This window comes from Corallococcus sp. CA054B (assembly GCF_003611625.1).
Lineage (GTDB): Bacteria > Myxococcota > Myxococcia > Myxococcales > Myxococcaceae > Corallococcus > Corallococcus coralloides.
This window is the reverse complement of record NZ_RAVY01000022.1, coordinates 1-56,895: the sequence shown is the minus strand read 5'-3', so window position 1 is coordinate 56,895 and position 56,895 is coordinate 1. Positions and strand designations below refer to the sequence as shown.

Here is a 56,895-nt window from a genome sequence, read left to right as displayed (position 1 = left end):
AGCGCGGGCGCGTCCGGCGACGCGTGCAGCACGTACACCGTGGGGTTCTGCCGGAGGATGGCCAGCGTGCCGTCGCGGCCCGCGGTGAGCAGCGAGAAGCCGTCGCCCGCGCGCGCCGGGGCGGACATGAGGCCGGTGGCGACGACGAGCGTGTCGGTGCCGGAGCCGGGCGCGGGCACGGTGAAGGACGTCAGCGGCTGTCCGCCCGTGCGGAGGCCCACCTGGAACGCGGCGCCGGAGGGAAGCACCAGCGCCGCTTCTCCAGAGTCCTTGAAGCGCGCGAGCGCCCCCACCTCCACCGAGCCGTCATTGCCCAGGTCCACGTCCACCGTCGGCGCGTCCGTGCCGGCGTTGACGATGCGCACGCGCGTCTGGCCTCCGTCGGCGGGCACGGTGTTGTCGCGCAGGAGCATCGTGCGCATCGCCGCGTCGGAGTCCGAGGACCCGAAGGCCCCCGCGGCCACCACCGTCCAGCGCGTCCCGGCCTCCATGCCCACCGGCTGGGACACGACAGGGCGCGAGTCCACCGCCGCGCCCGTGGGCCGCAGCTCCACGGTGACCGCGCCCGCGTCGCGCGTGAGGTAGGGCGTGGTGGCGCCATAGGCCACGGCCCGGGCCACGGGCGTGGGATTGCCCGCGAGGTACACGTCCATCGCGGGAGCGCCCGGCGCGGCCTGCACGATGCGCAGCTGGGCTTGGGTTGGGGGGACGAGCACCGGCCCGTCCTGGGTGGGAGGCGTGTCGGAGTCCTCCGCCGAGCCGCCGCCGCACGCGGGCGCGAACACCCCCAGCGACGTGAGCGCGACGACGAGCAGTGTCTTCCCCCGCATCCAGGCCATGTCGAAGTCCCCTCCTCGGCGGGCCGCGGACGCGGCTCGGCACCGATGTCGACAGGGGTAAGGGTGGGCATCACCCTCACGCGGGCGAACCCCCACGCAAGGGCCACTGTCCGCCCGCGACGTTGTGCACCGGCGCACGTCGCAAGTCCCGGGCATCACGGGCGTGGAGGGCTTCAAGGGGCGGCAGGAGGCGATCACCCGGCCCCGCGGTCACGGTCGCCCGGCCGCCGCGGCGCGGCATCCCGCCCGGGTCATCCCGTGTTCAAAACACATCATCGCGCGAGGAGAGAGGAATGGGGCGCGCGGATGCCGAGGAGTGCGACGGCGCTGGTAGGGTCGGAGGCACCATGAACCTCGCGTCCCTTCCGCTCATCGTGTCCCTGCTCACGGCGCAGACGCCCGCGCCGGCGCCGTCGAAGACGCCCCCCGCGCCGGCCGCCGCCGCGAAGGCCCCGTCCGCCGTCCCCGGCATCGCCCCGCTGCCCGGCCTGCCCAACCTGTGGGTGAGCGGCGTGCCGGCGGTGCCGCCCGCGCTCTCCCAGCGCGTGCAGCAGTACCTGGAGTCCCGCTCCGCGCAGCTGTTGGACGTGAGCGGGGATGGCCAGCAGGTGCTCATCTCCACGCGCTTCGCGGACGTCAATCAGCTGCACCTGGTGGAGATGCCGCTGGGCTCGCGCACGCAGCTCACCTTCACGAAGGAGCCCATCAACCGGGCGCGCTTCCTGCCGGGCAATCCGCAGGTCATCTTCTACCTGCAGGACACGGGCGGCGGAGAGTTCTACCAGGTGCTCAAGCTGGACCGGCGCACGGGCCGCTCGGAGCTGCTGACGGACGGCAAGAGCCGGCATGAGGAGCTGGTGGTGTCGAAGGACGGGCGCTGGCTCGCGTACGCGGGCACGGGGCGCAACGGCAAGGACACCGACGTGTACGTCGCGCCCACGGCGGACCCCAAGCAGGCGAAGCGGGTGACGGAGGTGGAGGGCAGCTGGGCGCCGCTGGAGTTCTCCCAGGACGGCTCCAAGCTGCTCGTGCGCCAGTACCGCGCGGCGGATGACGCGGACTTGAGCGTGGTGGACGTGAAGACGAACACGCGCACACAGCTGACGCCCAAGGAGGGCAAGGGCAGCGTGGACGCCGCCGTCTTCACGCACGACGGGCAGGGCGTGTACGTGGCCACGGACCGCTACAGCGACTTCGCGGAGGTGTACCGGCTGCCGCTCACGGGCGCGCCTCCGGCCGCGCCGCCGTCGCTGACGAAGTCGGTGCGCTGGAACGTGCAGGACCTGGAGCTGTCTCCGGACGGGCGCAAGCTGGCGGTGGCCATCAACGAGGAGGGCTTCGGCCGGCTGTACCTGCTGGACACGCGCACGCAGGCGCTGTCGCCGGTGGAGACGCCGCGCGGGGTGCTTTCGCAGGTCCGCTTCCCGGCAAAGCGGTCGGACCGCGTGGCGTTCTCGCTGACGTCGGCGCGCGTGCCGCTGGACATCTTCACGGTGGACCTGGGGACGAAGAAGACCACGCGCTGGACGCGCTCGGAGGTGGGCGGGTTGGATCCGGAGACGTTCGTGGAGCCGGAGCTGGTGCGCTACCCGTCCACGGACGGCGTGAAGGTGCCGGCGTTCCTGTACCTGCCGAAGAACGCGAAGGGGAAGGTGCCGGTGGTGGTGATGTTCCACGGCGGCCCGGAGGGCCAGAGCCAGCCCATCTTCAGCGCGCAGACCCAGCTGATGGTGACGGAGCTGGGCATGGCGGTGCTGCTGCCCAACGTGCGCGGCTCGGAAGGGTACGGCAAGGCGTACCGCGCCATGGATGACGGCGTGAAGCGCGAGGCGAGCCTGGCGGACATCGGGGCCACGCTGGACTTCGTCGCCTCCCGGCCGGAGCTGGACGCGTCGCGGGTGGGCATCTACGGCGGCTCGTACGGTGGCTACATGACGCTGGCGGCGGCGGCGTTCTTCCCGGAGCGCATCAAGGCGGCGGTGGACGTGGTGGGCATCTCGTCGCTGCCGTCGTTCCTGCAGAACACGCAGGCGTACCGGCGGGACCTGCGGCGCGCGGAGTACGGTGACGAGCGCAACCCGGAGGTGCGCAAGGTGCAGGAGCGCATCTCGCCGCTGGGGTCGGTGGACAAGATCCGCGCGGCGCTCTTCGTGCAGCAGGGGGCCAATGACCCGCGCGTGCCGCAGTCGGAGGCGGAGCAGATCGTCCAGGCGGTGCGCAAGAAGGGCTCGGACGTCTGGTACCTGCTGGCCACGGACGAGGGGCACGGGTTCCAGAAGAAGACCAACCGGGACATGGCCCAGACGACGGCGCTGATGTTCTTCGAAAAGCACCTGCTGGGACCGGCGGCAGGGCAGGGGAGCGGGGCAGCGGGCGGAAGGTAGCCCTCACTTCGGAGGGACCCGGCCGCCGCCGATATGTCGGCGGCCGGGGGACGTTACACATTGTCCATGTCAGCGAGGAGAGTCCTATCCATGAAGCGCAACAGCCAGTCATTGCGTCGGGGTGTGGGAGTGTTGGCGGTACTCGCGGGTGTGGGCGGAGCGTGGGCGTCCTCGGCGCAGGACCAGATCGGCTTCAGCGTCGCGCGGACGCAGTTCAACCTGCGGATCACGCCGGACAACGTCACGGGGCCCGAGTTCCAGGTGTCCCGTCTTCCAGGCGAGCTGCGAGGCCGCGTGGCGGACGCCCCGGTGACGCTGAGGCTGGAGGACGAGAAGGTGAAGGGCAACATCGGGACCGCGGTGGTGAACCTGGACGTGAAGAAGGAAGGCGACGCGCTGAAGGCGAAGGGCGGCTTCTACGGGCGCCCCGTCAACCTGACGCTGTCGCCGCAGGAGCTGACGGTGTACGTGCGCGACTGCACGTACCGGCTGAAGGCGAAGGAAGAAGGCCGCACCTACGAGGGAAAGCGCAGCTGCGACCGCTCGTTCATGCCGCCCACGGTCATCACGCTGCCGGACGCCTTCCTCGCGGCCTCGCCCGCGGAGCAGGCGTCGCTGCTGCTCCTGGCGCTGTAGTTTCCCCATAGGCTCGGGACGCGATGACGCGTTCCGATTCCCGTGGAGAGGAGGCCTGGCACCGGATGCTGCCGGTGCTGGGACTCCTGTGGGTGTTCTCGCTGGCCGCGTGCGCGATCGATGGCTCCTTCGAGCGGGAGCCGTTCGAAGAGGCGACGGGTGAAGACACCCCGGCCGAACGCGCGGGCCTCGGATTCACGCGAGAGGGGGCATTGGAGCGCGCTTCGCCCGTGGGCAGTGAGCGCGCCCGGCAGGCGGAAGCGGCCCGGGTGGTGCGTGAACTCTGGGAGGTCGCGGGTGCGCGCGGAGTTCCCGGCGAGTCGTGGACCTTTGACTACCAGGTGCACGGCGGTGCGCTGACGTTGTTGTCCTTCCGGCGCACGGCGGCGGGCCAGGGCGCCAATGCGACCGCGGAGTGGAGCGGGTTCTCCCGCGAGCTGACGCGGAGCCTGTCCACGCTGGTGGGGGTGAAGCCGCGACGCCTGCGCTTCACGCTGGAGCGAGGGTTGGAGCGCTGGCGCTTCGAGCTGGAGGCGGTCCGCGGTCCGGTCGCGGTCCATGCGCGAACGGTGCCCGAGTCCCTACCGGGCGCATCCGGACTTCTGGTGTCGGATGCGCTGACGGTGGCCCGGCAGCTGCTGCCCGCGTCTCGCGTGCCTTGGGAGGGGCGGGTGCAGGAGCGGGCAAGGCTCCAGTTCGAAGGACTGCGATTGCATCCGGAGGTAGAGCCGGGCGTCTTCGAGGTTCAGGAGGGTTCGGGCCGGAGGACTGCGCCCGGGAGCGCGGACCTGCGCATGCCCGTGGTGCAGGCGCTGTTGCCCTTCGCGAACGCGGTGGGAAGCCGCACCGTCGAATTGGAGCTGGAGGGAATGCACGTGCGCGGTGAAGCCGAGCCGCGCTGGCGGGTGGTGGCGGCGACGACGCTCGAACCCTCCGCGCCTCCGGATGGGATGCAGGACATCGCCAGGGAGTACCGGGCGATGCAGGAGGACATCCTCCGGCACTGGCGTGAGGAGGTACAGGACAGTGCGCGCCTCGCGGGAGTGTGGTCCTTCGAGCAGCTCGCATACTGGTACGTGGGAGGCTTCATCGCGAAGGGAGCGCTCGGCGCGATGGAGGCCGTCGCGCCCACGGTGGTCTCGGTGCTGGGCAGGGGCGGGGCGAAGGCCGCACAGTGGTTCCGAACGGTGTTGATCCGCACTCCGCCCGCAGAGCGCGAAGCCCTCCAGCGCATCTGGATGAAGGTAGAGGCAGAGGGCCTGATGGCGCTCGAGGCCGGGGAGCAGGCCCGACTCCGGTCCTTGCTGAAAGGCATGGAGCACCGGCTTCGGACACCCATCACGGACAAATACTCGAAGGACAAGCTTCGGGAATGGGCTCGGCAGGAATACTTCGAAGTTCATCAGCCCCGGCTGGCCCAGGCCCTGGGGAAGGAGCGCCTGGGGACGTACCAGGTGCACCATCTGGTGCCCATCGAGCATGCCCATCTGTTTCCCACCCGCGGTGTCAACGCGGCGGAGAACCTGGTGGGCATGGCGCGGGAGGTTCATTCGAGCGTCAACTCGGTTTGGACGTTCGTGCGGACGAACACGAAGCGCGTCTCCGCCAGGGAGGTGGAGGAAATTGCTCACATCACGCACAACCACTTCGGACGGTGGTTTCACGTCCTGTACGATCCGTCGAAGTCAGGAGCTGCACTTGCCTCCGCGGAGAAGGCCGCGCTGAAGGAAGTCGCGGCCGTGCTGGGTTTGTAGGTCCTGGCGTTTCAGGAGGCGTGTTCGCTTGGCTGGACCGGATACGGAGGGGAGCGGATGGATGAGGCTGGTGGAGACCTGCCATCGCTTGGGCTTTCAGGTCAGCGTGGAGCCCCCCTCGGCCGATGCCCCTCGGCCTGGTTCAACGCTGTTGGATGCGCCAATCGATCCGATACTCGCCGGACTCTATTCGCGGGCGGGCCGAGCCACTCTGGGAGACATCGAGCTGTATCGCCCTGGCTCCGGTCCGGATGGCGTCCTCGACGTGAATGCATGGCTGCGGAGCAGGGGACAGGTTCCACTCCCTTCATGCGTTCTCTTCGGACAGGTCGCGAACCTCGCCTACTACTACGGCGTCGTTCCAGAGCTGGCGGATGCTCGCGGAGTCCAGCCCGTGCTCTACCTCGACATGCAGGAGGACCTGCTGGTGGTGCCGGTGGCTTCCAGCGTGGACCAGTTGCTCAACCAGCTTGCCCGGTTCATGGAGCTGCTTCCGGGGGAACCTGACTTCGTCCCGGGCAGATGCTCGACCACGACGTTCCCCTTCGCGGCGGCAGGGCTCGTCGCGCAGGACACGGCACTCGTGGAGATGATGCGCGCGGGCCGCTTCGACGGACTCGTGACCCGGGACGCGGAGAGTCAGCGCTGGATGCAGCAGGTGCTCGACCTGTGACTCCGCGCAGGCTCTGCCTCCTCATCGCCTTCACCGCGCTCGTGACCGCCGTGGGCACGGGCGTGTGGCTCGCGTGGCCCGGACCGGACCTCACCGCTCAGGCGGACCTGTCGGATGAGCCGGTCCACCTGAGCCTCGAATCCAGCGACGACCTGGACAGCGAAGGGAGCGAACCTCCTGACGTCGTCGTGCTGAGCAACGGCATCCGGCTCACCCACGTCCCCTCCAACTGCCACGCGGACACCCGGGGCTCGCTCGCCTGCGAGGACCGCTGCGACTCGGACGACGCGTGCCCCGCCGACACCGTGTGCGCGCATCACCCGGACTTCGGCTTCCGCGACTGCCAGCCCCTGCACCGCTTCTGCGACGACGCGTCGGACTGCACCCCGTCCGATACCTGCCACCCCGTGGACACGTCCGCGTCTGGCCAGGCCCTGCGCCGCTGCGTGCCACAGGGAACGCTGCGCGCCGGGGACCGGTGCACCGGGTACGCACGTGAACTGGAAGGCCGCTGCGCGCCGGGGCTCCTGTGCATCCATGAGTTCTGCGGCCCGCCGTGCGACGTGCACGACCCGGACGCCTGCGCCACCGGCACCGAGTGCGCCCCCAATCCCTACCGCGTCCGCGGCGCCTGCGTCCCCAGCTGCCGCGACCGCGCCTGTCCCCAGGGCGAACGCTGCGAAACGGACGGCCCGGGCGAAGTGCCCATCTGCCGCCCCTTCGTGGGCCCCGCCTGCCTGGACGACGCGCCCTGCGCCGCGAACCAGGACTGTCTGCGCGGCTTCGCCGAGCCCACGCTCGAAACCATGGCCTTCGAGTGCCGCGCCCGCTGTGACGACCAGACCCCTTGCGCGAAGGGCCTCACCTGCGATGAGAGCAGCGGCTACTGCTTCCAGCCCTGCACCCGCGACACCGACTGTCCCACCCCCGAGCGCTGCCACGTCCTCCACCGCCGCGAATCCCAGCGCGGCTGCGGCTTCATCGCGGAAGGGCTCCCCGCCTTCCACCGCTAGCCCCGCGGCAGCTCCACGATGAACGTGGAGCCCTCGCCCAGGACGCTCTCCACTTCAATGTGGCCGCCCATCGCCTCGACAATCTGGCGGGCGATCCACAGTCCCAGCCCGAAGCCGCCGTAGTTGCGCTCGGACACTGCGCGCTCGAAGCGGTGGAACAGGCGCGGCAGGTGCTCCTTCGCGATGCCGATGCCGCCGTCCTTCACCCGCAGCCGGGCCCGGTCTTCTTCCACCTCCAGCGACACGTGCACCGGGTTGCCCCGCCCGTACTTCAGCGCGTTGGAGAACAGGTTGGTGAAGACCTGATCCAACCGCAGCCGGTCCCACTGCCCCACCACCTCCGGCGCCAGCGACAGCTCCAGCGGCGTACCCGAGCGCGCGTACTCCTGCTCGAAGCGCTCGGCCACCTCCCGCACCAGCGCCCCCAGCTCCAGGGGCTCCAGCACCAGCTCCAGCTTCCCCGCGCTCAAGCGCGACACGTCCAGCAGGTCGTTCACCAGCAAGGTCTGCCGCTTCACCTGCCGGTCCACCCGCTCCAGGCCGCGCTTGAGCCGCTCCGGGTCGAAGGCCGCTCCCGACTTCGTCAGCCCCGCCAGCAGGCTCTGCACCTGGAGCTGCAGCGCGCTGATGGGCGTCTTCAACTCATGGCTCGCGATGGACAGGAACTCCTCGCGCAGGCGGATGGCCTGACGCGCGTCCCGGTAGAGGCTTGCGTTGTCCAGGGCCAGCGCCGCGCGCCGGGCCAGCTCCTGCGCCAGCGCCAGGTCGTGCGCGTCGTACGCCCCCTTCGACGTGACGAACGTCAGCGCCCCCAGCGTGTGCCCGCGCACCCGCAGCGGCACGCACAGGTACGCGCACGTCCCGCCCGCCCGCGCGTACGACGGGTCCCCCTCCGACAGCCCCGAGCGCGACTCCGGCCTCCCGGACTGGATGACCCGCGACACCACCGCGAGCCCCGGGGGCGGCACCTCTCCGTCCCCGACGCCCGCCGTGGCCACGCAGCGCACGCCGCCGGACTCGTCCTCCAGGAACACGCCGCAGGCCTCCGCGTACTGCGGCACCGCCAGGTGCGCCACGCGCTCCAGCGTCTCCTCCTCCTCCAGGCTCCCCGCCAGCACCCCGCCGGCCTCCGCGAGGAAGCGCTGCGCCGCCTCGCCGCGCTGGCGCTCGGTGATGTCCACCATCACGCTCAGGCACTGCGGCGGTCCGCTCGCCGGGTGCACGCGCCCCGTCCACATGGCCACCTGCACCGAGCCACCGTCGCGCCGCCGCGCCGCCAGCGGCGCGCCGTCCAGCACCGTGCCCCGCGTGGCGCGCTCCAGGCCCTGGCGGAAGGCCTCCCAGTGCTCCGGCGGCACGGCCGGCAGCACCTTCCCCAGCACCTCCTCCGCCGTCCACCCCAGCATCCGCTCCGCGGCCGGATTCCACAGCCGCACCGTGCCGTCCGGATCCAACAGCATGATGGCCGTGGGGCTCGCCTGGATGATGGCCTCCAGCGTCCCATGCGCCTCGCGCAGCGCCGCCCGCGCCCGCTGCTCGCGCTCCAGCAGCCGCGCCCGCGCCAGCGCCTGCGCCGCGTGGTGCGCCACCAGTTGGAGGAAGGCCCGCTCGTCATCGTCGAACCCGTGCGGCAGGCCGAAGGTGAACACCAGCGCCCCCAGCACCCGCCCGTCCGCCACCAGCGGCAGACACGCGGACGAGTTCGCCGGCCGCTCCGACCCCGACAGCGCGTCCTCCGCCGTCAGCCACACCGGCCGCGACTCGCGCAGCACCCGCGCCACCGGCGAGTCCTCCTCCAGAGGCATCCGCTTCAGCCGCTCCGCCGCGTCCGGCGTGCAGCCCGCGCAGCGCAGGAGCAAGGCGCTCGTCGCGTCCGGCGCCACGCCCCACAGCGCCCCGGCCTTCGCGTCCGCCACCGCCAGCCCCTGCTCCAGCACCACCTCCGCCACGCGCGCCGCGGTGAGCGCCTCCGACAGCTCCGCGGTGACGTGCTGCAGCCGCGCGAGCCTTCCCGCCGCCACCTCCGCCGCCTGTCGCGCCTGCCGCTCGGACGCGTACGCCCGCGCCACGTCCAGCGCCAACGCCGCCCGGTCCGCCAGCTCCTGGAGCAGCAGCTGCTCCGCCGACTCGAACGACGCCGGCTCCGGCGCCTCCCGCCACACCGTCAGCGTCCCCAGCGCGCGTCCGCGGGCCCTCAGCGGCAGCACCAGCACCGCCTCCACTCCCTGCGCCACGCCCGTGTCCAGCACCTCCGCCGCCACGCCCTCGTCCGCGCGCACCCGCTGGGAGAACAGCGCCTGCAGCCGCACGCGCGCCTCCGGCACCGCCGCCGCCGACGCCACCGTGCGCAGCCACAGCCCGTCCTCCGACAACAGCCGCAGCGCGCACGCGGAGCCGAGCAGCGGCACCACCAACCCGCACAGCCGCTCCATCACCGCCGGGGGCTCCAGCGACGCGTCCGCCAGCACCCGCGAGGCCTCCGCCAGCAGCGCCAGCCGCTCTTCAATCTCCGGAAGCCGCGCCCCGTACTGCCGCGCCTCCCCCAGCCTGGTTGCGACCATCGTCATGCCACGTCCCCCCGTTGCACCCGCCATGGGAGCACGCCCCCGCTCGCGGCGCTCTGCGTCCCAGGTCCCGCCATCCCTGACTTCTGCGGATGCTCGACACCCACCCACCGGAAGCGTTGGTGACGGGCACCTGTCTCGTTCCGCGGCCCGGCACCCCCGAGGGCAGGGCGTCCAAGCGCGCACATGGGAACACCCGGAGCGGTTGGAAACCAAAGGAGCGGCAAGGCGCCGGTTGCTCCGGGCCCGGGTTCGGCTAAAGCGGGGGCCGTGAACACACCCCCGGAATCACCGGCCGCCCCTTCGGAGGGGCCGGAATCTCCCAAACGCATCGCGATGCTCGCCCTGAGCGCGCTGGGCATCGTCTACGGAGACATTGGAACCAGTCCGCTCTACGCGCTGCGCGAATGCTTCTCCGGAGTGCACGGCGTGACGCCAACCCCGGCCAACGTGCTGGGCGTGCTGTCGCTCATCGTGTGGTCGCTCATCATCGTCGTGTCGGTGAAGTACATCATCTTCGTGATGCGCGCGGACAACCGGGGCGAGGGCGGCATCCTCGCGCTGATGGCGCTGGCGATGCACCGGCCCCGGGGCCAGTCCCACCGCGCGCGGCCCGTGCTCATCACGCTGGGCCTCTTCGGCGCGGCGCTCATCTATGGCGACGGTGTCATCACCCCGGCCATCTCCGTGCTGAGCGCGGTGGAGGGCCTGAGCGTGGCCACCCCCGTCTTCCAGCCGTACGTGATTCCCATCTCGCTCGTCATCCTGCTGCTCCTGTTCATGGTGCAGCGCAAGGGCACGGCGGGCATCGGCTCGGTGTTCGGCCCCCTGATGACCGTGTGGTTCCTGGTGCTGGCGGTGCTGGGCGTGAAGGAGCTGCTGCACAACCCCGCGGTGCTCTGGTCGCTGTCGCCCGTGCACGGCGTGCAGTTCTTCATGGACAACGGGTGGCACGGCTTCCTGGTGCTGGGCGCCGTCATCCTGGTGGTGACGGGCGGCGAGGCGCTCTACGCGGACATGGGCCACTTCGGCGCGAAGCCCATCCGGCGGGCCTGGTTCCTGCTGGTGCTGCCGTCCCTGGTGCTCAACTACCTGGGCCAGGGCGCGCTGCTCCTGCGCCACGCGGAGGCCGCCCGCAACCCCTTCTTCCTCCTGGCCCCGGACTGGGCCCTGTATCCGCTGGTCGCCCTGTCCACCGCCGCGGCCGTCATCGCGTCGCAGGCCCTCATCTCCGGCTCCTTCTCCACCACCCGGCAGGCCATGCAGCTGGGCTACTGCCCGCGCATGGAGGTGGTGCACACGTCCGCGGAGGAGATGGGGCAGATATACCTGCCCGGCATCAACGCGGCGTTGCTGGTGGGCGTCATCGCGCTGGTGCTGGGCTTCGGTTCCTCCAGCCGGTTGGCGGCCGCGTACGGCATCGCGGTGACGACGACCATGGGCATCACCACCATGTTGGCCTACGTGGTGGCCCGCGAGCGCTGGGGCGTCCGCCGCGCCGTGGCCCTGCCCGTCGCCAGCCTCTTCATGCTGGTGGACCTGTCCTTCTTCGGCGCCAACGTGGCGAAGATTCCCGACGGCGGCTGGTTCCCGCTGCTGCTCGCCGTCTGCATCTTCACGCTGATGACCACCTGGAAGCGCGGCCGGGACATCCTCGCCGGCAAGCTGCGCGCGGCCAGCCTGGGCCTCAAGGACCTCTTGGGCAGCTTCGGGGACCACCCACCCCTGCGCGTGCCCGGCACCGCCATCTTCATGACGGGCAACCCGGAAGGCACCCCGCCCGCGCTCCTGCACAACCTGAAGCACAACAAGATCCTCCATGAGCAGGTGGTGCTCCTCACCATCATCCCGGAGGAGATTCCCCACGTGGTGGCCCAGGAGCGCGTGGAGGTGGAGCCCATGGAGCAGGGCTTCGTGCGCGTCGTGGCCCGCTACGGCTTCATGGAGAACCCCAGCATCCCGGACATCCTCAAGCGCTGCCGGGAGAAGGGCCTCCAGTTCCAGCTGATGGGCACCAGCTTCTTCCTGGGCCGCGAAACGCTCATCCCCACCAAGAAGCCCGGGATGGCCGTCTGGCGCGAGGCGCTCTTCACCTGGATGAGCCGCAACGCCCGCAGCGCCACCGCCTACTTCCGGATTCCGCCCAACCGCGTGGTGGAGCTGGGAAGTCAGGTGGAGCTGTAATCCGGCCCCGTGCCGCACCGGGACTTCACCCCAGGAGTAGAAAAGCTACTCGGCCGGTGCTGCACGTGTTTTGCGGGGCTTGAGGTTTATTCCGCCTCGTAACCCCCTGAAAAGACATGGACAGGGTTCTCAGGGGAGGGGTCGTTTCGACCCGGAGGCGTTGAGAACTGGCTGCCAGACAGCCCTTTACGCAGGGGCTTGCCTGCTTCAAATTGCAGTGCCCCCGTCCGTTTTTTCCGGTTCACGTAGAAAAATACGGCGGGGCAGCAACACTTTCGTCGATGAATCGAGAATCTTTTCGCGGGCCAGAGAAAACTACTGTCCCAGCGCAATAGAACTTGGTTACCCTGCGGCCAGGTGTCCCCCGGCACCCGGCGTCTGAAACGAGGTCAGCCCTTCCATGCTCCAGGCCATCGCCCCCGCTCCCGTGTCGTCCCCGGCTGTCTCCGCGGTGAAGTCCGTCATGCCGTGGATGGCCGAGCCCCGGATGCCCCTGTCGGAGGCGGCGCCGTACACGGTGCTGAGCGCGCAGGAGCTGTACCCGCGCATCTGCGTGCGTGATCCGTACTTCGCGCTGAAGGACGTGACGGTGCTGCCGGGCGAGGTGGTGGCGCGCGTGCCGGTGCAGATGGCGCCGGACGCGGAGGCGATGCCGCTGGGCCTGGGCGAGGCGGGCCGGCACCTGGCCATCCTGGGCTCGTGCGGCGCGGCGCTGGTGGCGCCCAAGGACGGGCAGCACTTCTACCTGGCCAGCGCGGCGCGCGGTCAGTGGCTTTCGCCCACCGCGCAGGAGCGCGCCACGGACATGCTCTGGGCGCTGGCGCAGGCGGAGTACACGGGCAAGCGCACCTGCACGGCGCGCACGCTCCTGTCCTCGTCGGACGGCACGCCGCTGTTCAAGCTGGAGGTGGACTACAACGTGCTGTCCGCCGCCGCCTTCACCCGCCTGTTCGGCGAGGCGCGCCAGGAGATGCGCCGCGAGCCGCGCCCCGCGGACACCGTGCAGCGCACCCCGGAGGAGTGGGCGAAGCTGCGGCAGAACCCGTACAGCAAGCCGCTGGACCTCCAGGACTTCCGCATGGAGGGCGACATCATGCGCTCCTCGCTCGTCGTCACCCCGGAGCTGTGCAAGGGCCACTTCGCCATGCACCCGGTGATGCCGGTGGCGGTCGTCGCGGGCGGCATGACGCGCATGGCGACCACGCTGGGCCGCTCGCTGGAGCGCGCGCCCGGCGCCCGCTTCGTGGCCAAGGACGTGAAGCTGTCCGCGGACAGCCTGGCCTACGCGGGCCAGACGGTGGTGTTCGGCGCGCGCCGCACCCGCGTGCGCGGCGCGGACCACACCTTCGCCTGCTGGGCGTCCGTGGGCGAGCGCGTGGTGGCGCAGCTGGACGTGACCTACACCCGCGTCGACTGAAGCTCCCTGAAGTTCCGCTGGAGCGCACCCGAAGCGCTGTCGACGCGCGGCTCCGCGTCCCCTTTCAGGCCCACTCGATGTCGTAGTCCACGCGGTCGATGCCCTGCGGCTTCGCGGTGGCCTTGCCCGTCAGTCCCAACACCTTCAGCGAACCGGTGAGGATGCCCACGTGGTACGCGGGCGGCATCATGTCCCGGCGCATGCGCAGGGTGCCGGACTTGGGGCCCGTCGTGAGGTACTCGCGGTTGCCGTAGGACACCGCCGCGCTGTACGCCATCTGCGCGCCCGCGAAGAGCTTCTGCGGATCACCCCGGGAGATGATGCCGAACACCAGCATCCCCGGCCCGGTGGAGTAGCGGGTGATGCTCACCTCGCCGCACGCGTGGAACACCGCGTCCTGGGCGCCGAGCGCGCCCTCCAGCAGGTCCGCCGTGTTGTACAGCAGCGTGAGGAACTCCCGCGCCGGGTACGAGCGCAGCTCCGCGTAGTCGTGGTTCAGCTCCCCCACGCGCAGCTTCTCCATGCCGATGGCGCCCGCGTGCTGCTGCACCAGGCCGAAGACGGACTTGAAGATGAGCCCACGGATGGAGTCCCCCGACTGGAGGATGGCGATCCGGGCGGCGAGTTCGGCCTTGTCCGACGGCATGACTTCCACTCCTTGGTTCACGGGCGAACCCGGGGCCAGCTTAACGGCCCAGGTTCACCTGTCGACAAAGCGCTTCACCGGGCGTCGCACCCGTCCCGACCTCCCATGTCCGGTGCCCGGGACAACGCGGCAGGTTCCGAGTGTCTTTCGCGCTCCCGGCCGGGGGCCCGTCAGCGCTCGTCCAGCAGCACCGGCGCGAAGCCGGCCGCGTCGCACGACGCGAGCACGTAGCGCACGCCCGCCCGTTCACCGGTGAAGCCCGCGGGGATGCCGCTCGAGTGCAGGTGGCCGTACACGCACACCTTGGGGGCGAACGCTTCGATGGGGGCGCTGAAGGCGGTGGCCCGCTCGTTCGCGTACACGGGCGGGAAGTGCACCGCGACGATGCGGGTGAGCGGCGTGGGGGAGGCCGCCTCCTTCTTGAGCGCGTCCTCCAGCGACGTGTTGAGCCGGCGCGTCTCACGCTCCACGTAGCCGGAGTCCCCCTGCTCGTCGCCCATCTCCCCGCCGGGCATGGGCGGCGCTTCCGGCGCGGTCCACAGCCGCGTGCCGGCGATGACCCACGGCCCCAGCACCACCGCGTTGTTGTGGAGGAAGCCCTCCAGCGTGCGGAACGGCTCCAGCAGCTTGCGCAGCTTGGACGCGGAGTCGCCCCACCAGTAGTCGTGGTTGCCGCGCACCAGCACCTTGCGCCCCGGCCGCGCGTCCAGCCACGCCAGGTCCTCCATCACCTCGTGGGGACGGGTGGCCCAGGAGATGTCGCCCGCGACGATGACCGCGTCCTCCGGCCGCACCCGTTCGTCCCACGCGCGCTGCAGGGGCAGCGGGTGGTCCGTCCAGCCGAAGCGGTGCATGTCCTTCTGCCGGGTGGAGGGCAGGTGCGTGTCGCCAATTCCGAAGAGCCGCATGATGCTGGCGTCATAGCGGATGCCCTGGCCCCATGTCGGCCCTTCCAGCGCGGCGCCCGTCCGGACGGCCTCCCGCCACCGTCCGCCAATGGTTCAAATAGTGATTAATACAAGAAATCGTGTAACAAAACGTTACGTCATGGATGTCCTGAAACACGGCAGTGCGGCATCCATGCACCAGGTCGGACTCCGCGTGAAGACGGTGGGTCCTGGGATGTAGGTAATTCCGTGATTTCAGGTGTTTGAAGTCACGAGGAGCGCCGCGCGCCGGGTGCGGGTGGAGCATGCATGCACCGGTCGCGGAAGAAAACTGGACGAAGGTGACGGGATGGAAGCGGCTGGCACGCACGGTGCTGAGGAGGCGTGGAGTTCCTCCCCCGAATTTGGAGTCCCCTTATGTCAACCTTCCGCAATCCCTTCGCGGCGGCGGCCGTCGCCCTGGTGCTCTCCGCGTGCGGTCCCCAGACGCAGCCCACCGAGGCCCCTCCGGCCGAGACGCCGTCGCAGCCTTCCCCGGACACGGCGGGCAGCACGCTGCCGCGTGAGCTGGATCCGCTGTTCGCGCAGGCCGCCCAGGAGTTCAACGTCCCGGTGGAGCTGCTCAAGGCGGTCTCCTACGCGGAGACGCGCTGGCAGATGGTGCGGGGCGAGGCGGAGTTCCCGGGCCAGCAGCCGGCGTTCGGCCTGATGGCGCTGCGCGGTGAGGACCTGGAGCAGGGCGCGGCGCTGGCGGGCGTGACGGCGGAGGCGGCGCGCACGGACGCGCTGTCCAACCTGCGCGCGGGCGCGGCGCGGCTGTCCCAGCTGGCCACGGACGCGAAGGTGGAGCGCGGGGACCTGGCCGCGTGGGCGCCGGCGGTGGCCGCGCTGAGCGGCATCTCCAATCCGGAGGCGCAGGCGGAGCACGTGCACCGCTCCGTGTACGCGGTGATGAACGAGGGCGCGGTGGAGCTCAACCAGGACGGCTCGGTGGCCGTGTCGCTGGAGCCCGTGAAGGTGGAGGCGAAGTTCGCGCGTCCCCAGGTGCGCGCCATGGCGGCGGGCCCGGACTACGGGGCGGCCGTGTGGCGCCCGTCGCCCAACTACAACGCGCGCCCTTCCGGCAGCACGGGCGACCCGTCGATGATCATCATCCACACCTGTGAGGGCAGCTACTCGTCCTGCTGGAGCTGGCTCACCAACAGCGCCTCGGGCGTGAGCGCGCACTACGTGGTGAACGAGAGCGGCAGCGAGGTCTCCCAGCTGGTGCGCGAGGCCAGCCGCGGGTGGCACATTGGCGCGACGTACGACTCGTCGCTCAACGGCGGCAAGGAGAGCTGGCTCAACGGCGTGTCGGCCAACCACTTCACCATCGGCATCGAGCACGGCGGCTACGCCAGCCAGACGTCCTTCCCGGCCGGGCAGATTGACGCGTCCGCGAAGCTGTCGTGCGACATCGCGCGCGACAACGCCATCATCAAGGACAGCTACCACATCGTGGCGCACGGCCGGTTGCAGCCGTCGAGCCGCACGGATCCGGGCCCCAACTGGCCGTGGTCGTCGTACATCAGCAAGATCAACAGCTACTGCGGCACGGCGACGCCGACCGGTGAGATCATCATCGACAGCAACAGCGCGAACAACGACGCCTCCAAGGCGAGGTTCTCGTTGACGGGCGCGTGGACGGCGGGCTCGAGCGCCGGCTACTACGGCAGCGGCTACTACTACGCGTCCACGGAGGCCATCTCCGCGCCGGCCACGTTCGAGTTCTACCTGCCCACCGCGCAGACGCGCACGATTGACGCCTGGTGGGTGGCGGGCACGAACCGCTCCACCACGGCGCCGTTCATCGCCTACAACGCCGCGGGCAGCGAGGTGGGCCGCGTGTCCGTCAACCAGCAGGCCAACGGGGGCAAGTGGGTGCAGCTGGGCACGTACAGCTTCTCCGCCGGCTGGAACAAGGTGCAGCTGAGCCGCTGGACGACCCCGGGCTCCGTGGTCATGGCCGACGCCGTCCGGGTGCGCTGACGTGATGCACGAGGGCCTTGAACGGCGGAAGCGTTCCGGGCCCTCGCGGGCACGGCGGTGGTGGGCCGTGCTCGCACTGCTGGGCGCCATGGGCTGTCAGGGCCGCTGCGGCGGCGCTGCCGCGGTCCCGGTGCCCGGCGCCCTGTCGGAGGCGGAGCGGCGGGCCCTGCCGGGCACCATCGTCTTCCTCTCCGAGAGGGCGGGACAGAAGGACGTCTGGCGGGTGACGCCCGCCGGAGAAGAGACGCAGGTCACCTTCGCGCCGGAGGACGAATATCCCGGCCCGCTGTCGCCGGACGGCCGCACGCTGCTGGTGATTGCGTCGGGCGAGGCGAACGGGCGCGTCTTCCAGCAGCTGCGCCTGCAGCCGCTCGAGGGAGGCCGCCAGGTGGCGCTGCATCCGCCCCGGCCCCGGGCGCGCAACGCGAGCTGGGCGCCGGACGGCACGTGGCTCGTGGCGGAGTCCGACGCGCAGGGCTTCAGCGACGTGGTGCGCGTGCTGCCCCAGGCGAACGCGGTGGACACGCGGCTGACGCACGTGAAGGCGGGCTGCTTCGAGCCCGCGGTGTCCCCGGACGGCACGGAGGTGGCGTGCGTGTGCAGCGGAGACGGGGACCCGGAGGTCTACGTCTTCCGCGCGGACGGCACGGGCGAGCCCCGCCGCGTCACAACGTTCTACATGGAGGACCGGACGCCGCAGTGGAGCCCGGACGGCAGGTGGCTGCTGTTCGTGAGCAACCGCGAGCGCAAGGAGCGCCTGTACCTGGTGCGCGCGGATGGCTCGGACCTGCGCGCCCTGTCCGGAGAAGGCTTCGCGGGCGACGAGCGCGAGGCGGTCTTCAGCCCGGACGGCAAGCGCGTGGCGTACGTGGCCCGGCTTGCGGACGGCAAGAGCCGCATCTGGGTGGCGGACGTGGCGGGAGGCGCGCCGGTGGCGCTGACGGACGGACAGCACCGCGACGACATGCCGGCCTGGAGCCCGGACGGCAAGGCGCTGGTGTTCGTCTCCGAGCGCGACGGCGACACCGACCTGTACCTCATGCGCCCGGACGGCACCGGCCAGACGCGGCTCACCACGGCGCAGGGCGCGGACTGGCTGCCGCGCTGGTTCGCGCCTCGCTAGCCCGCGCGCTGGCGCAGCGGTTCGGGCGCCGTGGGGGCGGCGGGGGCTTCCAGGGGCACGCTGAAGAAGAAGGTGACGCCCCGGTCCGGCTCGCTCTCCACCCAGATGTGGCCACCGTGGGCCTCCACGATGAGCCGGCTGATGTAGAGCCCCAGCCCCAGCCCCTTGCCGTCCGCCGAGCGGCCGTCCTCCGTGCGGTAGTACTTGTCGAACAGGCGCGCCGCGTCCCTGGGAGAAAGGCCCGCGCCCTGGTTGGTCACCGACACCACGGCGTGGTCGTGCACGGCGGAGAGCCGCACGTCCACCGGCGTCCCCATGGGGCTGTACTTGAGCGCGTTGGTCAGCAGGTTGGTCACCACGCGCTCCAGCCGCGCGGCGTCCATGGGCACCGGCGGCAGCGGAGCCTCCAGGTGCAGCCGGAAGCGCTCGCGCGAGTCGGGCGGCACGTCGCGCTCCAGCACCTCCTCCAGGAAGCGGCCCAGGTCGCGCGCCTCGCGGCGCAGGTTCACCCGGCCGGACTCCAGCCGCGACCCCTCCAGCAGCTCCTCGATCATCGTGCTCATCCACTCCACGTTGTGGATGATGGCCTGGGCCATGATGCCCTCGCGCTCCAGCTTCCGCTCGTGCAGCGCGCGCTGGAGCAGGTGGGCGCGCAGGTTGATGGTGTTCAGCGGGTTGCGCAGGTCGTGGGAGATGAGCCCCACGTACTCCTCGCGCAGCTTCTCCAGGTCCCGGCGCTCGGTGACGTCACGCAGGATGGCGATGCGCGTGGCGTCGTCCTCGCCCTCCAGCGGGCTCAGCCGCACCTCCAGCGGCACGCTGGTGCCGTCCTGCCTCTGCCCGGACACCAGCCGCCCGCCCCTGGCGCGCTCCGGGCCCTCTCCGGCGGAGGCCGGGCCGTGGAGCCCCTCCGGCACGAGCAGCTCCACCTCGCGGGCCAGCAGGGCCTCCCGGCGGTAGCCGAAGACGCGCTCCGCCTCCGCGTTGGCGAAGCGCACGCGGCCGCTGGCGTCCACCACCACCATGGGGTCCGGCGCGGTGTCCAGGAAGGTACGGAAGCGCTCCTCGGAGGCCTCCAGCGCGGCGGTGGCCCGCATGCGTTCGGTGTCCAGGACGTCCAGCGCCCGCGCCGCCAGCAGCACCAACGTGACGCCGCCAGCGGCCACCACCGTGGCGAAGAGGGGCAGCTTCGCGTCGTGGCTGAGCCCGCCCGTCAGGTGGATCAACACCAGCGTCAGCCCCAGCACCGGCGGCCCCAGCAGCGTCACCGGCACCAGCCGCCGCGCCACGAAGCCGCCCAGCGTGTCCCGGGTGAGCCGCGCCATCAGTCCCAGCTCCGGCCGGGCGCACAGCGTGCCCATGGCCAGCAGCATCAGCACGCAGGTGGTGTGCAGCCCCATGCTGCGCTCCTGGAAGAACGGAGCGGCGACGGGCGTCACCAGCGGGCCCAGCAGGAAGCCGTTGAGCCCCGTCAGCGCCGCCATCAGCGCCAGCACCACCAGCGCGTCCGACCACGACAGCCGCTGCGGGTGGCCCCGGTCCACCAGCGCCAGCGCCGGGCCCAGGAGCATCAGGCACAGCGCCGTCAGGGGCGACGGCGGGACGCCGGGTGACGCGCCACCGTCCTCGCCAAAGACGCGCAGGAACAGCGCGTCCAGGCCTCCGTTGCCCCCGGTGATGACGCCGTCCACGAGGCTCGCCGCGCCCAGCAGGGCCGTGGCCAGTGCGAACACGGTGCCCAGCCGGTGCTGGAAGCGGCGGGGATGGGCCGGCAGCCGCAGCCCCAGCGCGGCCCCGCCCAGCATCAACCCCAATGCGGCGCTGGGACGCATGGCGGGGATCGCGGCGCCCATGGACTTGAGGACCATGACATCCAACGCCCAGCCCACCAGCACCAACAGGCCCACCAGGCCGGCGGCCACCGCGGAGCTGCGCGCAAGGGCACGGACCAACGCCGTGCTTCGTGGCATGGATCGGCCGCTCATCATCCGCGTCCCCCCGGAACGCCAGCCCTGCATCCTGCCACAACATCTCGTGCCAGGGGCCCCCCCGGCTATGGGACGCCGGGGTTGGGGGGATGTCCGTCCTAGGCGGGGATGTCCGGCCTGTCCAGGGTTGGGTCAGGGTGCGTAGCGGCCTGGATACACGGTGAGGACGACGCCCAGCCCCGGGCCCACATCGACGTTGCGCGGCACGTACGTGTCGGTGCCTTCCACGGACAGCTGGAAGGAGGATGCCCCGGCGCCGGAGTGCACGAAGAGGAACAGCCCGTGGGCCGCGGTACCCGCGGAGTCCACGGACGTCAGGTCACCGGACGGGTAGTAGACGCGGTCCGCCAGCTCGGCGCGGTTCAACGCCACGCGCGCGCCGCTCACGGGCTGGCCGTTCAGGTCCACCACCCGGCCCAGCACGAAGCCCGCGGAGGCCAGGGTGGCCGCCGGGTCCCCGGTGTGGCCCTGGAGGCGCGGCGCACCCACGGCGGCGCCCAGCTGATCCACGAACGCGATGGGGAGGGCCCACGCGTTCGCGTCGATGATGTCCGTGCGCGGACGGGTGCCGGTGAAGGCGGTGTCGTAGACGAGCGTGGTGCTGCGCACGAGGCCGTCGTGCACCAGGCCCACCGCGAGCCCCTGGTGCATGTCGCGCACGGGCACGTCGGTGATGCGGAAGGCGCCGTTCTCGGCCACCTCGCCGGTGGCGAAGGTGGCGGCCGCGTCGTTGACGGCCACGCGCAGTGGCTCCTCCACGGTGAGCGCCACCCCTGTGAGAGATGCCGGCGCCGCGGCCATGCCCTCGGCCTCCGGGAACACGCGTGCCTCGCCGGTCACGAGGATGCGAAGGTTTTCCAGGTCCACCGCCTCGGCGTCCTCGGTCCGCACGCCGGGGTCCGGTGTGAAGCCGCCGTCGCCACAGGCCATCGCCAACAGCCCGAGCACGGCACCACCCGCCGCCCGAATGAAGTGTTTCATCGGGCGGCAACATCTTCACGGCGGGAGGGGCACGCAATCCGTCCCCCGGTGTCGTTCGTCCCCTTCAAGACGCACCGCCGCGCTCGCGGGCCGGACGCCCCGGACACCGGGCCCTCCGGGTGTTGAAAACACGTCGGCACCGGGAGCCTGCCTTCCGCTGGAAACGGAAGGCGGTCGCCCGGTGCCGCGGGTCACGCCAGGGAGGAGGAGGCGGAGCGGCTACCAGCCCGACCCGCTCCTGCCGGAGGAGCCGGAGCTCTTGCCGGTGTTCCAGCCGCCGCCGCTGCTGCTGCCGCTGTTGCCGCTGTTGCTCCGGCCGCTGCTGCCGCTGTTGCCGCTGTTGCTCCGGCCACTGCTGCCGCCGCCGCTGTTGCCACTGGGAGGGGTGCTCCAGCCGCCGCTGCTCCGGCCACTGTTGCCGCTGTTGCTGTTGCCGCTGTTGCCGCGGTTGTTGTCCTTGTCGTCGTCGCGGCTCTTGCTGGCCGGGGTGTCCCAGCCGCCGCTGTTGCGGCTGTTGTCCCGGTCATTGTCCCGGTCGTTGTCCCGCGAGTTGGTGGAGGGAGCGACGTTGTTGCCGCGGCCCCAGCCGGAGCTGCTGGGAGGCCGGGCGCCGGTGCCCGTGCCGCCGGGGGGCGGGTTGCGGCCCTGGTTGACGGGGGCCGGAGCGGGTGCGGGCCGCGAGGGGGCGATGTTGTTGCGGCCGCCAGGGACCGCGGAGGCCGAGTGGCTGTTGCTCCAGCGGTAGCCCCGGCTGCCGCGGTCGTAGGAGTAGCCCGCGCCCCACGAGCCGTGCGGGTAGAAGTCGTGCTGGTGGCGGCCGTGGAAGTTGCAGTACGCGCCGCTGGGGGTGGGGTGGTAGTCCCAGTACCAGACCACCGTCGGGCCCCGGTAGTAGTAGACATTGTCCGTGTAGACGTAGGACGCCTGGGGCGGCTGGTAGTCGTGGACGTGGGCGTAGTCCTCGGGGCACCAGCCGCCGCCGTAGTCGTCGGGGACGGGGTGCGCGCCGGCGAACCGGTACTCCACCACGGGCGCGGGGGCGACGTAGGCCACGCGGCGGACGGGGCGATGCGAGTGGGCCTCGACGACACAGCCCGTCCCCATCAGCAGGGCCACGGGGACGACCAGGGCGAGCAAGCGGTTCATGAAGAAGTCTCCTGTCGCGGAAGTGGACCCTCAAAGCGTCCCGCTTCGCAACCTCTGCCCCCCATGACGGCCGGCCGTCCCGGAAATTCACCCGGAACGCCCGCCCGCCGGGAAGGCGAGGGGCCCGCCTGATATGACACCCGGGTCGCGGCCCCTGGGGGCGCCGCGCCTTGGGAGGCATGCGGATGTCGGATGTGGATTTCGGACGCGCGATGGGGGCGTCCTGCGCGCTGCACCCGGGGCGGGAGGCCACGGGCACCTGCGCCCGCTGCGGCAACTTCACGTGCGACACGTGCAGCCAGGACGGCGCGTCGCCGCGCTGCCCCACGTGCCGGGAGCGCTCCGGCGCCACGTTCCCGCTGAACCGGGAGACCTGGAACTTCAGCAACCTGTGGGACGTGTGCTGGGCGGCGTTCCAGCGCGAGTGGGGGATGCTGTCGCTCGCGGTGTTGGTCTACCTGGGCGTGTCCCTGGGAGCGCAGCTGCTCATCAACGTGGCCACGGCCATTGGCACGGCGGTGGACAGTGTCGTCCTCGCCGGGGTGCTGAGCATGGTGGGGCTCGTGGCGCAGCAGCTGGTGCAAGGCCTGGTGCAGCTGGGCCTGCTGCGCGTGTGCTTCGACGTGCTGCACGGCGGCCGCGCGGACGTGGCGCGCCTCTTCAGCCAGATGCACAAGGCGGTGCCCTATACGCTGACGATGCTCCTCGTCTTCGTCATCGTGCTGGTGCCGCTGGCCCTGCTGTTCTCCCTGGGCTTCCTCGCGCTCGTGGGCACGGGCCTGCTGAGCGGCGTGGACCTGAACTCCTCATCGGACGAGGTCTGGAACGCGCTGGTGCCCATCCTCGGCATGATGGGGCTGGGGTTCCTGGTGCTGGTGGGGCCCATCGTGTACCTGGCGTTGCCGCTGTACCTGGTCCAGCCGGAGCTCGCGTACGACGACGCGCCGCCCTCGCCCTGGGAGGTGCTGCGCCGCAGCTGGGAGGCCGCGCGCGATCAGCGCCTGGGCATCCTGGGCGTGGGGTTCGCGGGGGGCGCCGTCATGGTGGCGGGGGTCTTCGCGTGCTGCGTGGGCTTCATCCCCGGCATGGCGCTGGCCCAGCTGCTCATCGCGGGGATGTTCCTGGCCCTGCGCTCCCCGAGGAATGAAGACGCCGCGGAGTCCTTCCCGGGCTGAACGCCGCGGGGAGCACGGGAGGCGCGCCTTCGCGAAACGGAAGCGAAGGCGCGCGGGGGACTTCAGTGCACCAGCCGCTCGGAGAAACCCGAGCGGGGCACGGCGACCTTGCCCAGGCACGCGAGGATGTGCTCGCGGTACTCGGACAGCTCGCGCAGGCCGCACAGCATCCACCGGCCGCCAATCACCAGCGTGGGCACGCCGCGCACGCCGCGGCTGCCGGCCAGCCGGTGCTCGTCGTAGATGAGCCGGCGCGTCTCTTCCGAACGGAAGGCCGCAGAGAACTGGTTCATGGACAGGCCCACGCGCGACGCCAGCTCGAACACCACATCCGAGCGCGACACATTGACGCCCTGCTCCAGCGCGGCGCGCTGCATGGACCGCGCGAGGAAGGCCCGCGCCTGCGGCCCCTGCAACCGCGCCGCCTCCAGCGCCGCCAGCGCCGGAACGCTGGAGCGCGGTGGATCACCGCTCAGCCACAGGTCCGTGGAGAGCAGCGAGGCCGTGGGGTCGGGTTCGCGCTGCGCGCGCTTCACCTCTTCCACCAGCCCGCGCACTTCGCGCTCCGTGGGCAGGACGTCGTGCAGACGCAAGGGGTAGGGACGCACGCTCCAGCGGACGGCATCGCCAAACTCCTGGCGAAGCACCTCCAACCGTTGGTCGGCGAGGTAGCACCAGGAACAAAGCACATCCTGGTAGACGGTGATCTGCAGCGGCTTGTGCAGCGTTTTCATCGGGGGTCGCCAGATTAGAGGCGCATCCCCGCCGCTGCCAACACCCACGGACAATCCGCGCCCGAAGGCATTCCCGTATTCCTGAGGAGCATCCAAGGCACCGTGCGCACCGTGAAGTCCCGCACGCACGCCATGGAGCAGGCGGGCAGGCACGCAGGTGCTGCTCGCGCGCCTGCTTTCAACACCACATCTCGTTCAGGAAGCGCGGCCCGCCCGTGTGCGCAACGCGCTGGCCCGGGTCCCCGCGTACACCAACGCGTGCTCCACGATGTGGCCCGCGATGTCCTTGCCGGTGGCGCCCTCCAGGCCCTCGAAGCCGGGGCTGGAGTTGATCTCCATCAGGCGCGGACCCTCGCGGCCCTCCAGCATGTCCACGCCCGCGACCTCCAGGCCGATGATGCGCGCCGCCTTCACCGCGGCCTCCACGTAGTCCGGGGGCAGGGTGATGGCGCGGCCCTCGCCGCCGCGGTGGATGTTGGAGCGGAACTCGCCCTTCTTCGCCTTGCGGCGCATGGCGCCCACCACGGTGTCGCCCACCACCAGCGCGCGCACGTCGCGGCCCTCGCTCTCCGCGACGAACTCCTGGAGGACGATCTCCTGGCCCAGGTCCCAGAAGGTGTCGAGGATGGTCTGCACCTCCGGCAGCGTGTGGGCGATCATCACGCCCACGCCCTGGGTGCCCTTGATCAGCTTGATGATGACGGGCAGCCCACCCACCTCCTGCACCAGCTTGCGCACGTTGCCGCGGTCATGCGCCATCACCGTGCGGGGCATGTCCAGGCCCGCGCGGGCGAGGAACTGGAGCGCGCGCAGCTTGTCGCGGCTCCGCGCGATGGCGGTGGGCGGGTTGAGCACCGGCACGTCCATCATCTCGAAGTGGTTCACCACCGCCAGGCCGTACGCGGTGATGGACGCGCCAATGCGCGGAATCACCACGTCCACGCCCTTCACCTCCGCGCCGCGGTAGGTCATGCGCGGCTGGCCGCGGGCCAGGAGCAGGCAGCAGCGCAGCGTGTCGAACACGAGCGCCCGGTGCCCCTGGGCCTTGATGGCCTCCACCAGCCGGCGTGTCGAGTACAGCGAGCGCTTGCGGGACAGGATGGCCACGGTCTTCTTGGCGCGGGGCCGCTTGGGTCGCGGTGCGTCACCGCGCTCGGGTGCCTGTGCGCCAGTCGGGACGGGCGCCTTCTTCGGCTGGGCTTTTCGGGGGGGCATGCGGGGCGCGGGACACTAGCACGCACGGGCGTGGAGGCACGGCAGGTGGGCACCCTTTGCTATCCTCGCGTTCACTGATGACCGCACCCAACCCGCATCCCGACGACATCCACACCAATCCCGGAGACGTCGGCCTCGAGCTGTCCTCCCAGTCCCCCCTGCTCGGGGAGACACTGGTGGTGGATTCGCGCGCCAGCGTGAAGCTGCACAAGTGCCGGCTGCTGGTGACTTCGGGGCCGGACACCGGCCGCTCCATGGTCAGCGACAAGGAGCGGCTGCGCTGCGGGGCCCACCCGGGCAACGACCTGGTGCTGGTGGAGGACCGCACCGCCAGCCGCCACCACTTCGAGGTCCAATACACCGAGCGCGGCCACCTCCTGGTGGACCTCAACTCCACCAACGGCACCTTCCTGGACGGCCGCCGCATTGAAAGGGCCTACCTGTCCCCGGGCTCGCAGATCCGCGCCGGCTCCTCCGTCATCACCTTCGCTCCCCTGGACGAAGAGGTGGCGGTGGAGCCCGACCGCGAGGGCGAGCTGTGCGGCATGGTGGGCCAGAGCGTGAAGATGCGGCAGGTGTTCGGGCTCATCAAGCGCATCGCGCCCATGGACGTGTCCGTCATCATCCAGGGGGAGACGGGCACCGGGAAGGAGCTGGTCTCCAGCGCCATCCATGAGCTGTCCGGCCGCAAGAAGGGCCCCATGGTGGTGCTGGACTGCGGCGCCATCCCGCCCAACCTCATCGAGAGCGAGCTGTTCGGCCATGAGAAGGGCGCCTTCACCGGCGCCACGTCCAGCCGCCCCGGCGCCTTCGAGCGCGCGCAAGGGGGCACCATCTTCCTGGACGAGCTGGGCGAGCTGCGCCTGGACCTGCAGCCCAAGCTCCTGCGCGTGCTGGAGAACCGCGAGGTGCGCCGGGTGGGCGGCAACGACGTCATTGAAGTGGACTGCCGGGTCATCGCCGCGACCCACCGCGACCTGGTGAAGGAGATCGCCGCGGGCAACTTCCGCGAGGACCTCTACTTCCGCCTGTCCGTCATCCACATCCAGCTGCCGCCCTTGCGCCAGCGCCGGGACGACATCCCGCTCATCCTCAAGCAGGCGCTGGCGGAGCCGGAGGTGGTGGAGACCCACGGCCGCAAGCGCTTCTCCGCGGAGGCGCTGGGGCTGCTCATGGCCTACGCCTGGCCCGGCAACGTGCGCGAGCTGATGAACGTGCTCTCCCACGTGCTGACCTTCTCCGACGAGGGCGAGGAGATCCTCCCGTCCCACCTGCCCCCGCGCGTCCGGGGCCAGGCCCGCGAGGGGCCGCTGCCCTTCAACGAGCACCTGGCCTTCAAGGACGCCAAGGAGCAGCTCCTGGAGAACTTCGAGCGCGAGTACGTCACCAGCGTCCTCACCCGCTGCGAGGGCAACCTGTCCCGCGCCGCCCGGGAGAGCGGGCTGCACCGCAAGTCCATCGAGCGGCTGGTGAAGAAGTATCAGCTCGACGCCAAGGGGCTGAAACCGCGCTGAAACAGCGTCGTTACACGGTTTCACTGAGGGTGTTGAATCCCCGGGAGGTTTTCACGGGGCCCGTCCTCTGAGACAATCCCGGACCCCCTTTCAGACCCCGACGCAGTGTGTCGGCGGTCACTTGACGGATACTGCGAGATTCCCCCGTCCCGCAGGATACGCCCCCGTATGAGCGCACGATCCCCCCGTGAAGCAGGCGAATCCGGCCAGGCCCTGGTGGAGGCCGCGCTGTCGCTGCCACTGGTGACGTTCCTCATCCTGGGCGCGCTGCAGCTGTTCCTGATGATGCAGGCGCGGGTGATGACGCACTACGCGGCCTTCCGGGCGACGCGCGCGGGCAGCGTGGCGCACGGGGACTGCGAGCGGATGACCCACGCGGCCATCCTGGCGCTGATTCCGACCTTCCACTCGTTCATGGGGCAGGGGACGGGGTCGCTCAACGGTCCGTTGGGCCGCGGCGCGGGTTCGGACGCGCCCCGGCTGTTGGCGGAGGCGTTCGCGGCGCGGATGAACAACCGCTACGCGGGCTCCGGCGGCCCGGGCCCCGGCATGGACGGCGTCCACAACCGCAGCATCGTGTGGATCCAGCGGGACCTGGCGGGCGGCGGCGTGGACAGCCCGGAGGACAGCGACTTCGACCGGCCGGGGCACCTGCGGCGGCTGGAGGTGCAGCTGGTGTTCTGGTACCCGCTGCGCATCCCGTTCGCCAACTGGGTGATGTCGCGCATGTTCCTGGCGCACTTCAACCTGCGTCCCTACACGGACGCGAACCCGCTGATCGTCGCGGAGCGCAACGCCAACTGGAACGGCAGTGACGTGACGACGTCGCACGTGCTGGACGGTGAGCTGGGCGCGGAGCTGGCGGAGCGCGTGCTCAACCGGCAGTACGTCTTCCCCATCATCACCACGTTCACCATGCGAATGATGACGCCCGTGAAGTCGCGTTTCTTCGCCACCATGGCCTGTCCCCGGTGAAAACCATGAAGCGCTCCTTCTCCCAGCGCGGTCAGACCCTGGTGCTGTTCGTCCTCAGCATGCTGCTGCTGTTGCTGATGGTGGCCCTCACGCTGTCGTTCACCATGAAGGTGCGCGAGCGCATCGAGGTGCAGACGGTGGCGGACGCGGCCGCGTACTCCAACGCGGTGGCCACGGCGCGCACGTTCAACACCATCGCCGTCAGCAACCGCGCGGAGATCGCCCACATGGTGGCGAACGCCGGCGCGGCCAGCCTGCTCAGCTGGGCCAGCCTCTACCGCGGCGAGTTGAACGCGGCGAAGATCGGCTACGGGGCGTGGCTGCCCGTCTACCAGGCGTTCGCCACCGCGGGCTGCCCCTGCGCCTGGTCCAACGGCTTCTGCGCCCGCATGTGCCAGTGCGGCGTCCGCGGGGTGACGGACCTGGGCCGGCTGATCACCACGCTCCAGCGCGAGGACCTGCGCGTGGAGGCCGTCTTCCAGTCGTTGGATCCGATGGTGGGCCTGCAGATGCGCCTGCACCAGGTGGCCGCGGGCGCGCTGTATGCCTCCTCGCTGGAGGACTACATGAGCCTCGAGGACAAGGTGGGCGACCAGGGCTTCGCCAACGACATCCTGGGGGACCTGGTGCCGGGAAAGAACCCGCGCGACGCGGGGTGGTTGGCGCCGTCCGCGGGCAACGTCTCCCGGAACGAGCTGGCGGACAACACGGCGTGCGTGGGTGGCGGCGCGGTGTGTGATCCGCTGCCGCTGACGGTGGCCCACAGCGTGGACGCGGCCATGGGCAGCCGCGGCTTCACCTTCGTCACGTCGCGCCTGCTCCAGCAGTACGTCGCGCACGAGGCGAACCTGGCCTTCGTCATCCTGCCGCCGGACATGGTCTCGCTCCCGGTCGCCGCGGGCACGGCCCACTTCGGCAAGCCGATCCTCCAGTACGGGTTCTTTCCCCCCTACGCTCCCGCCGTCACGGCCGAGGACGAGGGCCTCGTGGCCTTCATCTACAACCACATCGCGCATGGCGGTGGGCCGCCGTGCCCGGTGATGGTGGGCGGCACGGTCCCGACCATTGCCCTGTTCGCGGCCTCCGGTGGCGTCATGCCCACACCCACGCATATGTGGCTGGGCGGCACGGACCCGGCGCCCTTCGCCCGGCACATGCTGGCGCCGTGTCTGGGCGGCCCGTCGAGCTGCCCGGGCATCTGGCCGCCGTTCATGGACTACAACCTGACGGAGCTGTGGCCCAACGGCGCGGACAACAACTACGGGCAGCCGAAGAACTTCGCGGTCATCCAGCGCGACCGCAGCAACATGCCCGTCGCGCAGCAGGACCCGTGGAACCTGGCGTTCCGCTTCCGCTTCAAGGCGGCCAATCCGAACCCGAACGCGGGCCAGTTCGACAACACCAGCGCCACCATGGCGGACGGTGTCACGCCGCTGGGCATCCAGACGGCGCTGTCCACGGGCATCGCGTACTACCACCGTGGCCGCAGTCTGGGCGTCTCCCACTGGAGTGAGCCGCCCAACCTGCTCAACCCGTACTGGCGCGCCACGCTTGTGCCGGTGGACACGGACGAGTCTGGCCTGCAGGACGCAATCGACACGCTGCGCCCCACCTCTCCGTCCTCCGCCCAGACCATCGAAGAGCTCCGCCGCGTCGGCTTCAGGGGGTTCCAGTGATGCACCGCCACCTTCGTTCTCACCGCCGGCAGGCGCGGGGCCAGTCCATCGTCGAGGCGGCCCTCGGCGTCACTCTGTTCGTCACCATCCTGGTGTTCGGCATCCACTTCGCGGAGGTGGGCTTCCTGTCGCTGAAGGTTCAGGAGGCCGCCGTGTCCGCGCTGTGGAACGGCACGCACGGGGAGATGCATGACATCCCCGTGGATTACGGCTCCGCGCATGACTCCATGCGGCGCGCGGGCGAGGACGCGCAGGCGCGGTACGCGGACTTCAACGGCCTGTCGTCCGTCAACCATGGCGACACCATTACGCAGGTGTTCACGCGGGGCTCGGACCTGCGCGTGAGCTGCGGCCGGAACGGGGGCCTGGAGTGGGATGGCCCCGTGCTGACCCGGTTGATGTACCGCGACGAGGGCGGCACGGCGTGCACGTCCCAGGCGACCCTGAGCGCCTGGAACATCCCCAGCCGGTTCCTTGACCAGACGCCGGAGACCGGCCTGTACAACCAGCAGCACCTGGAAGCCGCCAACGCCGCCATCCAGGTGTGTGGCATTGGCCGGGCGGTGGGCGGCACCTGCCGGGGCCGCTTTTCCATGCTCGTGGATGACTGGGGCCTGTCGAACGAGATCGAGTCCTCCACCTGCTTGCTGTTCCAGGACATGGCGCTGCCGTGCACCAACGGGCCGTTCTACACGGCCACGAAGGGCGTCTACGAGCCCACCACGCTGCCCATCCCGACCTACGCCAGCTTCCTGGCCATGGATGCCCTCTTCTTCAACCCGCTGCCGCCCCTGGTCTTGATGCAGCGGGAGAACACCTTCTGGATGAGCGCGGCGGGTGAGGAGAGCCAATTCATGCAGGCCTTTGTCAGCAGGCCCGCGCCCCTGGGCAACCTGTGGAACACGTCGCCCGGCGCGCTGATTGGCATTACCACGCCCCATTATGGTCTGGGCTATCTGGACCGTAACGGCTGTTTCCTTGGAAAGGATTGCTGAAGATGAAGATGCGAAGCCTGCTGTCGGGGGGAGTGCTGGCGTTGGTGCTGGGCATGTGTCTGGCGGCGGCTCCCGCGCGCGCGGACAGCAATTCGTGCAACACGGACTGCGCGACGAAGAACGGGGACACGCTCAACGCCTGCATCACCGCCTGTCCGGCGCCGAGCAGCCCGGGATCGGCGAAGGACAGCAGCCGCACCTGCTCCGCGCGCTGCGCGCAGAAGTTCCAGGCCCAGTTCAACCAGTGCAAGGCCCGCTGCCCCAAGCCGGAGGGCGACACGGGTCCGAAGTCGGGCAAGTCCGTCAAGGCCGCGCGTACGCACCGCGGCGGGTAGGAGGGGCGGGATGATGCGCGCGATTCGTGGGGCGGCCCTGACGCTGGTATTGGGGCTTTCCGCTCCTGCCTGGGCGCAGCGGGCCAACTTCACCTGGGACATCCCGAAGACCGTCAGCGTCGTGGACGTGCCAGGCCAGGTGGACGCCAATGGCGTGCCGGTGAAGCTGCTCGCGGTGCGCAGCAAGGAGAAGGCGCAGGTCATCCTCCAGAGCGTGGTGGACCGCTTCCAGGCCTGGGGCTTCTCGGTGGATGAGGCGTACAAGCAGCCGCAGCTCTTGCGCGAACCGATGGTGACGGCCCTCGACACGCGCAACTTCATCTCCTACACGGCCATCCTCCAGGTGAACCCGGACGGCACCACCACGGTGTTCCTGGGGCAGGCGAACCTGGGCGCGGCGAAGGCCCCGCAGCCGGCCGGGCTGCCCGTCTTCCCCGGTGGCGCCGGGGTGCTGACGGCGCGGACGGAGGGCTCGCACACGGTGAGCTACTCGGTGCCGGGCAAGACGACCGCGGAGGTGGAGGCCTTCTACCGCGAGGTGCTCACCAAGGCGGGGTTCAAGGAAATCCAGCCCCGCGTGTTCAAGTCCTCCACGGAAGAGGTCGCGCTCAACGTCGCGGTCACCAAGGATGGTCCGGTGGCGGTGCGGCTGGTGCGCCGGGCCGCGGCGCCAGACGATGACATGCGCCCGGGCGAGTGACGCCAGCGGGCAAGGAAAGACGGAAGCGACATGACGACGCGTATCGCGGTGCGGGGATGGCTGGGACTGATGGCGCTGGGAGCCGTGCTGGTGGCGCCCCAGGCGCTCGCGCAGACGTGCGACGAGAAGTGCTCCATCAACGCCGGCCCCACGATGCAGGCCTGTGTGAAGAAGTGCTCCGCCAAGGACAGGAACTGCACGGACAAGTGCACCAAGGCGTTCCAGGCCGCGAAGGCGAAGTGCGCGAAGAAGTGTCCCAAGGGCAAGGGCAAGAACACGCCCCAGCCGCACACGCACGAACACGGCGACGACCACCACGACGAGTGAGTCCGCGCCTGGATTGAAGGACCGGCGGGAGGGTGTTACGGGCGCTGCCAGCCATGAGCGACGCCCCCTCCCGCAAGGACCTCGACGCCACCGTCCACCTGCCGCGCACGGAGTTCCCCATGAAGGGGAACCTGGGCCAGCTCGAACCGCGCCTGCTCGCCTGGTGGCGGGAGCAGGACGTGTGGACGCAGTTGCTGGCGAAGAACGCGGGCCGTGAGCCCTTCGTGCTGGCGGACGGGCCGCCGTATGCCAACGGCCACCTGCACGCCGGGCATGCGCTCAACAAGGTGCTGAAGGACATCGTGGTGAAGTTCCGGAACCTCTCCGGACGCCCGTGTGACTTCATCCCCGGCTGGGACACCCACGGTCTGCCCATCGAGCAGGCGGTGGAGAAGCGCCTCAAGGAACAGAAGCTGGACAAGCGCACGCTGTCGCGCGACGCGCTGCTGGAGCGCTGCCGCGAGTACGCGCTGGAGTTCGTGGACATCCAGCGCGCGGAGTTCCAGCGGCTGGGCGTCTTCGGGACGTGGGACGCGCCCTACCGGACGCTCGACTTCAGCTACGAGGCGCAGGAGGTCCGCGAGCTGGCCGCGTTCGCGCGCCGGGGCATGCTGTACCGGCGCAAGAAGCCCGTGGCGTGGTGCCTCCAGGACCAGACCGCGCTCGCGGAGGCGGAGGTGGAGTACGCGGAGCACACGTCTCCGTCCGCGTACGTGGTCTTCGACGCGGGGCCGGAGTTGGTGGAGAAGCTGCCGCAGCTGAAGGGCCAGCGCGTGTCCTTCGTCATCTGGACCACCACGCCCTGGACGCTGCCGGCCAACCTGGCCATCGCGGTGAACGCCGGGTTCGAATACGTGTTCTACCGACTGGAGGACCGCGTCCTCTGCGTGGCGAAGGACCTGCTGGCGAAGGTGCTGGCGGAGGTGAAGTCGGACGAGCTGGCCGTGAAGCACGTGCAGCTGCCCACGGGCGAGGTGTCATCTCCGGCGCTGGTGGATCCGTCGCGCATCCTCGCGTACGCGACGGGCGAGGACCTGGAGCACGTGACGTATCAGCACTCGTTCCTGGAGCGGCAGGGGCGCGTGGTGCTGGGTGAGCACGTCACGTTGGACGCGGGCACGGGGCTGGTGCACACGGCGCCGGGGCATGGCCAGGAGGACTACGAGGTCGGCTTGAAGTACGGCCTGGACATCTACAACCCGGTGCGCGCGGACGGCCGTTACGACGACACGGTGGGCGAGGTGCTCGCGGGCCGTCGCGTGTTCGAGGCGAACCCGGTGGTGTTGGATTTGCTGGTGCAGCGGGGCGCGCTGCTCAATGACAAGTCGGACACCGTCACGCACAGCTATCCGCACTGCTGGCGCTGCCACCAGCCGGTCATCCAGGCGGCGACCTACCAGTGGTTCATCCCGATGGACGCGCCTTTCCACGGCACGCAGACGTTCCGGCAGGTGGTGCTGGAGCAGGTGGAGCAGGTGCAGTGGGTGCCGTCATGGGGACAGTCGCGGATCCGGGGCATGTTGGAGGGCCGTCCGGACTGGTGCATCAGCCGGCAGCGCAGCTGGGGCGTGCCGATTCCCATCGCGTACTGCGACGGGTGCGACGACGCGGTGGTGTCCCCGGAGGTGATGGAGCGGGTGGCGGCGGCGGTGGAGCAGGAGGGCGCGGGCGTGTGGTACCGCACGCCGGTGAAGGAGTTCCTCGGGCAGGACTTCACGTGCCTGCGCTGCGGCAAGGGTGAGTTCCATCGCGAGACGGACATCCTGGATGTGTGGTTCGACTCGGCGTGCATGGCGTCCGCGGTGCTGGCGAAGCGGCAGCGCGTGCCGGCGGACCTGTTCCTGGAGGGGAGTGATCAGCACCGGGGCTGGTTCCATTCCTCGCTGCTGGTGGCGGTGGGCACGCGCGACGTGGCGCCCTACAAGGCCTGCCTGACGCATGGCTTCGTGGTGGATGGCCAGGGCGAGAAGATGTCCAAGAGCCGGGGCAACACGGTGGCGCCGGACAAGGTCATCCAGCAGTACGGCGCGGAGGTGCTGCGCCTGTGGGTGGCGGCGAGCGACTACCGCAACGACGTGCGCCTGTCGGATGCCATCCTCAAGGGCCTGTCGGAGGGCTACCGGAAGATCCGCAACACCTTGCGGTATGCGCTGGGCAACCTGCACGACTTCGACCCGGCGAAGGACGCGGTGCCCGGGGACAAGCTGTTGCCCCTGGACCAGTGGGCGCGCGGAAGGCTGGCGCAGGTGGCCGCGCGCGTGCGGCAGGCGTACGAGGATTATGAGTTCCACCTCGTCTACGCGACGGTGGTGGACTTCTGCGCCAATGACTTGTCAGCCGTGTACTTCGACATCCTGAAGGACAGGCTCTACACGGCGAAGCAGGACGGCTCCGCGCGGCGGGGCGCGCAGACGGTGCTGCACGAGGTGCTCACGGTGCTGCTGCCGCTGCTGGCGCCGGTGATGAGCTTCACGGCGGAGGAGGCGTGGCAGCACCTGCCGGGCGAGCGCGCGAAGAGCGTGTTCCTGGCGGGCTTCGCGGACGTGAAGGCCACGATGCCGCCGGAGCTGGAGGCGCGCTACGCGAAGCTCTTCGCGGTGCGCAGCGCGGTGCAGGGCGTGCTGGAGGTGGCGCGGCGGGACAAGCGCATCGGCGCGTCGCTGGGGGCCCGCGTGGTGCTGGGCGCCACGGGCGCTGTCCGGGAGGTGTTGGATGCGCACCTCGCGGAGCTGCCGGGTTTGTTCATCGTGAGCCAAGTGGAGCTGACGGAGGCTCCGTCCGAGGCCGCGAAGGCGCTGGATGTTTCACAGACCTTCGGTGACGGGGAGTCCCTGTCCGCGGAGGTGCTACTGGCGAAAGGCACCAAGTGCCCGCGCTGCTGGGTGTACTCGGAAGCGGTGGGGCAGGGTGACGACGTATGTCTCAAGTGCCGTGAGGCATTGAGCTGAGACGGTGAGAAAGAGACGCCACCGCGAGGAATGCTCGCGGTGGCGTGTTTCATCATCACTGTTCGGTGTCTGCCTGAAGTTGGACCCTCGGAGGGAGGGATCCGTAGGAACGGATGGGATCACATGTCGCTGCCCTCGTCCAAGGATCCAGGTCGTACCGGTCGCTGACGACAATCTTGTGGATGCAGTCGCCTCTATCTTTGGCCGCCGGGCCGACATGGCGCGGATTGGGAGGCGCGTTGAAGCCTGTCCCCTGGGTTGTGGCGCACAGGGTCGTGCCGTACTCCTCATCAGTCAGGACGGCGCGCTCGTGGAGGCGGTTCGGATACTCCGTATGGATCTTGACCTCAGCCTTGTAGCGCATGATGCAGTTATGCGCTCCCGAGAAGACGCTTTGCGTTCCGTTCTCCCTGCATTTGGTCGAGATGAGGAATCTGGGCAAATTGTCGTCAGGATCCGTGACAGGAGCGAGGTTCGGGGTCTCCCGATAGGCGTTGACCAGTCCTTCGGCCAAGCCCGTCGGGTACTTAGGGGCTTCCCTGTACTGGGAGTTACCAAGCTCTTCCCAAGCGGCTACGAAGAATCCCCACTCACCGTGGTGAGGAACGTTGACGGAGTGGGCGAGTTCATGGGCAACCGCTGTTTTCATGCCGTCCGCTGGTGTCCCCTTTGCAATTTCAATCCGCGAGACGCTCTTGGGGTTGCCGGGTCCTGGGAGGGTGTTGGAGGTCCCCTTTTCACCCTCCACCTCGTACATGAGGACCACGTGCTGATCCGTCACGTGGGTCGCCTTGATGTAGAAGGGGTTGATCACGCGGTTTGAGAGCATGAAATCATCGTCACCCACAAGGTGTACCTTGATGTTGGTCAATTCTTTGAAGAAGTTGATGCCCGCAGTGGCTTTGCTCCCCATCTTGTTGTTGAGGAAATAATCAACGTCCAAGGGTTTGGTTCGGATGTGCTGGTTGTTGAGGATGAAGCCTCTGTATTCCTCGTAGTGGCTCAGCCCGTCTCCTGGCCTGTTGACGTCGCCACGTCCATTTCCCAGCGTTTCGCTGTCGTCCAGGTCCGCTTTCGAAAGGCTGTTCTCAGTGGTCTTCCACTGGGTGGCGATGTGTGAGTCAGCCGCTCTCTTCGGTAAGAGGAGAGGGTCTTTCTTTCGCTCAGGGGACGAGAAGGTGCTTTCCGGATCCTCGATCACCGACATGACAACCTCGCCATCTTCGGTTTCGGCCCGAGCGATGACGTCCCCGTATCCTCCGTAATCAAACGAGGAGATGACAGCCTTTGCCTCTTCGTAGTCTCCCACCGGAGTCTTCACCGTTGCGATGTCGACGAATTCCAAGCCGAGCGCTGCGTTCTTGTCCTGCTCGAACTGCAGATCCTTGCCATCAGGAGTCGGGCTTGAATCGAGCGCGTTCATGGCAATGCCCGGCACGTTGGAAGAAGTCAGAAAAAAGGTGACCTGCTTCACCTTCACCTTCGGCTTCGTCGTGGAACCAGGCTTGGGCATGACCTGGGCCTTCACGCGGATGGTGGAGCCGGGCTCCAGGGCGCTTGACGTCAGGGATGTCCCGACGTCAGGTTCAATGTGCGCGAGCGGCAGCCAGTTGTCGTAGTCCTCCGCGCTCAACACGAGGTCAAAATCATCACTTTCAGGCTGAAGATCCCACTCGATGTTCCATTCCACGGGGGTCGTGCCGTAGGGGATGGGGTCCGGGATGTTCGCCAGGACGGTGGAGTCGCTGGTGATGAGGTGCTTCGTCCCGTGAATACGCAGTGGGGCATCGACCGCGGGAAGGTCGAAGACGAAGTGGCTGCCGAACTGGATGGGGCTTAGCTGGTACCACGAGAACGGGATGTCGGTCGTGGTCCCGTATTGCGTCACCGTTCCCTTGCACGGAATGCTGGTGAACGGCGTCAACTGCATCTTGTAGGAGCTGTCCGAGGGGAACTCCATCGTGGCCGTCCTGGAGGGGGCGCTGTCCGAACACCGGGCCACCTGGGTCGAGACCGTCTGCCCCTGGAAGATGTCCTGTTCGACCCGACTGAAGTTGTAGAAGCCTCGCTTGATGTCGACGAACGCGAAGTTCGACCCCTCCAACATGGTGACTTCGATAGGGGCGAAGTACGTCAGGTCTCCCTTCCACTGGTGCGAGCTATAGGGAGTCGTCCACAGGCCGCTCGTCCTGCTTCGGGCCTTCAGCACGCCCACCCACTTGGGAACGGCTTGGACCCGGGTCGCGGGCGTGTCCAGGCGTTGGAGAATCGATTGCGGAGCAGGGGCCGGCTCTTCAGGCGGCGCGTCCTGCGCGGTGCATCCCGCGAGGAATGCAAGTCCAATGATGAGGCTTCGGCGAAGCTGGGCTGTCATGCTGGGAATGTCTGCCTGGGTGAGGGTGTCTAGAGTTGCAGGCCTTCAGACGCTCCTCAGGTCAATCCCTGAGTTTTGCCTTCAAATTATTTCCAGACGTCTGCTTTTCAGCTGGACTGTTCCAGCTTGCGCAGCGTCTCCACCAGGTTCTGCATGCGTTCATGGTGCGTGCCGGGCCAGAAGACGCGCTGGCAGCCGGGGCACTGCTGGAAGTGGCTGTGGCGTTGGGTCACGCCTTCCGGGACGCGGCCCTGCACTTCTTCCGGCGTCGCGGTGGACAGCGGCGCATTGCAGGCAATGCAGCGGGAGAAGGGCCGCATGCGCGACGTCAGGCCGTACCTCCGCACCACCTCCACCAACTGGTGTGCCGGATCCGTTTCTCGCGGGAAGTAGCCGAGCACCACCTCCGAGCGCTTCAGCACGCCCAGGTCCCGCGTGAGCAGCACCCGCTCTTCGTCGTGGGACAGGCGCGCCAGCTGGTCGTCCGCGTAGTCGTTGCGCCAGAGCGTGTCGAAGCCGAGCATCCGCAGGAAGCCGGACAGCCGCCCCAACCCCACGTCCAGGATGAAGCGCGGCATCTCCGGGATGGGCGGGCCTACTCGCGCCACCCGCGGCGCGGATGGATGCGACGCCGGATACACGTCGATGCTCGTGCCCTCCTCCGCGCGGTGCGCGAATCCCACCGGCTCTCCGTCCACCAACACCACGTCCACCTCCGGATGCGGCGGACCCAGCGACTCGATGAGGTCCTTCACCGAAGGGCTGCCCTGCAGTACATGCGTGAACGCCTGCCCCCGGCGCTCCGGTGCGACGAAGTCGTTCAGTGCGCCGTGGATCCGCACCGTGAGCTGCCGTGATGACATCCTGGACTCCTTACGTCCGGCTGCGTCGTAGCTGGCGCCCTGATGTCTTTCTTTGAATCCACGCCTTCCCCAGCTGTGGGCGGGGGGGAACTCTCGGATTCTTGAAAGGCGGTGACGCAATCCTCACGGGCGGTCAGGGGACAGCCTTCTTGCAAACTTCTATAATCACGCGCCAGTCGGCGTGCCGAAGCCGACGGGTCACCCCCCTCGACACCCTCGGAAGCAAGGATCCAGGCCCTGCATGGCAATGAAGCTCCCCCCGTTCCTCCGCCCCCTCGTGGCAATGAGCTTCATGGCCCTCGCTTGCGGCGAGGGTGAAGAGCCCATCACGCCTCCGGACTCGGGGACCTCCGCCGATGCCGGGACCCGCACCGACGCGGGCACCACCGAGGATGCCGGATCCGACACGGAACAGCCCACGGACGATGCGGGCACCACCGTGGATGCCGGAACCGATGTGGACCCGGGCTCCGATGATGCCGGCACGGCGGTGGACGCGGGCTCGACGGACGACGCTGGCACCACGACCGACGCAGGCACCACGACGGATGCTGGTTCCGCGACGGATGCTGGTTCCGCGACGGATGCTGGTTCCGCGACGGATGCGGGCACCGCGACCGACGCGGGCTCGCCGACCGATGGTGGCTCCGGTGACGCGGGCACGGGGGGCGAGACGGATACCGACGGTGGCTACACGCAGATCCGCCTGATGGCCGCCAACCTCTCCAGCGGCAACGGCCAGGACTACGACCCGGGCCACGGCATCCGGCTGATTGCGGGCGTGAAGCCCGACATCGTGATGATCCAGGAGTTCAACTACAAGTCGGACTCCGCCGCGGACATCCGCTCCATGGTGGACCAGGCCGTCGGCCCGGGCTTCTACTACTACCGCGAGACGGGCGCGCAGATCCCCAACGGCATCATCAGCCGCTACCCCATCATCGAGTCGGGCGAGTGGAAGGACGCCAAGGTCTCCAACCGCGACTTCGCCTGGGCCCGCATCGACATCCCCGGGCCGCGCGACCTCTGGGCCGTCAGCGTCCACCTGCTCACCAGCAGCTCCAGCAACCGCAACGCGGAAGCCACCCAGCTCGTGGGCTACATCAAGGGGAAGATCCCCGAGGACGACTACCTGACCATCGGCGGCGACTTCAACACCGACAGCCGCTCCGAGGCGTGCATCACCACCTTCAAGCAGGTGGTCGACACCGCGGGCCCGCACCCGGTGGACAAGAACGGCAAGGACGGCACCAACGCCAGCCGCAGCAAGCCGTATGACCACGTGCTCGTGGACCTGGACCTGCGCCAGTACCAGGTGCCCACCGTCATCGGGAGCAGCACCTTCAACAACGGCCTGGTGCTCGACAGCCGCGTGTACACGCCCATCTCGGAGATCTACCCGGCGCTGAACTCCGACAGCGGCGCGTCCAGCATGCAGCACATGGGCGTCATCAAGACGTTCCGCACGCCCAACTTCTAACGGGCACCCCGCAGGCAACTCGGGCCGGTCATCGGGAGCTCCCCGGTGCCCGGCCCGCGCCGTTTCAGAAGCTCCACTTGTGCTTGTTCTTCGCGATGAAGCGCCCCACCGGCGGGATGCGCGCGATGAGCGGCGTCAGCACGAACACCGCCGCCAGCCGCAGCGGCTTCACCGCCTGCGACGCGAGGTAGGCCGCGCCCCACGCGCCCGCCTGGGCGCCGGTGCCCTGGGGCTGGAAGCCGGCCCGGATGGCCGCCCAGAAGCCCACGATGACCAGGCCGAAGATGAGGTAGTTCACCGCGATGGCCAGCGGGCCGTAGTCCACCAGCAGCGTCTTGAAGCGCGCCATCAATGACGGCTTCGCCACGGGGGGCGCGGTGGTTCCGGGTGGGGCAATGTCGGGAGTGGAAGGTTTCACGTCGGGCTCAACAGGCGCCATGGGCGCACCATGCCCGAAACGGGCGGACTCCGGGAGTAAGAGGGCAGGCGGGCCGGCGACCCGCGGCCCGGGTCCGGGTTGTCAGGGCTCCCGGGGGCACGATAGAGGTTCGGGTACCCCATGAAAGCCTCCTTCCGCCTCCTCCTCGTGGTGGTCCTCGCCGTGCTGGCGGCGGATCAGGTGACCAAGTACCTGGCCGTGTCCCGGCTGACGGAAGCGCTGGATGGGCGCAGCGGCCTGTCGCGCGTGTCCGGCTTCCTGAGCGAACAGAACCTGGACAACGACCCTCCGGTGGAGGGCGTGTTCCGCAAGAACACGCGGCCGTACCGCTTCATCGAGGACTACTGGCACTTCCGCTACGTGGAGAACCCGGGCGCGGCGTGGGGCATGTTCTCCAACCTGCCGGAGACGGCGCGCAAGGCGTTCTTCCACGTGGTGAGCCTGGTGGCGCTGGGGTTCATCCTGACGCTGTACCGGAAGACGGAGCCGTCGCAGAAGCTGGTGCGCGTGGCGCTGGCGCTCATCACCGGCGGCGCGCTGGGCAACTTCATGGACCGGCTCATCCGGGGCTACGTCATCGACTTCATCGACTGGCACTGGCGCAACCAGCCGGGCATGCGCTGGCCCACGTTCAACGTGGCGGACGCGGCCATCTGCGTGGGCGTGGCGCTGATGCTGCTGGACTCGCTGCGTCCGGAGGCCTCGGCCGCGCAGCCGCTGCCCCAGGGCACGAGCCCCCAGCCGTGACGCGCGGGGGTGGGCTGGTATAAGCCCTCTCCGTGCCGCGCAAATACGTCATCCTCCTCGCCCTCACGCTGGGCGTCATCGTGCTGGACCAGTGGACGAAGTACCTGGTCGTGCGCGACCTCACCACCCGCTTCGACGGGGCCACCACCCTGTCGCAGCGCCTGGGCGCCTTCTATTCGCCCGCGGAAGCGCCGGGCCACCGCGGCCTGCACTTCCAGCCGAAGACGCACGTGGAGGTGGCGGAGAACTTCTTCCGCCTGCGCTACGCGGAGAACCCGGGCGCCGCGTGGGGCATGTTCCGCGACCTGCCGCCCCACGTGCGCGGCCCGCTCTTCCACCTGGTGAGCCTGGGCGCGGTGCTGCTCATCGTCTTCTACTTCCGGAAGCTGACCGGCACGGACCCCGCGGAGGTGTGGGCGCTGTGGGGGCTGCCGCTGGTGCTGGGCGGCGCGCTGGGCAACTACATCGACCGAGTGGCGCGGGCCTTCGTCATCGATTTCCTGGAGGCCCATTGGTACGACAAGGCCGCCTGGCCGTCGTTCAACGTCGCGGACATGGCCATCTGCATCGGCGTGGGCATGCTCGTGGTGGATGCCTTCGTGCGCAAGGAGAAGCCGGAGGCCTCCGCCCCCGCGAAGGCCTCGTAGTGGCGTGACGGCGGGCCGGGAATGTCCTTCCCGCCCGTCCCGGTTGTCCCCGCCGTTCGTCCGGGCCTCCCGGGCCAGAGGTCCCCATGCTCCCCGTCCTGCTGCGCCTGTCCTTCACCACGCTGTGGATGCAGCTCCTGCTGTACGCCGCCGCGGTGGGGGTGGTGGCCTCCGTCGCCGTCAACGGCTGGAAGGGCACGCTGGGGCCGGTGGACGAAAAGACGGGCAAGGAGGGCCCCGCGCCGCTCCAGGACAAGCTCCTGCGCGCGGTGGGGTTCGCGGCGGTGGGCGGCTTCCTCGCGTACTTCGGCTTGAAGTACGCGCTGCCCGCGGACGCGTTCCCCGGAGGCAAGGGCGAGGGCATCCCGCTGCACACCTACGGCGTGCTCCTGGCCCTGGGCTTCATCACCGCGGTGTCGGTGGCGGGCCGGCTGGCGCAGGACGAGTGGCGCCGGGTGAGCTTCGTTCCGGGCCGGGGCTGGGTGGACACGGAGGGGCCCCAGAAGCGCGAGCAGGTGATGGACCTGGCGTTCTGGGTGCTGGTGGGCGGGCTCGTGGGCAGCCGGGTGCTGTTCGTGCTGGTGAACTGGCAGGACTACGCGCGCGACTGGACGCAGGTCTTCTCCCTGGGCGGCGGGCTGGTGTTTTACGGCGGCCTCATTGGCGCGGGGCTGGCGGCGTACCTCTTCGCCCGCAAGCACGACCTGGACTTCCTGCGGCTGGCGGACGTGTGCATCCCCACCGTGTCGCTGGGGCAGTGCCTGGGGCGCCTGGGCTGCTTCTCCGCCGGGTGCTGCTGGGGAGACATGGCCGGGAGCCACTCGCACACGGGCGTCACCTTCCCGGGCTCCGGGCTGGCCCAGGACCTGTTCGGCCAGCTGGGGCGTGCGTCCAGCCTGGCGTATGGCTCGCAGGCCGGGGATGGCCGCTTCGTGGTGGAGGCCACCGGGCAGGTGCTCCACGAGTGGGCGCCGGGCGCGGTGCGCATCTCCGACTGGGTGGCCCAGCACGGCACCACGCTGCCGGTGTACCCCACGCAGCTCTTCGAGTCGGTGGGGCAGCTGGTGCTCTTCGTGGCGCTCCTGTACGCGCGCCGCTTCCGCCGCTTCCACGGGCACATCTTCGCCCTGTGGCTGATGGCCTACGCCTGCCTGCGCACCACGGTGGAGCTGTTCCGGGGCGACGTGGAGCGCGGCACCCTGCACGGCCTGCTGGAGTCGCTGGGGGCCCAGGGGCTGGCCGGGGCCGTGCCCCTGGAGGCCTGGTACAACGTGTCCACCAGCCAGTTCATCTCCCTGTGCATGTTCACCTTCGGTGCACTGCTGATGGCGCGCCACCGACCGGCGGGTGAGGCCGCTGGCCTGGGGCCTACACCGTCGGCGGCCTGAGGTTGCGAGCCGCGCCCGGGTTGGGGACACTCCCGGGAACATGCCGCCGCCCGACAACGCACGGCCCGCCAAAGGTGGGGCCCGGCCCGCGCAACAGGACGCCAGTTCCTCCAGCGAAGCCGCCCTTCAGCAATGTGAGGAGCTGGAGGCGGCCATCGCGGAGCTGCGCCACAGCTACGAGCAGTACTTCATCGGCATGGAGCGCCAGGCGCCCATCCGCGCGCATGAGGATTTGAAGAAGCGGATGCTGAAGCTCAAGGGGGCCTTCATCCGCAGCACGTCGGTGAAGTTCCGCGTGCAGAGCCTCCACAACAAGTTCCTCACCTACGAGCGGCTGTGGGTGCGCACCATCCAGGAGATTGAGGCCGGCACCTACCGCCGCGACCTGGCCAAGGCCCGCCGCCGCGCCGGGGCGAAGCAGGTCGGTGCGACCGGCGACCGCCAGAAGGGCGTGGTGGAGATCCCCGAAGAAGTCGACGACATGGACTTCGAGGAGATTGAAGAGCTCACCGGCCGCCGCCCCATCAACGAGCCGAAGCTCGCCTCGGAGTACCTGGCGGAGCAGCCGGCCGGAGGCGGTACGCCCTTCCGGGGCAGTCCGGCGGTGGCCCCTGTCGCGGCGCAGCCGGCCGGCGCGCCCCGGGGGACGCCCGCGGGGCTGGTGCCGCCGAAGCAGTCGGCTCCTGCGGTCTCGCCCATGAGCGGGCTGCCGTCCATCGCGCCCGTGGGGACTCCTGCGGCGGGACGTCCGGCGGTGCCTCCGGGCATGGCCACGAAGCCTTCGTCGGCGGCTCCGCAGCAGCCCGCGCGTCCGGCGGCGGCTGCTGCCGCGGCGGCGCCCCGTCCCGCGGCGGCCGGCCCCGGTGGCGGCATGTCCGACGACAAGCTGCGCGCGGTGTACGACGCGTACGTCACCGCGAAGCGCCGCTGCCAGGAGGACACGTCCAAGCTGTCCTACGAGTCGGTGGCGGCCACGCTGCGCAAGCAGGTGCCGGAGCTGCTCAAGCAGCACAACGCGAAGGCCGTGGAGTTCAAGGTCGTCATCAAGGACGGCAAGGCCTCGCTCAAGGCCGTGCCCAAGTAGCGGAAGGCACGGCATGAACCAGGACCTGGAGTCGCTCAAGGCGCGCGTGGCGCGCCTGTCGGTGATGATCTTCGACATCGACGGCACGCTCACCGACGGCCGCATCTTCTGGGTGCCCAACTCCGGCTGGACGCAGATGTACAGCGTGCGTGACGGCATGGGCATCAAGCGCTTGCAGGAGGTGGGCATCGAGGTGGCCGCCATCTCCGGCGGCGACAGCCTCTCCGCGCAGATGCGCATGCAGTCGCTGGGCTTGCGTCACGTGCACTTCGGCAGCCAGGACAAGGTGGCGCACTTCGAGAAGCTGCTCGGCATCCTCAACGTGTCCGCCGAGCACTGCGGCTACATGGGTGACGAAGTGGTGGACCTGCCGCTGCTCAAGGCGGTGGGCTTCTCCGCCACCGTGCCGGAAGCGCCGGACGAGGTGCGCGCCCAGGTGCACTACGTGGCCCAACGCGCCGCGGGCTTCGGCGCCGCGCGCGAGGTGTGTGAGTTCATCCTGAAGCACCGGGCGCGCTCCGCGCCCGCGACGTGAAGAGGGGGAAGCACCGCATGAAGTGGGGGATGTGGTTGGCAGGGGTGCTGTGGCTGGCGGGGTGCGCGAGCTCGCGGCCCGTGAAGGGCGAGGCCACCGTGAAGTGCGTCATCACCAAGGCCGGCCGGGCGGAGGACTGTCAGGTCACGAAGCGGGACGCCACCGTCAGCGACGCGCAGCTCGCCGAGTCGCTCCGCCTCATCCAGGCGCGTGAGTACCCACCCGTCCGCTACAACGGGAAGCCGATGGACGTGCCCTACACCTTCAACTTCACGTACCGCGATCCGCTCCCCACGGACGGTGGGACGGTGGTGGCACCCGCGCCCGCGGAGCCGTGACGGGTGTTCTGCACCAGGGTCAAACCGGCGGGACGGGAAAGATGCCCAAACGTTCGCTCCTGGAAATGCCTACCTCCCTGCCTGGCGTTCGGGTTGTCGCTCCCAGGGCCCGTTCCTACCTTGCGCTGCCTGAAGGCCGGTGGACGGCCCGAGACACCTGGGAGGCGACGTGGGGATGCGGCGGATGTGGCTCGGACTGGCGGTGGCCGTGGGGCTCGCCGTGTCCACCGGATGCGGGCAGTCCCCCGAGGATTCCGAAGCGCGGCTCGCGGTCCTGGAGGCAGAGGGCAAGCAGATGGACCAGGCCCTGGACGCGGTCGAGGACCGCCTCCTGGGCAGCCAGGGACGGCTCGCCATGTGGAACGAGCTGGGGCGGCGTCACCAGGAGGTGAGCGCCATCCAATGCAAGGTGGCCGACGCCCACATGGCCGCCATCCTCAAGCACGAGGACAAGCAGAACCAGAAGGCGCGCATGGTCAAGCAGCGCAACTCCATGGCGTCCGTGGACAAAGCGGTGCTCACGTCCGGCAAGGCGCCCGCGCAGCAGCGCAGCAACTGACGTCCCGCGGCTGAGGTCCGGTGTCTAGCCGGGGATGCGCGCGGTGCGCTCGCGCATGCGCTTCTCCACCGCGATGACGCCCCGGAGGAACAGCCCGGGCGCCAGCCGCCGCAGACGCCAGAACCAGCGCGCATCCGCCATGGGCAGCACGTGCGGCGCGCCCTGGTCCACCGCCTTGAGCAGCCGCTCGGCGACCCACTCCGGTCCAATCTTCGACTGGTCCACCAGCTTCACGCTCATGCGGCGCGTCTCCGGGTCGGAGTAGGGCGCGGCCGCGGAAGCGATGTTCGTGCGGAAGAACGTGGGGCACGCCACCGTGACGCCCAGCCCCAGCGGTTGCAGCTCCGCGTAGAGCGTCTCCGACAGCGCGACGACCGCGGCCTTGGACGTGTTGTAGGCCGCGAGGTTCGGCGCGTACACGAGCCCCGCCGCGGACGCGATGTTGAGCACGTGCCCGGAGCCCTGCTTCTTCAGGCGCGGCACGAACGCGTGGCAGCCGTGGATGACGCCCCACAGGTTCACGTCCAGCACGCGCTTCCATTCCGACAGGGGCAGCGTGCCCACCGCGCCTCCGGTGGCGACACCCGCGTTGTTCACCACCAGGTCCACGCCGCCAAACGCTTCGTCCGTGGCGCGCGCCAGCGCCTCCACCGCGTCCGGGTCCGTCACGTCGCACGGGTGCACGCGGGCCTCGCCCCCCAGCTCCGTGACGCGGCGGGCGGTCTCCTCCGCGCTGGCCGCGTTCATGTCCGACACCATGACCCGCGCCTGCCGGGCCGCCAGCGCTTCACACAGCGCGCGGCCCAGGCCACTGCCGGCGCCCGTCACCACCGCGCGAGGACGAGAGGGAAGGCTCATGGTTTTCGGACTCCTGGGGGAGAAGGGGGGACGTCGTGACGCGGCAGGGCTAGCACGGCGGGCGAAACGCTGGCCATGCGCGAGTGCTCGCTTTCCCGGGAAACTCGCGCTTCCAGACGGGCGGGCAGGCGGGCGCACGGTTCGTGACCCCGAGTCAGAAGTTGGCTAGAACCCACGGCCGTGCAACGCGCCTTGGTGGCAGTAATGGCAGTCGCGGCGGCGGCGCTCCTGGGATGCAACGACCTGGAGAACTGCGGCTCGACGCCGGTGGACATCACCCGGACCGACGGGGGGCTCTACCGTTGCGTGACGTCCGAGGACTGCCCCAGGACGTCGCGCGTCTCCGTGTGCGTGACGGACGTCTCCTCCGAGCGCGAGTGCGTGCGCTGCGACGAGACGCGCTGCGTGCGCCTCATCCCGGAGTCGTGCCAATGACGCGGCGACTGTCGCGTTGGGCGTGCGTCCTGGCGGTGGGGGCGCTCGCCGTCACGGGGTGCCGGGACAAGCCGGTGGACCACATGCAGCGCGCGCGCGACGCCATCTTCGAGAAGCGTCCGGACGAAGCGCTGGTGGAGTACCGCAAGGCCTACGAGATGCTGCTGCGCGACGAGACCCCGGAGGCGCTGGTGATGCGCGCCCGGGCGCTCAAGGGCGCGGCCGACGTGTACTGGCTGGAGCAGCGCAAGGTGAAGGAGGCGGTGAGCGTCTACCGCCAGCTCATCCAGCAGTGCCCGGAGGCGCCGGAGTCGCTGGAGGCGCGCATCATCCTGGCGGAGCTGCTGCGGGTGCACTACCGCGACCTGCGCGGCTCCATTGATCAGCTCACCGCCGCGCTGCACCGCAACCCGCCGCAGAGCGCGGAGCTGCAGTACCAGGTGGCCAAGTCGTACTTCGAACTCCAGGACTATCCGCAGTGCGAGCTGGAGGCGAAGAAGCTGCCGGACCGCTTCGCCACCAGCCCCTATGTGGACGACGCGCTCTTCCTCCAGGCGCAGGCCCTGGCCATGGTGGAGGGCAAGCGCCAGGAAGCGCTGCGCACCTACGCGGACCTGCGCACGCGCTTCCCGGACTCGGAGCTGGCGCCGTACGCCCTCTTCGAGATGGGCAAGCTGCGCGCGGACGCGGGCGACAACGAGAAGGCCATCGAGACCTGGGTGGAGTGCCTGAAGACGCACCCCGAACCGTCGCTCGTGCAGGACGCCATCGCCCGGGCACGCCGCCGCCTGGCCAACCTCACGGTGGAGGGGATTGGCAAGAAGGAGGTGGCGTTCGACCGGGCGAAGCAGGCGCGCACCTCCGTGGAAGCCATGGGCGGCACCGCCGAGGAAGCGGCCCGCGACCGCGGCGACTGACGGCTGCGCAGGGCGCATTCGCGTGCGCCCGTTCCTCCCGCGTGCCATGTAACGGCCGGGCCGCAAGGGCCCTTCTCGCGTGGGAGGCATTCACATGAACGTGCTGGTGACAGGGGCCACGGCGGGCATCGGGCAGGCCATCGCGCGCCGCTTCGTGAAGGAGGGCGCGCGCGTCATCGCCGCCGGGCGGCGCGGCGACCGGCTGGACGCGCTCAAGGCGGAGCTGGGGGAACGGCTGCTGCCGGTGACGCTGGACGTGACGGACAAGGCGGCGGTGAAGGCGGCGTTCGCCTCGCTGCCGGCGGACTTCGCGCAGGTGGACGTGCTGGTGAACAACGCGGGGCTCGCGCTGGGGATGGAGCCCGCGCAGGCGGCGCGGCTGGAGGACTGGGACGTGGTGGTGGACACCAACGTGAAGGGCCTCCTGTACTGCACGCGTGAGGCGCTCGCGGGCATGGTGGCGCGCGACCGCGGGCACGTCATCAACATCGGCTCCATCGCGGGCGAGTTCCCCTATCCGGGTGGCAACGTGTACGGCGCCACGAAGGCGTTCGTGCATCAGTTCACGCTCAACCTGCGCGCGGACCTGCACGGCACCGCCGTGCGCGTCACGGACATCCAGCCGGGGCTGTTGGGCGGCACGGAGTTCTCCAACGTGCGCTTCCGCGGCGATGACGCGAAGGCCGCCGCGCTCTACGAGAAGACCCAGCCGCTCACGCCCGAGGACGTCGCGGACACGGCGTACTGGGTGGCCACGCGGCCCGCGCACGTGAACATCAACGTCATCTCCATGATGCCGGTGGTGCAGGCCTTCGGGCCGCTGCTGGTGAAGCGCGGCGGGTAGCTAGCCCGGCACGGGCAGCGCGGCTTCCAGGAGCGGCGCGGGCACCGACGGGTCGTCCGCGTCCGCCACCAGCAGCACGTGGACGCGGCCTCCCTCCACGCGCGCGTCCACGCCCTCCAGCTTCACGGGCACGTCCACCGCGTCCAGGTACACGGGCGTGCCGTCCGGCGCGAGCACGCCCACCGCCGAACCCTTCACCGGCCCGTCCGCCACGCGGTCGCGAGACGCCTCCGCCGTGGCGGTGAACACCACGCGCCCATCCGGCAGCGGCGACGCGTCCGTGAAGGACAGCCGCACGCCATTGGCTTCGCCCAGCTCCCACCGGCGCACGGTTCGCACGGCCTCCGGACCCATCACGCCCACGTCCAGGCTGGCCAGCACGCGGTCCAGGTCCAGGTCCACCAGCGCGTCCACGCCGCCCTCGCCGTTGCCCCGGTTGAGCAGCCGCAGCCGCTTGCCCGCCACCGCCGCGCCCTCCACGTTGAGCGCCACCAGCTCGCGCTCCAGCTGCACGTAGAGCGACGTGCAGTCCACCGTGCGCGGCTCGCCCGCGAGCGTCCCGTCCGCGTTCAGGGGCAGCACCGACGCCCGGCGCCGCGCGGGCGTGGACCCCGAGGGCAGGGCCAGCAGCGCCCCGTGCGCGAAGGACGCGGAAGGGCCCAGCCTGCACAGCGCCTCCAGGTCCGGCTTCGCCGCCTTGCGAGCCGCGTGTTCATCCGGAAGCCCGCCCGGGAAGAGGCGCACGGTGTGGCCCGGCGCGTCTCCGGTGGCGGGGAACACCGCGAGGTGGAGCGCGTCGTCCGCGACGACGTAGAGCCAGTCCCCCGCGCGCACCAGGCCGCTGGCGGCGGAGACGTGCGAGGGACGGCCGGGGGCTTCAGGCGCCGCGAGGGTGAGCGTGCGCCGGCGGGTGGTGGGAATCATGGGACCCGGGAGCGTCGCCGACTACAGCAGGGTTCCGCTCAGGAAGAGGCTCGCGGCCGTGAAGTAGATGACGAGTCCGGACACGTCCACCAGCGTGGCCACGAAGGGCGCGGACGCGCTCGCGGGGTCGAAGCCCACGCGCCGCAGGATGAACGGCAGCATGGAACCGGACAGCGTGCCGAAGATGACCACGCCCACCAGCGACACGCCCACCGTCATGCCGATGAGGAACGCGTGGTCGCCGTAGCTGTGGAACAGCGCCTGCCACGCCATCACGCGCAGGAAGCCCACCACGCCCAGCACCGCGCCCAGCGCCAGGCCCGTGCTCAACTCCCTCCGGGCCACGCGCCACCAGTCCTTCAGCCGCATCTCCGACAGCGCCAGCGACCGGATGATGAGCGTGGTGGCCTGGCTGCCGGAGTTGCCGCCGGAGCTGATGATGAGCGGGATGAAGAGGCTCAGCACCACGGCGCGGGCGATCTCGTGCTCGAAGTAGCCCATGGCGGTGGCGGTGAGCATCTCGCCCAGGAAGAGCACCATCAGCCAGCCGGCGCGCTTCTTGAGCATCGCCAGGAAGCCCACGTCGAAGTAGGGCGCGTCCAGGGCCTCCATACCGCCGACCTTCTGGATGTCCTCCGTGGCCTCTTCCTGGACCACGTCCACGATGTCGTCCACCGTGACGATGCCCTTCATGCGCCGCTGCTCGTCCACCACGGGCATGGCCATGAAGCTGTGCTCGGAGAAGGTGCGGCTCACCGCCTCCTGGTCCGTGTTCTCCGCCACGGTGATGACGTCGCGAATCATCACGTCCGCCACGCGCTTGTCCGGCGCGGCCTGGAAGAGCTGGCGCAGGGACAGCACGCCCTGGAGGCGCTGCTCGGCGTCCAGCACGTAGGCGTAGTAGACGGTCTCCACCTTCTCGCGCGCCTGCTTGCGCAGGTACCCGATGGCCTCGTCGATGCTCATGTCCGGGCGCACGCGGGCGAAGCGCGGGTTCATCAAACCGCCCGCGTCGTCCTCCGAGTAGGCCAGGAGGACGTTCACCTCGCGGCGGCTGGCGTCGTCCAGCTGCGACAGGATGGCGTCCACCTGCTCGGGCTCCACGGCCTGGACCAGGTCGGCCAGGTCGTCCGGAGGGAGCAGTCGGACCCAGGTGCGGCGCTCGGCCGGGGGGAGGCTGAGGATGAGCTCGCCCTGTTCGCGCGCGCTGAGGCCCAGGAAGAAGTCGTCCGCCACCGCCGAGGGCAGCAGGCGGAAGCCCTCCAGGCGCTCGTCCACGGAGAGCACGGCCCACGCCTCATGAAGCTCGTCGGGGGACAGCGCGTTCTGGCTCTGGGGACTCTCCACCATGACGACGGCCTCGAAAGAAGAGGGGGAGGGTGCGCGCCTCGCTGCATCGCGCGCGGGCCTCTCTACACCCCTCACGGGGACACGGCGAGCGGAAGGCGCGAAACATCGAGCGGAAAGTCCAGTTCGCCTGCCTGCCCATGCCACCCGTGTCCGCGGGTTCACGGGAGGCGCCCCGGCTCTTGAGGGGCGCCTCGGGGTGGGTCAGGCCTTCTGCTGGATGAGCTCCACCTTGTAGCCGTCCGGATCCTCCACGAAGGCGATGACGGTGGTGCCGTGCTTCATGGGGCCGGGCTCGCGGACGACCTTGCCGCCGGCCTGCCGGATGGCGTTGGCGGTGGCGTGGATGTCGCTGACGCCCAGGGCGATGTGGCCGTAGGCGGAGCCCAGCTCGTACTTCGCCGTGTCCCAGTTGTGGGTGAGCTCCAGGGCCGGGTGGGTGTCTTCCGGGCCGTAGCCGACGAAGGCGAGGGTGAACCTGCCGTCCGGATAGTCCTGGCGGCGCAGGAGCGTCATGCCGAGCACGCGGGTGTAGAAGTCGAGCGACTTCTCCAGGTCGCCGACACGGAGCATGGTGTGGAGGATGCGCATGCGGTGGCTATAACCGCGCCAGCGTGTAGGTGCGCAGGCTAAAGCGCGCCGCCCGCGCGGGGGACGGGCCGGGTGACCGGGTCGAAGCAGGCCCGGGCGGTGCCGGTGAACGCGGTGATGAGCCGCTGGCGCATGTCCGCGTCGTCCGCGAAGACCGTCATCCAGATGGACCAGTGGCCCAGCGCCGTGGCCTGCCGGATGACCAACCGCCGCATGTGGGGCGTGTCGGAGGCGGCGAGGCAGTCCCGGGCTTCTTCCGCTCGGGCCCACGCCTCCCTGCGATGCTGCCAGCGGCGGTCGCTGGCCCTGGGGTTGCGGGGTGGCAGCCGGTCGAGCCCCGTGAGCTGGAGCGTCCGCTCCGCGCGGCGTTTCTCCTGCGGACTCAGGTTGGGCGCCGCGGTCACGACCCCGTCCGCGGCGTGGACGAAGGCGCGGGCCGTGTTGTCGCGGTCCGGCCAGTAGTAGCTCCCCAGGCGGATGCGCTTGTCGCTCTTGGTGCTGTTGCAGTTCACGCAGGCGAGCAGGAAGTTGTGCCAGTCCCGCGCGAGCCCGGGGTGATGCTCCCGCGGAAGCATGTGCTCCACGGCGAGGCTGGCGTTCATCCGGCCCTCGCAGAACGAGCAGTATTCACCCATGCGCTCGATGAGCGCGCCGCGCGCCTCCGGGTAGTCGGAGAAGGTCCGGCGCACGCCGTCGTTGTCGACGGGCCAGTCCCCCCGCTCCACGGGTCTCACGACTCATCTCCGGGGAGCCCGGCCTTGCCTCGCTGCATCTCCAGGAAGGCGTGGTAGGCGACGTCGTCGCTGAAGGGCGCGGAGAGCGTGTCGAGCTCCTGCTTGAGGCGCTGGAGCTCCTTGCCCTTGGAGCCCTTCGCCTGCTCCAGCGCCGCGTAGTACTTCCGCGCCGCCTCCATCATCACCTGATGGCGATGGCTGCGCTGGGGAAGCTCCACGCCCATCACTTCCTGCGCGATGTCCTCGATGCTCCGGCTGGGGAGCGTCTCGCGGGATTGATCATCCAGGTTGATGAGCTCGTTCTCGCGCAGCGACTGGACGATGAAGGGCGAGTGGGTCGTGGCCACGAACTGCAGCTGGGGGAAGACCTTGCGCAGGTCGTCCACCACCTCGCGCTGCCAGTTGGGGTGCAGGTGCAGATCCAGCTCGTCGATGAGGACGATGCCCGGCGTCTGCGATGGCGCCTGCTCACGCAGGTGCGGATTGAGGGTGGCGGCGCGGTAGGCGATGTTGCCCACCATGGCCAGCATGCTCCGGGCGCCGTCGCTCAGCATGTCGAAGGGCAGCTGGGCGCCGTCCTTCTTGCTCGCGACCAGCATGCCCAGCCGCAGGTCGTAGCGGACGTCCGTCCAGTCCCGCATGCACTCGCGAAGCGCGTGCTTCACCGCGCCCAACGTGCCGAGCGCGCGCCCCTCCTGGAGCTGGATCAGCTCCATGGTCTTGAACCAGGAGACGAAGTCCTTGTGATTGGAGGACGGGTCGAGGCACCCGTGATAGCCCCTGAACCGCGAGCGGGGCTTGAGGACCCTGGCGCCATCCGACGCCGTGGACTGGCGGGCCCGGCGCTGCAACCAGAGGCGTCCGGTGCCGTAGTAGGCGATGAGCGGCAGGACGACGTCCTTGCCCTTGCGGACCTGGGAGCGCCAGGACAGCGTCCGCTTGGACAGGTCGGAGGTCTGTCCATGGGTGGTGTGCTTGTTGGGGCCTTCGAGCGTCCGCGCCCACTCCAGGCTCTTTCCCTCCACGAGGCCCCGGCATCTCACCTCCACGGGGTAGAGGGCCTCCAACGTGGGGACCTCGCCGCTGGTGTGCATCACGCGCCGCACGTCATCGCGGTGGATGCCGGGAGGCGTGGCGCCCTCCAGTCCCAGGAAGATGGCGCCCGCCGCGATGGAGAGCGCGTCGAGGATGGCCGTCTTGCCCGTGCCGTTGTCGCCGATGAGCACGTTGAACGAGGGCGAGAACTCGAAGGCTCGCGACGCGAATCCACGGAAGTTCTTGACCTCGATGCGCTCGATTCTCATCGGTGCTTTCGTCGGGACCTGTGGGACAGCCTGGCCGCCAGTATCTTCCAGGTCCCTGGCGACGCACGTGAATTCCCTACGTTGCGCGCGCGCCCCGGTCAGCCAGGCAGGCGTCCGCTCGGGGGTGAAAAGGCGACATCGGAGGGCCACTCAGGGCAGGGCCAGGCGTCCGGCGCGTGTTATGGAACCGGCCATGAAACACGCTCAAAGCCAGGCCCTCTTCGCCCGTGCGCAGGCGCGCATCCCGGGTGGCGTGAATTCTCCGGTGCGTGCCTTCCGTGGCGTGGGAGGCGACCCCGTCTTCTTCAAGGAAGGCTCCGGCGCGTGGCTCACCGACGTGGACGGCAACCGCTACGTGGACCTGGTGGGCAGCTGGGGCCCGCTCATCCTGGGCCACGCGTACCCGCCCATCGTGGAGGCCATCCTGGAGGCCGCGCGTCGCGGCACCACCTTCGGCGCGCCCGTCGCCGCGGAGGTGGAGTTCGCGGAGCTGCTCTGCGCCACGGTGCCTTCGGTGGAGAAGGTGCGCCTCGTCTCCAGCGGCACGGAGGCCACGGTGGCCGCGGTCCGCGTGGCGCGCGGCTTCACCGGCCGCGACTCCATCCTCAAGTTCGAGGGCTGTTTCCACGGCGCGGGTGACCCGTTCCTCGTGAAGGCGGGCAGCGGCGTGGAGACGCTGGGCCTGCCGGACTCGCCGGGCGTGCCGTCCGCGCTGGCGTCGCTCACGCTCACCGCGCCCTTCAACGACCTGGAGGCGGTGGAGCGCATCTTCAACGAGAAGGGCAAGGACATCGCCTGCGCCATCATCGAGCCCGTGGTGGGCAACATGGGCGTGCTGGTGCCGCGCCCCGGCTACCTCGAAGGGTTGCAGAAGCTCTGCCAGAAGCACGGCGTGCTCTTCATCCTGGATGAGGTGATGACGGGCTTCCGGCTGGCTCGCGGCGGCGCGCAGGAGCTGTACGGGCTCAAGCCGGACCTGACCACCATGGCGAAGGTGGTGGGCGGCGGCATGCCGCTGGGCGCGTACGGCGGCCGGCGCGACGTCATGTCGAAGGTGGCGCCGGAGGGGCCCGTGTACCAGTCCGGCACGCTGTCCGGGAACCCGGTGGCGGTGGCGGCGGGCCTGGCGTGCGTGAAGGCGCTGGCGGCGCCGGGGACGTATCAGCGGCTGGAGCACCTGGGATTGCTGCTGGAGGAGGGCTTCCGCGCGGAGGCGAAGGCGGCGGGCGTGCCGGTGACGGTGAACCGCGTGGGCAGCATGCTCACGGTGTTCTTCACGGCGGAGCCGGTGTTCGACTACGCGTCCGCGAAGAAGGCGGACACGGCGAAGTTCGGGCGCTTCTTCCACGCGATGCTGCAAGAAGGCGTGTACCTGCCGCCCAGCCAGTTCGAGGCGGCGTTCGTGTCGCTGGCCATCGGCGAGCCGGAGGTGGCGCACGTGCTCGCCGCGGCCCGCAAGGCGTTCCGCGCGCTTGGCGACGCCCGTTGAACCAGAGGCCCTGACCGGGCCCGTGCGCTTCGGTCCCTATACCCTCGTGCGCCGCATTGGCGCCGGGGGGATGGGGGAGGTCTTCCTCGCGCGCGAGGAGGGCGTGGGGCGCGCGGTGGTGGTGAAGAAGGTGCTGCCGGGGCTGAAGGACACCGGGCAGTTCGTGGGTCGCTTCCGCGACGAGGCCCGCGTGGTGGTGCGGCTGGCGCACCCGAACATCGCGCGCGTGTACGCGATGGGCGAGGTGGACGGGCAGCTGTTCCTCGCCATGGAGTACGTGCTGGGCAAGACGCTCAGCCGGCTCGCGTACCGCCTGCGGCAGCGACAGCGGATGATGCCCCTGGGGCCGCTGCTCCAGATGGGCATCCGGCTGTGCGAGGGCCTGGCGTACGCGCACGACGCGACGGATGAAGACGGGCACCCGCTGCACCTGGTGCACCGCGACCTGTCCCCGGCGAACGTGTGCGTGAGCTACGCGGGCGAGGTGAAGATCATCGACTTCGGCGCGGCGCAGTCCACGCTGAAGGAGCAGCAGACGGCGCCGCGCGTGGTGATTGGCAACCTCACGTACATGGCGCCGGAGCAGGCCCGCAAGCGCACGGTGGACCGGCGCGCGGACCTGTACGCGGTGGGCGTGGTGCTGTGGGAGCTGTTCTCGTGGAAGCCGCTGTCGCAGCGGGGCGACCCGCTGGAGCGCTGGCGGCGCGCGGCCTATCCGCAGTGGGAGCCGGCGGGGCGCTACCGGCCTGACCTGCCGCGCGCGGTGGACGCGTTCCTGGCGCGCGCGCTGGCGTCCGAGCCGAACGACCGCTTCCCCACGGCGACGGCCATGGCGGAGGCGCTGGGCGCGCTGAAGGAGAAGCTGGCGCCCAACGTGACGGATCAGGACCTGGTGCGGCTGATGTCAGCGGCCTTCCCGCGCGAGAAGGTCATCGAACAGCAGACGCTGGACGACCTGCTGCGCGAGCAGCCCGAGCGCGCGAGCACGCGTCAGGAGTTCCCGTCCGTGCTCGCGCCCCCCGGGGCCGTGGATGCGGCGGAGGCGCTCCGCGCGCAGGAGGACATCGCGACGGAGGCGCTGGACGCGGCGAAGTTGCGGCAGGCGGAGGGCGCCGTGATGCCGCCCCCGCCGGAGTACGCCAGCGTGGGGCAGCAGACCGAGGCCCTGGACGCGGCGAAGGTGGAGCAGGCGCTGCGCGCGGCGGCGGCGGCGGCGCAGAGGCTTCGGGCGGAGTCCGGCGACGCGGCGGAGCTGCCGCGCAAGGCGCCTCCGGCGCGGCTGCACAACCTGGAAATCACCATGGATGCCTGGCTGCCAGGCATTGGCGCCGCGGAGCCCACCACGCCGGGGCTTCCTCCCCAGACCCCGGCGGCGGCGCCCGGAGCGGCTCCCGCGCGGTGGACGCCCGGGCCGGGCGAGGACGAGGCCACTCCCCAAGAGGTTCCCGGCCCCCTGGAATCCCGTGGGGGCCCGGGCTCGGAGGACACCACCGACCCGGGGGAGCGCACCCCCACGCCCACGGATTCCCCTTCGGGCAGGCAGGCTCCGGCGGAAGAACCGTCTCGGCCGGATTGGAATCCGGGCCCGGACGCGAAAGACTCCGTTTCACACCTTCGAGCGTCTCACAGTGAGGGGCCCCCCCTGGCCCCGGAGGACTCACCGATGCAGAACCGCCCCTCGCGTCCGGGCTGGACTCCCGGCGCAGGCAGTGAGGACTCCACCACCAACGAGCGGCCCGCGCGCAAGAGCGCCACGGGCCTGCCCGCCGCCGGCAAGGGAGGCTGGACCCCGGGCTCCGGCGAGGACGACGCCACCGAGGGCGCCGCCTCGCCCATGGACTTGCGCCCGGACACGGACGACGACGCGGACGACGAGGGCACCGACGTCGACAAGCCCGGACGTCCCAAGGCGAACCCCGCGCCGCGCGCCCCCCAGGCACGTCCCGCCGAGTCGTTCCCGGACGCCACCCGCCCCATGTCCCAGGACGAGCTGCCGGTGCCCTGGACGCCGCAGGGCGCGGGCGAAGCCACCGAGGCCCTGGAGGCCGCGAAGATCTTCGGCGCCCTGTCCCAGACGACGGGCAACATGCCGGCCTACCTGGACGAGAAGGCCACCCCCTACGTCCCGCCCAAGGAAGCCC

At 70.0% G+C, this 56,895-nt stretch carries 49 protein-coding genes (1 of these 49 only partly in view); 31 read left to right on the top strand and 18 right to left on the bottom strand.

Going from position 1 to position 56,895, the window contains the following annotated elements:
* Positions 1 to 839, bottom strand: the 5' portion of a protein-coding gene (locus D7V80_RS08430) for a DUF4397 domain-containing protein (RefSeq protein WP_158616576.1). The gene continues 649 nt to the left of window position 1, outside the view; only the first 839 of its 1,488 coding nucleotides appear in the window; the start codon lies at positions 837 to 839; the stop codon falls past the left edge of the window.
* A gap of 347 nt (positions 840 to 1,186) precedes the next feature.
* Here D7V80_RS08430 and D7V80_RS08425 point away from each other — a divergent pair, with 347 nt between their 5' ends.
* The 5 genes from D7V80_RS08425 (at position 1,187) to D7V80_RS08405 (ending at position 7,299) form a co-directional block, all read left to right on the top strand.
* Complete coding sequence (locus D7V80_RS08425; RefSeq protein WP_120587660.1) at positions 1,187 to 3,223, top strand: alpha/beta fold hydrolase; 2,037 nt, start codon at positions 1,187 to 1,189, stop codon at positions 3,221 to 3,223.
* A gap of 90 nt (positions 3,224 to 3,313) precedes the next feature.
* Entirely contained in the window at positions 3,314 to 3,859 is a 546-nt protein-coding gene (locus tag D7V80_RS08420) for a hypothetical protein (RefSeq protein ID WP_120587659.1), read from the top strand.
* A gap of 23 nt (positions 3,860 to 3,882) precedes the next feature.
* Entirely contained in the window at positions 3,883 to 5,613 is a 1,731-nt protein-coding gene (locus D7V80_RS08415) for a hypothetical protein (protein WP_147447022.1), read from the top strand.
* A gap of 265 nt (positions 5,614 to 5,878) precedes the next feature.
* Entirely contained in the window at positions 5,879 to 6,286 is a 408-nt protein-coding gene (locus tag D7V80_RS08410) for a hypothetical protein (protein ID WP_147447021.1), read from the top strand.
* Positions 6,283 to 7,299 carry a hypothetical protein gene (locus D7V80_RS08405; RefSeq protein ID WP_120587656.1) on the top strand — a complete coding sequence of 339 codons (1,017 nt, stop codon included), beginning with the start codon at positions 6,283 to 6,285 and terminating at the stop codon, positions 7,297 to 7,299. Before D7V80_RS08410 ends, D7V80_RS08405 begins: the two co-directional genes overlap by 4 nt.
* Here D7V80_RS08405 and D7V80_RS08400 read toward each other — a convergent pair.
* Positions 7,296 to 9,866, bottom strand: a complete 2,571-nt coding sequence (locus D7V80_RS08400) for a GAF domain-containing protein (protein WP_120587655.1) — start codon at positions 9,864 to 9,866, stop codon at positions 7,296 to 7,298. The two genes, D7V80_RS08405 and D7V80_RS08400, sit on opposite strands and share 4 nt — an antisense overlap.
* 183 nt (positions 9,867 to 10,049) lie before the next feature.
* Between D7V80_RS08400 and D7V80_RS08395 the strand changes: the two genes are divergently transcribed.
* Together D7V80_RS08395 and D7V80_RS08390 are read left to right on the top strand one after the other, a co-directional pair.
* Positions 10,050 to 12,047 (top strand): potassium transporter Kup, encoded by a 1,998-nt coding sequence (locus D7V80_RS08395; RefSeq protein WP_370452472.1) that lies wholly within the window; start codon positions 10,050 to 10,052, stop codon positions 12,045 to 12,047.
* Between the two features lie 400 nt (positions 12,048 to 12,447).
* A complete protein-coding gene (locus D7V80_RS08390) occupies positions 12,448 to 13,464 on the top strand; it encodes a hypothetical protein (RefSeq protein ID WP_120587653.1) in 1,017 nt (338 codons plus the stop codon).
* Between the two features lie 64 nt (positions 13,465 to 13,528).
* Here D7V80_RS08390 and D7V80_RS08385 read toward each other — a convergent pair whose 3' ends face one another.
* Positions 13,529 to 14,110 (bottom strand): DUF2378 family protein, encoded by a 582-nt coding sequence (locus D7V80_RS08385; RefSeq protein WP_120587652.1) that lies wholly within the window; start codon positions 14,108 to 14,110, stop codon positions 13,529 to 13,531.
* Positions 14,111 to 14,280: 170 nt separating this feature from the next.
* Entirely contained in the window at positions 14,281 to 15,018 is a 738-nt protein-coding gene (locus D7V80_RS08380; protein WP_120587651.1) for a metallophosphoesterase, read from the bottom strand.
* Positions 15,019 to 15,414: 396 nt separating this feature from the next.
* Between D7V80_RS08380 and D7V80_RS08375 the strand changes: the two genes are divergently transcribed.
* Positions 15,415 to 17,025: an N-acetylmuramoyl-L-alanine amidase gene (locus D7V80_RS08375; protein ID WP_120587650.1), complete on the top strand. Its 1,611-nt coding sequence runs from the start codon at positions 15,415 to 15,417 to the stop codon at positions 17,023 to 17,025.
* A gap of 76 nt (positions 17,026 to 17,101) precedes the next feature.
* Positions 17,102 to 18,148 carry a PD40 domain-containing protein gene (locus D7V80_RS08370; RefSeq protein ID WP_199738442.1) on the top strand — a complete coding sequence of 349 codons (1,047 nt, stop codon included), beginning with the start codon at positions 17,102 to 17,104 and terminating at the stop codon, positions 18,146 to 18,148.
* On the opposite strand, the gene D7V80_RS08365 is transcribed toward D7V80_RS08370, so the two are convergent.
* The 3 genes from D7V80_RS08365 to D7V80_RS42180 all read right to left on the bottom strand — a co-directional run bounded on the left by D7V80_RS08365 (position 18,145) and on the right by D7V80_RS42180 (position 22,263).
* Positions 18,145 to 20,118, bottom strand: coding sequence for a cell wall metabolism sensor histidine kinase WalK (locus D7V80_RS08365; protein ID WP_147447020.1), 1,974 nt, complete (start codon positions 20,116 to 20,118; stop codon positions 18,145 to 18,147). The genes D7V80_RS08370 and D7V80_RS08365 overlap by 4 nt on opposite strands.
* 150 nt (positions 20,119 to 20,268) lie before the next feature.
* Positions 20,269 to 21,117, bottom strand: coding sequence for a carboxypeptidase-like regulatory domain-containing protein (locus D7V80_RS08360; protein ID WP_120587647.1), 849 nt, complete (start codon positions 21,115 to 21,117; stop codon positions 20,269 to 20,271).
* Between the two features lie 219 nt (positions 21,118 to 21,336).
* Complete coding sequence (locus D7V80_RS42180) at positions 21,337 to 22,263, bottom strand: hypothetical protein (RefSeq protein WP_199738439.1); 927 nt, start codon at positions 22,261 to 22,263, stop codon at positions 21,337 to 21,339.
* Between the two features lie 185 nt (positions 22,264 to 22,448).
* On the opposite strand from D7V80_RS42180, the gene D7V80_RS08350 reads away from it, so the two are divergent.
* Positions 22,449 to 23,438 carry a hypothetical protein gene (locus D7V80_RS08350; protein ID WP_120587646.1) on the top strand — a complete coding sequence of 330 codons (990 nt, stop codon included), beginning with the start codon at positions 22,449 to 22,451 and terminating at the stop codon, positions 23,436 to 23,438.
* Between the two features lie 62 nt (positions 23,439 to 23,500).
* On the opposite strand, the gene D7V80_RS08345 is transcribed toward D7V80_RS08350, so the two are convergent.
* A complete protein-coding gene (locus D7V80_RS08345; protein ID WP_120587645.1) occupies positions 23,501 to 24,172 on the bottom strand; it encodes a DsbA family protein in 672 nt (223 codons plus the stop codon).
* A 195-nt stretch (positions 24,173 to 24,367) separates the two neighbouring features.
* Complete coding sequence (locus D7V80_RS08340; protein ID WP_120587644.1) at positions 24,368 to 25,387, bottom strand: RimK family alpha-L-glutamate ligase; 1,020 nt, start codon at positions 25,385 to 25,387, stop codon at positions 24,368 to 24,370.
* 77 nt (positions 25,388 to 25,464) lie between these two features.
* Here D7V80_RS08340 and D7V80_RS08335 point away from each other — a divergent pair, with 77 nt between their 5' ends.
* From D7V80_RS08335 to ileS, 8 genes are all read left to right on the top strand, one after another.
* On the top strand, positions 25,465 to 26,901 hold the full coding sequence (locus D7V80_RS08335) for a sigma 54-interacting transcriptional regulator (RefSeq protein ID WP_199738437.1): 1,437 nt from the start codon (positions 25,465 to 25,467) through the stop codon (positions 26,899 to 26,901).
* Positions 26,902 to 27,069: 168 nt separating this feature from the next.
* Complete coding sequence (locus D7V80_RS08330) at positions 27,070 to 27,876, top strand: TadE/TadG family type IV pilus assembly protein (RefSeq protein WP_120560798.1); 807 nt, start codon at positions 27,070 to 27,072, stop codon at positions 27,874 to 27,876.
* A 5-nt stretch (positions 27,877 to 27,881) separates the two neighbouring features.
* Positions 27,882 to 29,552, top strand: a complete 1,671-nt coding sequence (locus D7V80_RS08325) for a pilus assembly protein TadG-related protein (protein ID WP_120587643.1) — start codon at positions 27,882 to 27,884, stop codon at positions 29,550 to 29,552.
* The gene (locus D7V80_RS08320) at positions 29,552 to 30,547 is read left to right on the top strand and encodes a TadE/TadG family type IV pilus assembly protein (RefSeq protein WP_120587642.1); all 996 of its coding nucleotides are present in this window, start codon (positions 29,552 to 29,554) and stop codon (positions 30,545 to 30,547) included. Before D7V80_RS08325 ends, D7V80_RS08320 begins: the two co-directional genes overlap by 1 nt.
* 2 nt (positions 30,548 to 30,549) lie before the next feature.
* Positions 30,550 to 30,882, top strand: coding sequence for a hypothetical protein (locus tag D7V80_RS08315; protein ID WP_120587641.1), 333 nt, complete (start codon positions 30,550 to 30,552; stop codon positions 30,880 to 30,882).
* Positions 30,883 to 30,892: 10 nt separating this feature from the next.
* Entirely contained in the window at positions 30,893 to 31,582 is a 690-nt protein-coding gene (locus tag D7V80_RS08310; RefSeq protein ID WP_120587640.1) for a hypothetical protein, read from the top strand.
* 30 nt (positions 31,583 to 31,612) lie between these two features.
* The gene (locus tag D7V80_RS08305) at positions 31,613 to 31,909 is read left to right on the top strand and encodes a hypothetical protein (RefSeq protein WP_014400417.1); all 297 of its coding nucleotides are present in this window, start codon (positions 31,613 to 31,615) and stop codon (positions 31,907 to 31,909) included.
* A gap of 53 nt (positions 31,910 to 31,962) precedes the next feature.
* Complete coding sequence (gene ileS, locus D7V80_RS08300) at positions 31,963 to 34,857, top strand: isoleucine--tRNA ligase (RefSeq protein ID WP_120587639.1); 2,895 nt, start codon at positions 31,963 to 31,965, stop codon at positions 34,855 to 34,857.
* Positions 34,858 to 34,912: 55 nt separating this feature from the next.
* Here ileS and D7V80_RS08295 read toward each other — a convergent pair whose 3' ends face one another.
* Both D7V80_RS08295 and D7V80_RS08290 read right to left on the bottom strand, forming a co-directional pair.
* Positions 34,913 to 37,231: a hypothetical protein gene (locus D7V80_RS08295; RefSeq protein WP_147447019.1), complete on the bottom strand. Its 2,319-nt coding sequence runs from the start codon at positions 37,229 to 37,231 to the stop codon at positions 34,913 to 34,915.
* Between the two features lie 107 nt (positions 37,232 to 37,338).
* Positions 37,339 to 38,094, bottom strand: a complete 756-nt coding sequence (locus tag D7V80_RS08290; RefSeq protein WP_120587637.1) for a Mut7-C RNAse domain-containing protein — start codon at positions 38,092 to 38,094, stop codon at positions 37,339 to 37,341.
* Positions 38,095 to 38,386: 292 nt separating this feature from the next.
* Here D7V80_RS08290 and D7V80_RS08285 point away from each other — a divergent pair, with 292 nt between their 5' ends.
* Complete coding sequence (locus tag D7V80_RS08285) at positions 38,387 to 39,574, top strand: endonuclease/exonuclease/phosphatase family protein (RefSeq protein WP_233585213.1); 1,188 nt, start codon at positions 38,387 to 38,389, stop codon at positions 39,572 to 39,574.
* A gap of 64 nt (positions 39,575 to 39,638) precedes the next feature.
* Here D7V80_RS08285 and D7V80_RS08280 read toward each other — a convergent pair whose 3' ends face one another.
* Positions 39,639 to 39,992 (bottom strand): hypothetical protein, encoded by a 354-nt coding sequence (locus tag D7V80_RS08280; protein WP_120587670.1) that lies wholly within the window; start codon positions 39,990 to 39,992, stop codon positions 39,639 to 39,641.
* 141 nt (positions 39,993 to 40,133) lie between these two features.
* Between D7V80_RS08280 and lspA (D7V80_RS08275) the strand changes: the two genes are divergently transcribed.
* From lspA (D7V80_RS08275) to D7V80_RS08245, 7 genes are all read left to right on the top strand, one after another.
* Positions 40,134 to 40,760: a signal peptidase II gene (lspA, locus tag D7V80_RS08275; protein ID WP_014400412.1), complete on the top strand. Its 627-nt coding sequence runs from the start codon at positions 40,134 to 40,136 to the stop codon at positions 40,758 to 40,760.
* A gap of 32 nt (positions 40,761 to 40,792) precedes the next feature.
* The gene (lspA, locus tag D7V80_RS08270) at positions 40,793 to 41,407 is read left to right on the top strand and encodes a signal peptidase II (RefSeq protein WP_120587635.1); all 615 of its coding nucleotides are present in this window, start codon (positions 40,793 to 40,795) and stop codon (positions 41,405 to 41,407) included.
* Between the two features lie 86 nt (positions 41,408 to 41,493).
* The gene (locus D7V80_RS08265; protein ID WP_120587634.1) at positions 41,494 to 42,795 is read left to right on the top strand and encodes a prolipoprotein diacylglyceryl transferase; all 1,302 of its coding nucleotides are present in this window, start codon (positions 41,494 to 41,496) and stop codon (positions 42,793 to 42,795) included.
* Between the two features lie 40 nt (positions 42,796 to 42,835).
* On the top strand, positions 42,836 to 43,879 hold the full coding sequence (locus D7V80_RS08260; protein WP_120587633.1) for an MXAN_5187 C-terminal domain-containing protein: 1,044 nt from the start codon (positions 42,836 to 42,838) through the stop codon (positions 43,877 to 43,879).
* A gap of 13 nt (positions 43,880 to 43,892) precedes the next feature.
* A complete protein-coding gene (locus tag D7V80_RS08255; RefSeq protein ID WP_120587632.1) occupies positions 43,893 to 44,414 on the top strand; it encodes an HAD family hydrolase in 522 nt (173 codons plus the stop codon).
* A 17-nt stretch (positions 44,415 to 44,431) separates the two neighbouring features.
* Complete coding sequence (locus D7V80_RS08250) at positions 44,432 to 44,752, top strand: energy transducer TonB (protein WP_147447018.1); 321 nt, start codon at positions 44,432 to 44,434, stop codon at positions 44,750 to 44,752.
* 184 nt (positions 44,753 to 44,936) lie between these two features.
* Positions 44,937 to 45,311: a hypothetical protein gene (locus D7V80_RS08245; RefSeq protein WP_233585212.1), complete on the top strand. Its 375-nt coding sequence runs from the start codon at positions 44,937 to 44,939 to the stop codon at positions 45,309 to 45,311.
* A 24-nt stretch (positions 45,312 to 45,335) separates the two neighbouring features.
* On the opposite strand, the gene D7V80_RS08240 is transcribed toward D7V80_RS08245, so the two are convergent.
* The gene (locus D7V80_RS08240; protein ID WP_120587629.1) at positions 45,336 to 46,169 is read right to left on the bottom strand and encodes an SDR family NAD(P)-dependent oxidoreductase; all 834 of its coding nucleotides are present in this window, start codon (positions 46,167 to 46,169) and stop codon (positions 45,336 to 45,338) included.
* 204 nt (positions 46,170 to 46,373) lie between these two features.
* Between D7V80_RS08240 and D7V80_RS08235 the strand changes: the two genes are divergently transcribed.
* The 3 genes from D7V80_RS08235 to D7V80_RS08225 all read left to right on the top strand — a co-directional run bounded on the left by D7V80_RS08235 (position 46,374) and on the right by D7V80_RS08225 (position 48,365).
* Complete coding sequence (locus D7V80_RS08235; RefSeq protein WP_171423096.1) at positions 46,374 to 46,604, top strand: hypothetical protein; 231 nt, start codon at positions 46,374 to 46,376, stop codon at positions 46,602 to 46,604.
* Positions 46,601 to 47,521 (top strand): tetratricopeptide repeat protein, encoded by a 921-nt coding sequence (locus tag D7V80_RS08230; protein WP_014400403.1) that lies wholly within the window; start codon positions 46,601 to 46,603, stop codon positions 47,519 to 47,521. Before D7V80_RS08235 ends, D7V80_RS08230 begins: the two co-directional genes overlap by 4 nt.
* Before the next feature lie 94 nt (positions 47,522 to 47,615).
* Positions 47,616 to 48,365, top strand: a complete 750-nt coding sequence (locus tag D7V80_RS08225; RefSeq protein ID WP_120587628.1) for an SDR family NAD(P)-dependent oxidoreductase — start codon at positions 47,616 to 47,618, stop codon at positions 48,363 to 48,365.
* Here D7V80_RS08225 and D7V80_RS08220 read toward each other — a convergent pair whose 3' ends face one another.
* The 5 genes from D7V80_RS08220 to D7V80_RS08200 form a co-directional block, all read right to left on the bottom strand.
* Complete coding sequence (locus tag D7V80_RS08220; RefSeq protein WP_120587627.1) at positions 48,366 to 49,289, bottom strand: hypothetical protein; 924 nt, start codon at positions 49,287 to 49,289, stop codon at positions 48,366 to 48,368.
* Between the two features lie 21 nt (positions 49,290 to 49,310).
* Positions 49,311 to 50,639, bottom strand: a complete 1,329-nt coding sequence (gene mgtE / locus D7V80_RS08215) for a magnesium transporter (protein ID WP_120587626.1) — start codon at positions 50,637 to 50,639, stop codon at positions 49,311 to 49,313.
* A 201-nt stretch (positions 50,640 to 50,840) separates the two neighbouring features.
* On the bottom strand, positions 50,841 to 51,227 hold the full coding sequence (gene gloA / locus D7V80_RS08210) for a lactoylglutathione lyase (RefSeq protein ID WP_014400399.1): 387 nt from the start codon (positions 51,225 to 51,227) through the stop codon (positions 50,841 to 50,843).
* Between the two features lie 38 nt (positions 51,228 to 51,265).
* Positions 51,266 to 51,961: an HNH endonuclease gene (locus D7V80_RS08205; RefSeq protein WP_120587625.1), complete on the bottom strand. Its 696-nt coding sequence runs from the start codon at positions 51,959 to 51,961 to the stop codon at positions 51,266 to 51,268.
* A complete protein-coding gene (locus tag D7V80_RS08200; protein WP_120587624.1) occupies positions 51,958 to 53,265 on the bottom strand; it encodes an AAA family ATPase in 1,308 nt (435 codons plus the stop codon). The genes D7V80_RS08205 and D7V80_RS08200 overlap by 4 nt, the downstream gene beginning before the upstream one ends.
* Positions 53,266 to 53,458: 193 nt before the next feature.
* Here D7V80_RS08200 and hemL point away from each other — a divergent pair, with 193 nt between their 5' ends.
* Both hemL and D7V80_RS42640 read left to right on the top strand, forming a co-directional pair.
* Positions 53,459 to 54,754: a glutamate-1-semialdehyde 2,1-aminomutase gene (gene hemL, locus D7V80_RS08195; protein WP_120587623.1), complete on the top strand. Its 1,296-nt coding sequence runs from the start codon at positions 53,459 to 53,461 to the stop codon at positions 54,752 to 54,754.
* On the top strand, positions 54,738 to 56,895 hold a 2,158-nt coding region (locus D7V80_RS42640; RefSeq protein ID WP_147447017.1), incomplete at its 3' end, for a serine/threonine-protein kinase. The genes hemL and D7V80_RS42640, both read left to right, overlap by 17 nt.

Coding starts and splice junctions, on each gene's coding strand:
- D7V80_RS08425 (WP_120587660.1), top strand. CDS start 1,187: ATGAACCTCGCGTCCCTTCCGCTCATCGTGTCCCTGCTCACGGCGCAG.
- D7V80_RS08420 (WP_120587659.1), top strand. CDS start 3,314: ATGAAGCGCAACAGCCAGTCATTGCGTCGGGGTGTGGGAGTGTTGGCG.
- D7V80_RS08415 (WP_147447022.1), top strand. CDS start 3,883: ATGACGCGTTCCGATTCCCGTGGAGAGGAGGCCTGGCACCGGATGCTG.
- D7V80_RS08400 (WP_120587655.1), bottom strand. CDS start 9,866: ATGACGATGGTCGCAACCAGGCTGGGGGAGGCGCGGCAGTACGGGGCG.
- D7V80_RS08395 (WP_370452472.1), top strand. CDS start 10,050: ATGGGAACACCCGGAGCGGTTGGAAACCAAAGGAGCGGCAAGGCGCCG.
- D7V80_RS08390 (WP_120587653.1), top strand. CDS start 12,448: ATGCTCCAGGCCATCGCCCCCGCTCCCGTGTCGTCCCCGGCTGTCTCC.
- D7V80_RS08385 (WP_120587652.1), bottom strand. CDS start 14,110: ATGCCGTCGGACAAGGCCGAACTCGCCGCCCGGATCGCCATCCTCCAG.
- D7V80_RS08380 (WP_120587651.1), bottom strand. CDS start 15,018: ATGCGGCTCTTCGGAATTGGCGACACGCACCTGCCCTCCACCCGGCAG.
- D7V80_RS08375 (WP_120587650.1), top strand. CDS start 15,415: ATGTCAACCTTCCGCAATCCCTTCGCGGCGGCGGCCGTCGCCCTGGTG.
- D7V80_RS08365 (WP_147447020.1), bottom strand. CDS start 20,118: ATGCCACGAAGCACGGCGTTGGTCCGTGCCCTTGCGCGCAGCTCCGCG.
- D7V80_RS08360 (WP_120587647.1), bottom strand. CDS start 21,117: ATGAAACACTTCATTCGGGCGGCGGGTGGTGCCGTGCTCGGGCTGTTG.
- D7V80_RS42180 (WP_199738439.1), bottom strand. CDS start 22,263: ATGAACCGCTTGCTCGCCCTGGTCGTCCCCGTGGCCCTGCTGATGGGG.
- D7V80_RS08350 (WP_120587646.1), top strand. CDS start 22,449: ATGTCGGATGTGGATTTCGGACGCGCGATGGGGGCGTCCTGCGCGCTG.
- D7V80_RS08345 (WP_120587645.1), bottom strand. CDS start 24,172: ATGAAAACGCTGCACAAGCCGCTGCAGATCACCGTCTACCAGGATGTG.
- D7V80_RS08340 (WP_120587644.1), bottom strand. CDS start 25,387: ATGCCCCCCCGAAAAGCCCAGCCGAAGAAGGCGCCCGTCCCGACTGGC.
- D7V80_RS08335 (WP_199738437.1), top strand. CDS start 25,465: ATGACCGCACCCAACCCGCATCCCGACGACATCCACACCAATCCCGGA.
- D7V80_RS08330 (WP_120560798.1), top strand. CDS start 27,070: ATGAGCGCACGATCCCCCCGTGAAGCAGGCGAATCCGGCCAGGCCCTG.
- D7V80_RS08325 (WP_120587643.1), top strand. CDS start 27,882: ATGAAGCGCTCCTTCTCCCAGCGCGGTCAGACCCTGGTGCTGTTCGTC.
- D7V80_RS08320 (WP_120587642.1), top strand. CDS start 29,552: ATGCACCGCCACCTTCGTTCTCACCGCCGGCAGGCGCGGGGCCAGTCC.
- D7V80_RS08315 (WP_120587641.1), top strand. CDS start 30,550: ATGAAGATGCGAAGCCTGCTGTCGGGGGGAGTGCTGGCGTTGGTGCTG.
- D7V80_RS08310 (WP_120587640.1), top strand. CDS start 30,893: ATGATGCGCGCGATTCGTGGGGCGGCCCTGACGCTGGTATTGGGGCTT.
- D7V80_RS08305 (WP_014400417.1), top strand. CDS start 31,613: ATGACGACGCGTATCGCGGTGCGGGGATGGCTGGGACTGATGGCGCTG.
- ileS (WP_120587639.1), top strand. CDS start 31,963: ATGAGCGACGCCCCCTCCCGCAAGGACCTCGACGCCACCGTCCACCTG.
- D7V80_RS08295 (WP_147447019.1), bottom strand. CDS start 37,231: ATGACAGCCCAGCTTCGCCGAAGCCTCATCATTGGACTTGCATTCCTC.
- D7V80_RS08290 (WP_120587637.1), bottom strand. CDS start 38,094: ATGTCATCACGGCAGCTCACGGTGCGGATCCACGGCGCACTGAACGAC.
- D7V80_RS08285 (WP_233585213.1), top strand. CDS start 38,387: ATGGCCCTCGCTTGCGGCGAGGGTGAAGAGCCCATCACGCCTCCGGAC.
- lspA (WP_014400412.1), top strand. CDS start 40,134: ATGAAAGCCTCCTTCCGCCTCCTCCTCGTGGTGGTCCTCGCCGTGCTG.
- D7V80_RS08265 (WP_120587634.1), top strand. CDS start 41,494: ATGCTCCCCGTCCTGCTGCGCCTGTCCTTCACCACGCTGTGGATGCAG.
- D7V80_RS08260 (WP_120587633.1), top strand. CDS start 42,836: ATGCCGCCGCCCGACAACGCACGGCCCGCCAAAGGTGGGGCCCGGCCC.
- D7V80_RS08255 (WP_120587632.1), top strand. CDS start 43,893: ATGAACCAGGACCTGGAGTCGCTCAAGGCGCGCGTGGCGCGCCTGTCG.
- D7V80_RS08250 (WP_147447018.1), top strand. CDS start 44,432: ATGAAGTGGGGGATGTGGTTGGCAGGGGTGCTGTGGCTGGCGGGGTGC.
- D7V80_RS08245 (WP_233585212.1), top strand. CDS start 44,937: ATGTGGCTCGGACTGGCGGTGGCCGTGGGGCTCGCCGTGTCCACCGGA.
- D7V80_RS08240 (WP_120587629.1), bottom strand. CDS start 46,169: ATGAGCCTTCCCTCTCGTCCTCGCGCGGTGGTGACGGGCGCCGGCAGT.
- D7V80_RS08235 (WP_171423096.1), top strand. CDS start 46,374: ATGGCAGTCGCGGCGGCGGCGCTCCTGGGATGCAACGACCTGGAGAAC.
- D7V80_RS08230 (WP_014400403.1), top strand. CDS start 46,601: ATGACGCGGCGACTGTCGCGTTGGGCGTGCGTCCTGGCGGTGGGGGCG.
- D7V80_RS08225 (WP_120587628.1), top strand. CDS start 47,616: ATGAACGTGCTGGTGACAGGGGCCACGGCGGGCATCGGGCAGGCCATC.
- D7V80_RS08220 (WP_120587627.1), bottom strand. CDS start 49,289: ATGATTCCCACCACCCGCCGGCGCACGCTCACCCTCGCGGCGCCTGAA.
- mgtE (WP_120587626.1), bottom strand. CDS start 50,639: ATGGTGGAGAGTCCCCAGAGCCAGAACGCGCTGTCCCCCGACGAGCTT.
- gloA (WP_014400399.1), bottom strand. CDS start 51,227: ATGCGCATCCTCCACACCATGCTCCGTGTCGGCGACCTGGAGAAGTCG.
- D7V80_RS08200 (WP_120587624.1), bottom strand. CDS start 53,265: ATGAGAATCGAGCGCATCGAGGTCAAGAACTTCCGTGGATTCGCGTCG.
- hemL (WP_120587623.1), top strand. CDS start 53,459: ATGAAACACGCTCAAAGCCAGGCCCTCTTCGCCCGTGCGCAGGCGCGC.